Genomic DNA, 57,671 nt, shown 5'->3' with positions numbered 1-57,671 from the left:
AAATTGATCCGCCAACCTACGCTTGTTATACATTAACCCCGATCCCAGATTTTCTCTGGATCTTGGCTTAGCTGCCATTCCACATAATCCTCTGGAGGCCTAGTTATATCGATTATGTGCTCTGATGTAAAAGGTACTTCGACACCAAATTCTAGATAAAATAGTTCATTTGGTTCAATAGTAGCTGGCTGACTATCAAGTATGCCGATATAGAAATCTCCAACAACCTCTGAAACTATGACATACATTCTTTCACCAGATACAATAACCTTCCCATCCTCATCCTGGCTTTCGATATCAAAAATCAATTTAGCCGCATCGCCCACTTTTAGGCTCTTCCTCGCCTCTAAAGCTGGAATGAAAAAACTATCTGGATTTTCAGTATTACACTTTTCCGCCGACCTCAACTCCCAGAAGTCCGTTTGCATATTAGCTAAGTTCATAATTATGTATAACAGTAGGATAAGCGACAGTTTGTCCAATAACATTCTGTACAGAACAAAAGAGAGAGCAAGAAAACTCTTTTAGTTTCAACGGATTGGCCTCCTCTGCTTATATATTGTTTGTTATAGGTACTGTCCAGCTTGCTATTTCATTATCCAAACTTTAACCCTATTGTCCAATAACATTATTGATGTCTATTAAATGGATAAATTTATTAAAAACTGGACGCCGAGTTTTTTTCTTTTATTTTAATCGGTTAAAACACTGTGACGTACGAGAATACATTTTATTTTTGGCATTTTGTCTCTATATAATTATTAAACGGTATTGGATTATTGCAATAGCCATTTATGGCGCGTCAGTTTGTTAAAGCCGCTTTCTTCTTTCCAGGGCGTCGTTCCAACGTCTTTTTTGATCTTCCGTTGCGGGTACTAGAGGTTCTATTTGCGTCGGTTTGCCATCGGAGTCGACGGCTACCATATTGAAGTAACAGGAGTTGGTGTGGCGCACGACTTGTTTTTCAATATCTTCTGCGATGACTTGTATGCCCACTTCCATGGAGGTTTTCCCGGTGTAGTTTACGGAGGCATTGAAGTTGAGGAGTTCGCCAATGTGGATGGGTTGTTTAAATAATACTTTTTGTACAGAAAGTGTGACTACATAGTGGCCGCAGTATCGCATGGCGCAGGTGTAGGCGACTTGGTCGAGTAGTTTTAATAGTTCCCCACCGTGCATTTTACCACCGAAGTTGCTCATTTCGGGGGTAACGAGTACGGTCATTTCTGTTTCGTGGCTGCGCATGGGGCACCTCTAGGCAAAGGGTTTTGCGTACAGGTTATAGGATAAATCGCACACCTGCTGCGTCTTTGATCACGCGGGTGTGGTCTTCTACCAGCGCGAGCAATTCTTCTTCGGCGAGGGGTTTGCAATAATAGAACCCTTGCACTTGGTCACAGCCGCGATCAATTAACCAGCGTGATTGTGCCGGCCGTTCGACACCTTCGGCAATAACCTGTAATTGCATGTTGTGGGCCAAATCGATAATCGATTTTGCAATAGAGGCGTCGCTGTTATTGGTATCTATATCGCTAACAAAACTGCGGTCGATTTTTAATTTATGAATAGGAAATTGTTGTAAGTAGGCCAGTGAGGAATAACCGGTACCGAAATCGTCAATGGCGAGAGACAAGCCCATTTTACTTAAGCAACCTAACATTTCTGCGGTAACGGATGCGTTTTCCATTGCCGAGCTTTCGGTGATTTCCAATTCCAGATATTGCGGGGCCAATTTGCTTTCGGTTAATACACGAACCACGGTTTGTTCGAAATGGTCCTGACGAAATTGGCGCATGGAAATATTTACGGCGACTTTGCCAAAATGAATACCCTGCATTAACCAGGCTTGAAACCGCTCACAGGCATGGCTGAGCACCCACTCGCCCAGTTGATTTATTAAGCCGGTTTCTTCCGCCAGTGGAATAAAGTGTACCGGGGAAACCAGGCCTCTATCTTTATGTTGCCAACGCACCAGGGCTTCCAGGCCGACAATTCTTCCCGTGTTCAAATCAACCTGAGGTTGATAAAACAATTTCATTTCGTTGCATTCAATCGCCCGGCGCAAATCATTTTCCAGTAGTAAATAATTCACTGCATTATCGGTCATGGCATGGACAAAAAACTGGTAGCAGTTTTTGCCGGCGTTTTTGGCGTTGTACATGGCTGCGTCAGCATTTTTTAATAGCTGATCAATTCCTTTCCCATGATTGGGGTACATGCTAATACCGATACTGCCCGAGCAGGAAATATCGTGTCCTTGAATGGTCATGGGTTCGGCCAGGGACTTCAGAATTTTGCCGGCAATTTTTTCCACGTCTTCCACATCGCGGATGTTTTCCAGAATCACCACAAATTCATCGCCACCCAAGCGCGCCACGGTGTCGGTGTCTCTGAGTTCGTCCAATAAATGTTGGGCGGCTTTTTTCAGGAAGGCATCACCAAAATCATGGCCAAAGCTGTCATTAATTAATTTGAATCGATCCAGGTCGATGAGCAGTAAAGCAATGGTGGAATGGCTGCGATTGGCTCGTGAAAGGCTTTTATTTGCGCGGTCGTAAAAGAGTGAGCGATTGGCTAACCCGGTTAAGGGGTCGTGAAAGGCCATGTAGTCGATACGCGATTTATGGTCACGCAGTGCACGCTCGGCCAGTTTAAATTCGGTAACGTCGGTACCAATGCTGTAGATAATGGTGTCGGTGTCTCTTTTTACGTAGAGACGATGCATGTGGTAGTGATGCATGGAGCCGTCTTTATGTTTGGCGCTCAGCTCCCAGGCTTCAGCGGGCTGGTTTAAAGCTGCCTCCATGGCCATGTTTTCCACCCGGCTTTGTACCAGCGCCGGGTAGAGGTCGGCTTCTTTTTGGATATCGTTCAGGTCGTCGCTCACCCCGGCAAGTAGGGTGTGGTGTTGGCTGGCAAACTTGACGTTGCCTTCCAGATCGACCGCAGAAACCAGCACGGGCACATACTCCAGCACCGTGCGCAGGTATTCTTCTGAGTTGTTCGTGTCCAGTAGTATGGACACAAGTCGTTCGTTTACGTTGTCAGCGGATGAGGAACTCCGAGTGTCTGACATATTTGATTACTGGCTCCAGCCCTATGTTTAGCGGTTTTCTTATGAGGTTAGCTCAAAACCCATTAAGATTCCGCCTCGTAGTCCACTAACTCGCCCCAAAGATCGTATTCGTCTGCGGCAGTAATTTCCACCTGAACCCGTTGCCCCGGTTGCAGGTGGCCACCATCAACAACCGTGACCACGCCATCGATTTCCGGCGCATCGGCATATGACCGCCCGGCAGCCTGTTCGCCGTCGGTCTCATCGATCAGGATTTCCATTTGGTAACCCACTTTCTCTGCCAGCTTGCTAGCGGAGATTTCAGCTTGCAGCTCCATAAAGCGCTGTTTGCGCTCCTGCTTCAGCTCTTCCGGTACTTGGTTGGGCAGGTCATTGGCGGTGGCACCATCGACTGGTGAATATTCAAAGCAGCCAACACGGTCAAGCTGAGCTTCTTTCAGCCAGTCCAACAGTATTTCAAAGTCTTCATCGGTTTCGCCAGGGAAGCCGACAATAAAGGTGGAACGCAATACCAGTTCCGGGCACTGTTTACGCCAGTTATGTATGCGCTCCAGTGTTTTTTCCTGATGCGCCGGACGTTTCATGGCTTTTAATACCGACGGGCTGGCATGCTGGAATGGGATATCAAGGTAGGGCAGAATTTTCCCTTCCGCCATTAATGGCATGATGTCATCCACATGAGGGTAAGGGTAAACATAATGCAAACGTACCCAGGCACCTAATTCGGAAAGCGCATTACACAGATCGTACATTTTGGTTTTTAACGGACGCCCCTGCCAGAAGCCGGTGCGGTATTTCATATCCACTCCGTAGGCGCTGGTGTCCTGGGAAACGACTAACAGTTCTTGTGTGCCCGCCTGTACCAAACGTTCGGCTTCGTCCATCACCTCACCGATTGGTCGACTGACCAAGTCGCCGCGCATGGATGGAATAATGCAGAAGGAACAACGGTGGTTACAGCCTTCAGATATTTTCAGGTAGGCATAGTGTCTGGGAGTCAGCTTCACCCCTTGAGGCGGCACCAGGTCGACAAAGGGGTTATGTTCTTTATTTGGTGGCACGTATTCGTGCACAGCGGAAACCACGCTTTCGTATTGATGCGGGCCGGAAACAGCAAGCACATCCGGGTGTACATTCAGAATGGCGTCTTTATCGGCCCCCATACAGCCGGTCACAATCACACGGCCATTTTCTTTCATGGCTTCACCAATGGCATCCAGAGATTCCTGTTTGGCGCTGTCGATAAAACCGCAGGTATTTACCACTACAACATCAGCCTGGTCGTAGGTAGGTACGACATCGTAACCGTCAAGTTTCAGCTGGGTAAGAATGCGTTCTGAGTCTACCAATGCTTTGGGGCAGCCAAGGCTAACGAAGCCAACTCGGCCGGAATGTTTCTCTGTCATAGTGTTACCGAAAGGAGGGTGCTGTAAAAAATAAGGGGGGATTCTAGCGGATTGAGCGCCATCAAGAAACGACCGGTCAGCGGATTATCCCGCAAGGTATGGAAATCGGCGTTTTTAAAACCCAGTTTCGAGGTTTATACGCTGAAATAAATGCGTTTTTGTTCGCATAGCGCCCGAGCTTTCCGGTTATACTGCGCGCCCCTCAATTACTGACCCCGCTGTCCTGCCTAACCCCTATGTCTTCTAACGCCCTATATACCGATTTATCGGGTTACTATGATTTGATGTGCGCCGATATTGATTACTTGGAACAGAGTGATTATGTGCGCAGGCTTTTTCAGCTGTTCGGCAATCAAGGCAAACATCACCTCGATTTAGCTTGTGGAACGGGGCCGCATATTGAGCACTTTATCGATTACGGTTTTACCTGTAGCGGGCTGGATATTCATCAGCCGATGCTGGATATCGCCAAACAGCGCTGCCCGCACGCCCATTTTATCCAAGGGGATATGTGTCAGTTCGAGATGGATGAACCACAAAGCCTGATTACCTGTTTTTTGTATTCCATCCATTACAACAATAACCTGGACAAACTCGCGGCCTGTATTGCCAATGTGCACAGAGTATTGAGTGCTGGCGGTTTATTTTGTTTTAACGCTGTAGATAAAAGCAAGATAGACAACCGCTCATTTACTCAACATACAACCACGTACAACGAGAGTATTTTTAACTTTAAATCCGGTTGGTTTTACCCTGGAAGTGGCGATGAGCAATCGTTGAAACTCGGCATTAAAAAAACAACAGATGGTGTTACCCAATCGTGGCAGGATCAGCACGCTATGGTGGCCATCACTTTTGAGGCGTTACGCCGCTTACTTGAACCTTATTTTGAGGTACAGATTTTTGAACATACCTACGACAAAATAAACCTTTGGGACGGTGAAAGCGGCAACGCGATATTTGCGTGTATTAAAAAATAAGATCAGGCCAGCTGCTTATCAAACCCCATTTGCACTAGCCTTAAGTAAGCGTCCATGACTTCTTGTGGGATGTCCTGCACTATCTGATAGCCTTTTTCCGCATACAGCCACATGCGCTGTAAATCGCCCACCAGCGTATTAATAAACAAGGTTTTATCGATGTGTTGATAGGGGTAATTCAAGTAGGTTAGTTCCGGGCAGGCCAAAACCACTTTTTCAGTTGGATAGTGCACACGGAAGGTGGCGTAAGCACGCCGGCACATGTAATTTTTTTGCACCAGTAAAAAACTATTCGGGCTTAACGATTTTTCCTCCAACATTTCTATTGAGAAACGAAAGTTGTCCCCCGTGTTGGTGGCTTGAGGTTCGATAAATATACGAGAGGAATCAACTCCTGCATCCAGTGCATAACGAGCAAAGTATTCCGCTTCAGAGGTGCCGTATAAACCATGAGTTCCCCGCCCAACGGCCCCAGTGTATATGGCGTATTTTGCCCAATCGTCTTGCAATAAGCGGGCAGCGGTTTCTGCCACTCGTGGGTCATTGGAACCCAAAACAATCATGCACTCCACTTTTTCTAATGGTGTGCTCAGTTGCATGTAGTCCCAAATTATTTGCGCGTGACGGTCGACGGACTGTTCAAATAGATTATTCAACTTCTCCCCTTAAATATTCGTAATATCTTTGTCTTTGCATCTCGAGGTAGTGGCCCAGAGAACGGTTCGGATCCGTTACGAAGTGTTCCTCTAAACTTTGAAATTTGGTGATGCGGTCCAAACGAAAAACCCGATAATCATTGCGCAGCTCACACCAGGCAACTAGCGTCCAGGCCGAGCCCCAGAAAAATAAGCCCAGAGGCCAGAGTGTACGTAAGGAGTTAGATTCCTTGGCATCGCAGTAATGAACCTTGATCATGGTTTTATTTTTGATGGCTTTGCGTATAGCTTCGCTGTACTGACTGGCCAGTGTTTGCTCCTGAAACTTGGGCACCATAATCGGCGAGGTTTCTTCGACTTCTCGCAATTGGCTGGGTAACACGGCAAGTATTTTGTTTAACGCGCTGTTCGCCGAAGCAGCCAGTTGCCTATCACTCCAGGAACGCACCATACGCACGCCAAGCAACAGCGCTTCGACTTCATCGTGATCAAACATAAGGGGTGGCAGGTCGAACTGTCGCTGTACACGGTAGCCAACACCCGCTTCGCCTTCGATGGGAACACCGGATAAACTCAAGGCCTGAATATCCCGGTAGATGGTTCGTTCAGACACTTCCAGTTTTTCTGCGATCTGTTTGGCGGTCAGAACCGTTCTGCGGTTTCGCAATAGATTCAATATTTGAAAAAGTCTTTCTGCCTTACGCATGAACAATTACCACTGCAACGGTGTGAATCACTCTACCTTCGGAAAGACATCCTTGTCTATCTACAACCTTTATTACGCCATATCCATTTCGGGATAGATGCTGGAGTGTACAACAGACCGTGTCACCTTGACCGATGCCTCATCAATCAACGCCATATACTCTACTGCAACCGGTTTTTCCATGACTTTACCGCCTTTCTCCTCAGCCTCGGCGCCACTCCAATATACCGTGTCGAGCCATTCGCCATTTTCTGTTTGTGATAATGAGCGGTATAAAAAACCGTCAAGTTTAACCAGCTCTAGATTAAACTTGTCACCGACGTCAACCAATGCTTTTTCTGTCGCGCCGTCTTTAAGATTGAATTGATACTGCTTAATAATGTGCATAATCCGTAACCTCCACTGAATGAATGTAATGTGTATATCTGGTCTACCAGTTTCAAACTGGTTGCAGAGAATAACGGGGGGCTACTGACAGCCTAGTGTCAGCAGATAATTGAAAGTAAATGCGAACCAGGCAGCCATCGCGGGAACTGCCCTGAAGCAAAATGTCCTACACTTAGGAAAATAACAAGAAGGATCCAGACACCTGATGCAAATACTCTACCCTGAGATCAAGCCTTATAAACAACATACTCTGGCAGTGAGCGACATTCATACTCTGCACATTGAGGAATGTGGCGACCCTGATGGTATACCGATTCTGTTTATTCACGGCGGTCCGGGAGCAGGTTTCAGCAAGCATGACAGGCGTTTTTTTAACCCGGAACGCTACCGTATTATTTTACTCGACCAACGTGGTGCCGGACGCTCTACCCCACATGCAGATTTAACAGACAACACCACTGCCCATTTGATCGACGACCTGGACACAGTCCGCCAGCATCTTGGGGTTGCCAAATGGGTGTTATTCGGCGGCTCTTGGGGGTCCACCCTGGCGCTGCTGTACGCCCAGGCCTTCCCGGAAAAAGTATTGGGCATGATTCTGCGGAGCATATTTCTTGCCCGACAAAAAGACCTTCATTGGTTTTATCAGGATGGTGCCAGTAATGTTTTCCCGGATTATTGGGAGGAGTACCTCCACCCCATACCCGAGGAGGAACGCGGTAACCTGATGACGGCCTATTATCAAAAGCTTACCGGTGATAACGAGTTGGCCAAAATGGCCGCCGCCAAAGCTTGGTCGACCTGGGAAGGTCGATGCGCAACCCTACGCCCCAACCCGGAAATTGTTCATGCTTTAGCCTCCCCCCATATGGCTGTTTCACTGGCCAGAATAGAGGCGCACTATTTTGTGAATAATGCGTTTATACAAGAAAACCAGATATTAAATAATGCAGATAAGCTCAAAGGCATTCCCGGCACAATTATTCACGGCCGCTACGATATGGTGTGTCCTCTGGACAATGCTTACGAACTCCATAAAGTATGGCCAGAATCTGAACTGCAGATTATTCGCGATGCTGGTCACTCTTCCCATGAACCGGGAATTATTGATGCGTTAGTGAAAGCAACGGAAACCATGGCAAGAGAAATTTCTGGAGAAAAAGGGCCTATTTGTTAAGGCCCTTTTGATGTTAGCAGGGCACGTTTTCCAAATGATAGGGATAACATCAAACAACCTGTTTTAAAAACCTAAAGCCCATAGTTTTGCATTATTTTTTCAATCTCTCCCCGCGCTTTTAGTTCGCGCATTTTCAAATCAAAAAACACCATCATCTTTTCAATCTTTTCCCGCTGTTTGTTATCCGGAGAAAACGCCATATAGATGTTTGCCTCGGAAACACAACCGGCTTCACGAATCTGGTCTTGAGCTTTTAATTTAGAGAGTTCGTACAGTGTAGTATTACGGGTAAAAAGAAAGGCATCCATACGCCCCTGGATAAGCTTCCTTACACTTTTTTGCACATAGGTTCCGGTATAAGGCATAAACTGGAATTGCCTTTTGTTGTTTGCAATAAAGGCGTTTAGTTCTTCCACAGAAGTGTCTGTCGCGATTCCAATTTGCTGATTATTTAACGAAGATACACCGGTATATTGCCAGGATGATCGACCATGTGTAAAAAAACACATTCGCTGCGTACCGACTTCATGTTGCGGATATAACAAACTCGGTGCTTCCGCTTTCGCAGGTGAAAGCAAGGCATGAGCATCGCCATTACGCACCAGAAGAATGGATCGAGACCAGGGATAGTCGGTAATTTGAACTTGGTAAGGAGAGTCTTTAAAAATAAGCTTAACAATGTCCTTTACATAGCCTTCTTGCTCGCCACTTGAACAAAGCTGAGGGCACCAATCAATAGATGCGATTTTAAGTTGCTCAACAGCAAAAATTACTGAACTTTGGCAGAAAAATGTCAAAAACAAACCGATCTTTTTTAACTTGGCACTATTCCACATTTTTTGAGCTCTTTTCCATATCGGGGATATTCACTGTGAATTAAGTGTAGACAATATAGTTATTATGTTTAAAAACGATGGATGATCAGGATAAAACAGAAGAAATAGACTACAGAGAATGGATATTTTTTGTGAACACTGAAAAAGGCAAACATCCGATTTCCACTACACCCTTTTCTGCCCAACCCAAATGACGATACAAGCCCCCAAGGTTTTGGGCATACAGCGTTAACACACCAATTTGATTTTCCCCTGCATAGCGACAGGCAAAGCTTTCCAGTTGACGCCCGATACCTTTGCCTCGATACGCACCCAAGACAAAAAAGTTGGTAAGAACAATGTCATTTTTTTTAGCGGTTTGATAACGGACAAGACTAATACTGCCGACCGGTTGCTCGTCAATAATAGCAACAAAGGTCGACGGTATGCTTTCAAAGCCTAGGTGCTGACGAAATTTTTCAGTGCAGCTTTTTACACTAATCTGGCTGACCTCATCACCCGAGACATTGGCTTGAGCGACTCCCGAATGGGTCCATTCGCCATATTGCCATTGGGCAATGAGCTCCACCCATTCAGGGTGTAAGCTCAGGTTCTCGATGACGATACTGGACAATATGGGGCTGCCTATTTAACCACTTCACCATGAGCTTGCTTATCTGCATGATAAGACGAGCGCACTAAAGGGCCGCAGGCTGCATGAGTAAAACCAAGCTCTTTGGCAACGGCGGTATACTCATCAAATTCTTCCGGTGTAACATAACGGTCAACAGGCAGGTGGTCCCTTGAAGGTTGCAAGTACTGACCAATGGTAAGCATGTCAATATCGTGCTCACGCATTTCTTTTAATACTTCAATAATTTCTTCTTTCGTTTCACCCAGACCAACCATTAAACCGGATTTCGTCAACACTTCCGGCTTTCTCGCTTTATATTGCTTTAATAAATCCAGTGACCATTTGTAGTTTGCTCCGGGTCGAGCCTGGCGATACAAACGTGGCACGGTTTCTAGGTTGTGGTTAAATACATCCGGCGGAGTTTGTTGCAGAATATCCAATGCCACATCCATTCTGCCCCGAAAATCGGGAACAAGAATTTCAACCTGCAAGCTCGGCAACAGAGCTTTTGATTCGCGAATACAATCAGCAAAATGTTGCGCACCACCATCACGTAAATCATCCCGGTCTACCGAGGTAATCACCACATATTTCAATTGCATTTCTGCAATGGCTTCAGCGAGATTTTTCGGTTCTTCTGGATCGAGAGGGTTGGGCTTGCCGTGGCCAACATCACAGAACGGACAACGGCGGGTACAAATATCACCCATGATCATAAACGTTGCAGTACCACCGCCAAAGCACTCACCCAGGTTAGGACAGTTGGCTTCTTCGCATACCGTCGATAACGAATTTTTGCGTAGTAATTTTTTTATTCGCTCTACTTCTGGAGATGAACTCACGCGAATGCGAATCCAATCCGGCTTACGCAACATTTCGTCGGAGTTAATTACTTTAACGGGAATACGCTCCACTTTATCCGCATCCCGCAGTTTTTCGCCTTGTTTGATGCGTCGTGTACGTTTAACCGGAATATCTTTATTCATAAATTCTTTTCTCTATCAAAACCTATTCCCAAGGCAATTGGTGCAATAGGTTCAAATTACACCATCAAAAATGCAACATAGCTTCCAACCGGACCCCGGAAAAATCCAGGTTTACTTCAGTGTCGACTATTTCATAACTAGATGAGGGCGTGGATGTCATACCCCACCCACTGTAGGTAAATCTATGCTCATATAGCTCAGTATCAAATTGAAGATCCTGATCAAAATACCCCAAGCGAAATTCAAGCTCTTTTATTGGTCGATATCCAATTGTTGTTCCCCATTCGAAGCCTCTAAACTGACGCAAACCTGCAATATAGGCATCAAGACTTATACTTTCAGAGAAAGGTGTTATCAAACGAAATCTCGGGTAAAACTCTAATTCGTCATTTTTATTTTTTATTTTATTACCTTGCACTTTTGCATTTACATCTGCATAGGTAACACCTAGCTCAGCCTCAGCTTTAATATGTTTTTTATCCAGAGCTTTATAAAAGAGGCTCGCGCCAATAATGGAGATATCAATCTCCATATCCAGTGGTTTAGCTACCCACTCACCATTTTCCATCTTGTAGTAGTTTTCCGACGAATCGCTGCCTTCTGCTTTTGTCTTTTGCACAAAACTTCGAACATACAAACGGTTTACAATTTCTTTATCAACGGAAACCGAATAGTTGCTTGCATTATCATCTTTAATAGAAACGGTATTACATCCGCTTATCAAGAAAGCCACGGTTAAAAGCGAAATAAAGCCATACGGCTTAAACTGGGCAAATCTTTTTTCCATTTATAATCCCTCATTATCCAATGTCAATTTCAGTAAATTTGCTAACACCTGCGAATACTTTGCCTTAATTTCATCGTAAGCAGGAACGGAAACCCCTTCTGGTATCTCCCGCCTAATATCCGTCATTTCCAGTCCGGCGTAACCACATGGGTTAATCCCCCGAAAAGGACTGAGATCCATATCCACATTGATGGCCACTCCGTGAAAACTGCATCCACGTCGAACTCGCAAACCGAGCGAAGCTATTTTTTTGCCGTCAACGTAAACCCCTGGAGCGTCCGGCTTTGCCACCGACGTTATGCCATATTCTTTTAGTAAGTCGATAACGCTATTTTCGATAAGCGTGACTAAGTCGCGCACACCTATGCCTAACCGCTTGAGATCCAGCAGGGGGTATGCCACCAATTGACCCGGACCGTGATAGGTTATCTGCCCACCACGATCGGTTTTCACCACAGGTATTTCATTAGCGTGTATCAGGTGTTCCGGTTTTCCCGCCTGGCCCTGAGTGTACACAGCAGGGTGCTCAACAAGCCATAACACATCGGGAGTATCGGCATTCCTTTGGTTGGTATAGTCCTGCATCTTTTGCCAGACTACTTGGTACTCCTGCTCACCGAGATAGCTCACGATTAATGCCTTCGCCGGCTCTAAACGGTTCTCAGTCATTCAGGTTTAAAGCACCATTTTGGTTTTCGGGTTTTCACGCAAGCTGGTGTGCAAGCCCTTAAGCTGTTCCACACCAGTTGCAGTAATAAACACTGTGATGGACTGGAAGGTACCGTTACGACTTTCACGCACGCTGATTTTCGAACGATCGAATTGTGGTGCGTACTGCTCGACCACTTCTATGGCAAATTCATAGTAGTGGCTGCCGGCATCCCCCATGATTTTGATCGGGTAATCCTCACAGGGGAATTCAATTTTTGGTGGTTCTTGTTGCGTATTCACCCTCACCTCTTACTCACTCTCGGGCTCAGCTTCGGCTTCACTGCTGCCGGAGCCTTGGAACATCAACACAATATTATCAATCAGCCGGGAAAAGATTCCTGCCTCAGTGACGCCGTTCATAGCAACTAAATCGCTTTGTGCAATCACTTCGTCATCCAGAGAAACGACCAATTTACCCAGTACTTGCCCTTCGGTAATTGGAGCCTTGATAACGGAATCTACATGGGTTTTGGCGTCCAGGCTTTTGTAGCTGCCCTTGGGAATAGTCATGACCAACGGTTTCTTTACGCCCAACGCCAGTTGGTCTTGCGTGCCAGCCCAGACTTTAACTGTATCCACGGTATCGTCTGAACCATATAGCTGATGAGTTTCGTAATAACGGAAACCGTATGCCAGAAGGCGCTGAGATTCAGCCGCCCGAACTTTTTCTGAGTTGGTTCCCATAACAACAGAAACCAAACGCATATCATCCTGCTTGGCGGAAGCCACCAGACAGAAACCGGCTTCGTTGGTATGACCGGTTTTTAAACCATCGACATATTTGTTGGTAAATAGCAGCTTGTTTCGGTTGGGCTGATTGATGCCGTTATATTTGAAGTATTTTTCCGAGTAGATGGAATAGTGCTCTGGATGATCGTTAATGACCGCAGTAGCAAGGATGGAAAGATCCTTCGCTGTTGTGATATGCCCTTCCGCCGGCCAACCTGTGGCATTGACGAAATGGGAGTTTTTCATACCCAGGAATGCAGCCTGCTGGTTCATGATATCGGCGAAGGCTTCTTCACTGCCAGCGATGTGCTGAGCCAAAGCAATAGAGGCGTCGTTTCCAGACTGGATAATCACTCCACGCAACAAATCGATGACAGGTACTTCTGTACGAGGATTAAGGAACATGGTCGAGCTACCGCTTGCGGCACCACCTCGTCGCCAGGCATCGTCGCTAATTCTAACCAAATCGAGGTCAGATAATCGCCCTGCAGCAATCTCCTCAGACACAATGTAGCTGGTCATCATTTTGGTCAAACTGGCCGGCGGCAACTGCTCGTCAGCATTATGCTCCACTATGACTTTGCCGGTTTTTGCATCAACAAGAAGGTAAGCTCTGGCGGATAATTCAGGAGGCGCAGGAATGATAACCGTGCGAGCCTGAGCATAAGACGCAGTAATGACGGTCAATACGAGGCTGAATACAACAAATAACCTTTGGATAGTAAAAAGCATATCTAACTTAGATCCCCAATGATGCATTTCATGAATAATTGGTTTTTTGAGTGGCTACTACGAAACGAACCGTTATGCGTAGAACCTAAACACCGGCACAATTCACAAGCCGTAAAGGTAATAGATTGAATGATGATGCAGAAGTTGCAAAAACAAGGCTCGAATTGTACCAGTTTTACAACACATTAGCCTATCGCTCCGCTATTCCGATAAATAGACCACATGTGGTTCCGGTAAAGCCGCGTCAATAATTGCTTGCCGGAGCTGCATTAAATCAAAATTGTCCCGCAACGGGCCAACTCGAACCCGAAACCAGCCACTTTTCCCCTCACTTTGATACACATTAACCGGGTACTGTGTCATCCCGGACAAACGTTGCTGCAAACCAGTCGCTGTTTGCGCATCTTTAAATGCCCCAACCTGTAAGTAGGTGTTTTTCGGAATTGCATAGCCCGCAGCACTATGTGCGGTTTTAATCGTCGATGCTGGTGCTGTAGTTTGCGGCACCGGTTGTGCTGTGACGGTTGAAGGATCGATGTATTCCACCTTGACGGTGGCGGTGCCCATATTGGCGTAGCCGAGCTTTCTCGCGGCTGCATAGCTTAAATCGATAATACGGCCACCGTGAAATGGCCCCCGATCGTTGACCCGGACAATCACGCTCTTTTGGTTCGCGGTATTGGTCACGCGAACATAGCTGGGAATTGGCAGAGTTTTGTGGGCTGCAGTCATGGCGAACATGTCATAGAGTTCGCCATTGGAGGTCTTCCGGCCATGAAACTTCTTACCATACCAAGACGCCACCCCCGTTTCGGAGTAGCCTTCCGGCGAGGTCATTATGTGGTAAGTCTTGCCCAAAATTTTGTAGGGCGATTTGTTTCCCGCGATGGTTCTGGGCTCATGACGTGGAGTTGGCTCAGGAATCGAGGACACATCCACATGCTTTCCTGGCCCACTATCTTTGATATGGGGCGCATATAAATCGGACTTTCGCTGAGAGCAAGCGCTCACAAACAAAAGTAAACTTCCCACAACAAACCATACCCTAAGGCGCTGTACCTCAAGCGTCATAGCAACAAGTTACCTCAAATTACTGTATATATTTTTCTTTAATTTCTTCTGCCAGTTGCCAGACGGCCATGGCATATAAACGGCTGCGGTTGTATCGGGTAATAACGTAGAAGTTATCAAAACCTAACCAAAATTCAGTACCGTGAACGCCTTGGTAGCGCAGAGGCATTACGGCTAACGAAGTATCCAAACCTTTAACCACCGGAGTAAACCCCAAGGACTTGGCTTCCACTATGGTTAAACTTGGGCGACCACCCTGGTTTACCAACTTTTGATCATAGTTGTCTGTCACTCTCACACGCGTAGCAACGGGACCTTCCGGCTGCCACCCGTGCCGCTTGAAGTAGTTGGCAACACTGCCAATGGCATCGGTTGGGTTCTGCCAGATATCTTTCTTATTATCGCCATCAAAGTCGACCGCGTAGGCAAGAAAACTACTCGGCATAAACTGGCCATATCCCATTGCACCAGCGTATGAACCATACAAGCTGGTAGGGTCAAGCTCTTGCTCTTTAATAAGGATGAAAAAGTTCTTTAGCTCTTTAGTGAAAAATGCCGATCTTTTGGGGTAATCAAATGCCAGGGTTGATAATGCATCAACCACTCGATATCGCCCCGCCAGGCGACCATAGCGTGTTTCCACACCAATAATAGAAACGATAATTTCCGGGCTGACACCATACTCTTGCGCGGCTTTATCAATTGCTTGCGCGTTTTCTTTCCAGAATTTTACGCCTTGGTTAATACGCTGATTATCCAAAAATATTTTTCGGTAATCTTTCCACTCTTTGGTTTTTTCCGCCGGGCGAGAAATCGCATCCAGAATAGATTGTTTTTTTTCTGCTTTGGCCAAAACAGAACGAACAAAATCCGCCTGAAAGCCATGCTCTTTTACCATGCTTTCAACAAATGGTTCGGCCAGTTCGTGTTTGGAGTAATCTGCTTGAGCAATAACACTCGACAACAACAAAGCAGAAAATGTCATTACATTTTGTATGCGCTTAAATAAGGCTGGGTAATACAACATTAATAGATACTTACCTAATTCATTAAACGGGAAAAAACAGTACTAAGTGGTGACTTTTTTCTTTTCTGTTGCAATGGCCATGAGTATGCCAAACCCTGTTAACAACGTCACAATTGAAGTCCCACCAAGACTAACCAAAGGTAAAGGTACACCAACTACCGGTAATAATCCGGTAACCATACCAATATTAACAAAGACATAGACAAAAAAAGTGAGCGTTATACTCCCCGCTAAAATTCGGTTAAATAGGTTTTGCGCATTCCATGCAATGGTCAACCCCCGCCCAACAATGAGCAGATACATGGTTAACAAAAACATCACACCAATTAAACCGAATTCTTCGGCCAGTACCGCAATAATAAAATCCGTATGACTTTCGGGGAGAAAGTCCAGTTGCGACTGCGTACCATTGAGCCAGCCTTTACCGTAAATCCCGCCGGAACCGATTGCGGTTTTGGACTGAATAATATTCCAGCCCGCCCCCAGTTTATCCGCTTCAGGGTCCAGCATGGTTAACACCCGCCGCTTTTGGTAATCCTTCATCACGAAATGCCACATAGGCCAGAGGCTGGCGAGTATCGCGATTAAACTTCCGAAGATATAGCGCCAGCGAATCCCTGCGAGGAATAAACCTATCAAGCCCGAAGCCGCAATAAGGATTGAAGTTCCCAGGTCCGGCTGCTTTAAAATTAATACCGAAGGCAAACCAATAATCACCAGGCACCAAAAAATATTTTTCGGCCTCGGCGGAATAACACGCGTTGCAAAGTAAGCCGCAACGGTGATGGGCACCGCCAACTTCAGAATTTCAGACGGTTGAAAGCGGAAGAACCCGAGGCTGATCCAACGTTTGGCTCCTTTGGCACCGACACCGACAACGAAGATCAACACCAGTAGAACCACGCCAACGGCATAAAACCAGGGGGCCCAACGCCTTAGCGTGGACATATCCAGTTGCGCCGCGGAAAACATGACGGAGTAACCCACAACATAGAACACTATCTGGCGACGAACCATGGCTTCGTCTTGCCCACTGCCCGAATACAACACCATCAGGCCGAACAGAGTTAAAACAATGAGCACCAACATCAGGAACGGGTCGATATGAATACGTCGTAAAAAACCGACCGAACGGCCGAAATGATGCGCTGAATCCGGCAGCTGCCGAACAAAATCCTGACCTCGCCCCGACATTATTTACGCACCTTTTTAAAGTACTCATCAGCGACAGCTCTTGCCACCGGTGATGCTTGACTGGAACCATGCTCACCGTTTTCGACAATCACAGCGATCGCAATTTCGGGGTTCTCTACCGGCGCGAAGCCAATGAACAGAGCGTGGTCCCACTGACGCTCTTCCAGCTTATCCCGGTCATATTCAGCATCTTGCGCGATCCCCACCACCTGAGCCGTTCCGGTTTTCCCCGCCATGCGATAGCCTATTTTACGGCTGATTATTTTGGCTGTTCCCCGCCGGCTGTGCACAACATCTTCCATGGATTTAATAATGTAATCCCAGTATTCACTGGCAACCTGTTGCTGGCCTAACACCACCATTTCGGTTGGTTGACCGCCAATGCTTTTTGCCAGACGAGGCTGGATAAGCTTGCCTCTTGAAGCCAGTGTCGCGGTCATAACCGCCAACTGGAGTGGCGTTGCCAGAACATCTCCCTGACCAATACTCACATTCAGACTGTCGCCGGGAAACCAGTGCAGGTTGCGCCTTGCACGCTTCCAGGCTCGGGATGGCCACAGCCCACTGCGCTCACTGGGAATATCCAACCCTGTACGCTCACCCAAACCATAATGGATTCCAAATTCATGCATTCGGTCAATGCCCATACGGAATGCCATGTCGTAAAAATAGGTATCGCAGGATTCAACAATCGCCTGGTGAAGGTCGACGCGGTTACCGTGCCCGCCTTTTTTCCAGTCTCGATATAAGCGTTCGTCGTTTTCCAACTGATAATAACCAGGGTCACTGATTCGTGTTTGATAGGTAACAACCTGATGATGCAGGCCACCCAAGCCGAGCATGGGTTTTAATGTCGACCCTGGAGGATACTGCCCCTGAATACTGCGATTAAACAATGGCAAATCACGGGAACGATTTAGTTCGTTGTAATCGGCGTAGCTAATACCGGTTACGAAAAGATTCGGGTTATAGCTTGGCGCACTGACCATCGCCAATACACCACCGGTCGCCACATCAATTGCCACAACCGAGCCACGCTTACCCTCCAACTGTTTGGCAGCAGCGGCTTGCAGCTCAGAACGCAGAAATAATTCGATATTTTTACCTGGCTCGGGTGGTGTTTCGTCCACAACCCGGAGCACGCGACCATGAGCATTGGTTTCGATATTTTCGTAGCCAACTTTTCCCAACAACGCATCTTCGTAAAATTTTTCCAGCCCGATTTTCCCGATGCTGTGAGTACCACTATAACGAGCGTAATCGTCCTCACTGAATGAGGCCTGCTCGCGCGCATTTATACGTCCGACATAGCCTATGGTGTGCGCAAAGAGATCCCCTTGCGGGTAATAGCGAACAAGCTGCGCTTCGATTTTCACCCCTTGGTATTCGTGCGCATCCACCGCCAACCGAGCCATTTCCTCTTCGGTTAAGCGATAACGCAGGGCAACAGCTTCATATGGGCGCCGTCTCTGCTTTAAGAATTTATAAAAATTTTCCTTATCTTTATCGGTAATTTCAATAACAGCGGCCAGACGCTCTATCAATGTATCAATATTGCCCGCTCGCTCTTTGACGATGGAAAGCGTGAAACTTGGCCGATTATCCGCAAGGAGTTCGCCCGCACCGTCAAAGATCAACCCCCTGTTAGGCGGCATTGGACGAACCTGGATTCGATTTTTATCCGATTGGGTAACAAAGTCCTGATATTTAACAATCTGCAGTGAATAAAAGCGGGCTAATAAAACAAGGATGCAGATAAAGACGAAGATCGCAGAAAACAGGATTCGGTTATTAATGACGCGTTCTTCGTGGTGATGATCGCGAAAATGATATATTTCTGTACCGGCCCACTTCACGGCATATGTCCCCCTGCCGCGAGATAAAGCAACTGCTCCGATTCAAAAAACGCATCAAACGCAAACAATGCAGCCAAACCTTTTATTTATGATAAGGATGATTCTGTAAAATCGACCAGGCCCGATACAACTGTTCGATCAAAACAATACGAACAAGAGGGTGTGGCAGAGTCATATCAGATAGTGACCATTTTTCGTCCGCATGATTCAAACATTCACGGGACAAGCCATCTGGCCCACCGATGACGATGCTGACATCGTCTCCAACCATCTGCCAATCAGCCATTTTTTTTGCTAACTGCTCGGTACTGATTTTCTTGCCCAAGACATCCAAGGCAACAACGCGCCCCTGTCGCGGCAAGCTCGATAAAATCTGTTCGCTTTCCTGCTGTTTGAGCTTTTCAATGTTGGCGTTTTTCCCCCGATTCGCCACCGCAAGTTCAACAAGGTGTGGCGTCAGCTCTCGCGGTAACCGCTTTGCATATTCCTCATAACCTTGTTGTACCCATTTGGGCATTTTTGTGCCCACGGCAACGATACTCAGCTTCACACCAACCTCTATTTTTCCTGATCGTGCTTTCTCGTTGCGGGTTCGGTCGACCAGAGTTTTTCCAACTCATAAAAATCGCGCGTGCTTTGCTGCATAACGTGCAAAACCGTATCGCCAAAGTCCACTAGCACCCATTCACCAGCGTCCATACCTTCAACCCCGATGGGACGAATGCCTTTTTCTTTTGCCTCTTCAATCGCATTATTGGCCAGAGACTTAACATGGCGATTGGAGGTACCAGTAGCAATGATGAGGAAATCCATCACATCACTTAATTCGGTTACATCCAGCGTTTGGATATCTCCACCTTTTAAATCATCCAATGCGTTAGTGATTAAATCTTGTAAATTCTCAGTCATGTAAAACAATCATTCCGCTAAAAAAATTAACCAACTTATAAATAAAGTTGATGTTCCTGAATATAACCATAGACACTCTTTGGCATAAGGTCTCTGGCTCTACTATCTCTTTTTTTCAGTAAAGTACGAATCGTCGTGGATGAAACATCCACTGGACGAGTTTCCAACGCTGCAATATAACCACAGGGGGAATAGTGCAATTGATCTGGCTTTACCATTTTTTCCTGCAATCGCTCAATCTCTGCAGGTAACTGATCCTGTTTAATTCCAGGTCGACCGGCAACGGCAATATTCGTTAGGGACAGCAATTCCTGCCAGCGATACCAATTTGGTAGAGCACGGAAAGAGTCCCAACCAAGAATGAAGACTAAAGGCTGGCCTTGTCCTAACTCGTGGCGGAGTTGCTCAAGCGTTTCCACGGTATAGGAAACATCGGTTTTTTCCAGCTCTCGCGTATCTACCTCAGCATGCCCTATGCCGTTATATTCGCCAAGTGCCAAGTGCAACATCGCTACACGCTGCTCGTTAGTCGCCCACAGAGATTCTTTATGGGGCGGCACATGACAGGGAACAAACCTGAGTTGTTGAGCATCTACCTGCTGTACAGCATCTGCCGCCAAAGATAAATGCCCATTGTGAACAGGGTCGAAACTGCCCCCCAAAATCGCAATCAAGTTGAACCTCACATGGGGTTTAAGACAGGATGTGACCGTCCCCCAGCACAATCCATTTTTGGGAGGTCAATCCTTCCAACCCCACTGGACCGCGCGCATGGATTTTATCGGTGGAAATACCAATTTCCGCACCAAGCCCATACTGAAAACCATCGGCAAAACGTGTCGATGCGTTCACCATCACCGAACTGGAATCCACCTCGGTCATAAAACGTCTGGCCAGGGTATAGTCTTCCGTAATAATACTTTCAGTATGTTGCGAACTATGACGGTTGATATGATCAATGGCCTCATCGATGCCGGAAACCAGTTTTATCGACAATATAGGCGCAAGATACTCGGTGTCCCAATCTTCGTCGGTTGCCGAAATTAAGCCAGAGAATTTTGCTGTTGTTTTGGCGCAACCGCGCAACTCAACACCTTTTTCGACGTAAGCATCCAGCAGACGAGGCAAAATTGCATCGGCAATACTTTCATCCACCAATAAGGTTTCCATTGCATTGCACACACCGTATCGGTGCGTTTTGCTATTCAAAGCAACATCAAAGGCTTTATCCAAATTTGCTGTTTTGTCGATGTAAACGTGGCAAATGCCATCCAAATGCTTGATCACGGCAACTTTTGCATCATTGGATATACGCTCAATAAGACCTTTCCCTCCCCGAGGAACAATCACATCGACATATTCCGGCATAGTAATCAATTCGCCGACGGCGGCACGGTCTGTGGTTTCGATAACCTGTACTGCGGCTCCTGGTAAACCTGCGCGCTCAAGGCCGGTTCTAACACACTCAGCAATTGCCCGATTGGAATGAATCGCTTCGCTTCCACCTCTTAAGATAGTGGCGTTGCCCGACTTTAAACATAAACTGGCCGCATCAATCGTCACATTGGGTCGAGACTCATAGATAATACCGACAACCCCCAGAGGAACACGCATTTTGCCCACCTGGATGCCTGATGGACGATATTTCATATCGGTAATTTCACCGCAGGGATCAGGTAGCGCAGCCACTTGCTGCAGACCTTCCACCATAGCATCAAAGCGTGAGGGAGTGAGTTCCAAACGGTCTAATAAGGCTGCATCCAAGCCCTTTTCTTTACCATTTTTTAAATCAATAGCGTTTTCCGCGATCACTTTATCTCGTGATTCCACCAATGCATCGGCGATAGCCAACAGGGCCGCATTCTTCTGCCCAGTTGTTGCGGACATCATCTCTCGAGAAGCAGCTCTGGCCTGCTGACCAATATTTTTCATGTACTCAATGACGGACATTACCAGCGATTACCTTTTACTATGCGACTGTAAACCCGGCATTATACCCAGAGAACCCTTGAATTTACGCCTTATTTATAAATTTTGTCAGGAAAAGGGATAAAAAAACGAGGAAAAACAGGGGAGTTTAGCGTTCAAGAGCAAAGTGAGTTTGAGCAAAGGCGATTCGTTCAGCCGTTGACATGCGCTCCGGCCGAGTTAACTGCTCAACCTTTTTAAGCCTCGGTACCAAACCAATACCATTAGCAATTTGTATTGATAACCCTGGACGTGCATTTAACTCAAGTAAGGTTGGTCCTTTTTTCGAATCCAGTACCAAGTCCACACCGAGGTACCCCAAGCCACACATATCAAAGCAAGAACATGCAAGTTCCAGCAAACTATTCCAGTTGGGTATTTCCAACTGCAGCAGGTCTTGCCCAGTATCAGGGTGCAGGGAAATAAGCTCATCATTCTGGACGGCATTAATGGCTTTACCGGTGGCGATATCAATGCCAACACCAACCGCCCCCTGATGAAGATTGGCTTTGCCATGGGATGCAGCACAGGCAAGCCGCATCATCGCCATCACGGGAATGCCCTGAAACACAATCACCCGAATATCGGGAACACCTTCGAAGGAATAACTAGCCAAAAGCGGATCAACGACAATAAGCGATTCAATAATCGTCGAGTCAATGCCGCCACCTAACGAAAACAAACCCGCCAGGATATTCGACACATGCCGTTCAAGCTCCTCCAGGGAAATCAAATCACCATTTGGCCGAACGTACATATCCTCTTTGACATCGATAATAACCAGAATACCTTTACCACCGGACCCTTTCGCCGGTTTAATACAAAATCCTTTGTCGGTGGGTAAATATTTTTTTAAAGAGGAAACTTCGGACTGATCTTCAATCACTCCAATTAAATCAGGAACCGAGACCTGATGTTCGAGAGCAAGTTTTTTGGTGGTGAGCTTATTATCAACAACCGGAAATAAGCTCCTCGGATTGTAACGACTCACATAGGATATGTTACGTCGGTTCATGCCGAGAAGGCCGCTGTTATGAAGCTTTTTATAGGCAGAGAATATCGACATAAGGGGTTACTTTAACATCGTCTTGAAACGTCGATACTCCAACAGGCGATAACCAGTGTAGTTCCCCATTAATAACACCAGCGCCATAAACACCAACTGCAATCCCAAGAAGTTGAACGTCAGATGACGAACCACTTCATTGGTCATTAGCACATAGGCAACCAGTGCAACAAATAGTGAGCCTCCAACTTGAACAAGTACTTCCTGAGGCCCTTCCTCTTCCCAAAGAATGGACATACGTTCAATTGTCCAAGCCAAAATAATCATTGGGAAAAAGGTAATTTTTAACCCTTCACTCAAACCCAGCTGAAAAGATAAAACAGAAAACGCAGCGATAATGGCAATCACCGAAATAATTACGGCGGATATTCGAGCCACAAGCAAGAGGTTAAGCTGTGACAGATAACTGCGAATAACCAAACCAGCTGTCACCACCAAAACAAAACCCAACAACCCGGTTAGTAAACTGGTCTGGATAAAAGCGATAGCAATCAGTACCGGCATAAAGGTTCCTGATGTGCGTAAACCAATCAAAATACGCAAAAACACAACCACCAAGACACCAACCGGAACCAACAAAATCCCCTTAAACAAAGTCTGCTCTTCAAGAGGTAAGCTATGAATGGATATATCCAAGAAAGGCTTATCCGACAATAAGTCCCGATCCAGCATTCGACTTACCGGCACTTCCTGTTCAATCACAGAAAAGTGAACATTGGACTGAGTACCGCCCACAAGATCCAGTAGTGAGTCCGAATGGTACTTCCATAAAAGCTGATTGGCCGCCTGCCCCTGCTTACCGGTTCTAGGGTCAAACAGCTGATACTCTTCTCCGTCATAAACTTGCAAATAGCTCAGCAGACTTTGCCTGCGACGCCCATCTTCCAGCGTCAACACCAAGACCTCACGGGATTTAATTTCAGCCAGATTCAACAGTTCCACTAGCCATTGAGTTCGGCTTTGTTCCTGCAATAAAAACCTGGCTGTCTGATTTTGGGTATTAAATTCGCTAATCAATTCCCGAGTTAACGTGAAAGCATTTGCAGAACGTTCCTTGGCACGAGCTAATAGTTGCGCTGCAGCAGTTTGATACGGACCTTCTTTTTTAAGCTTGAATCGAATATCCGGTGACGGGGGGTGATAAGGGGAATCTTCAAAATCGAGAGATAACATATCGATGCGATAATAGAGGGTTTGCAGACCAGTGGCGTTTCGGATTGACCACTCGGCCCTGCGTCCACCATCTTTCTCAACAAACGACAAACCGTAACCCGGCGATGCAGTGTGCTCCCCCATAAGTTCAAAACCAGGCTGACTACTGGGGATAGCCAGGGATGCAACAATAGGCTCACCTTGAGCAAGAAATTCGATCTTGGCTTCAATTGACCAGACCTGGCGTTTTTCCCCTGGCAACCAGGGAACATCAAATGCGTAATGACGATACCAAGTCAGAGCTAACCCGGAGACAATGAGCAGTGCTATAAGGAGATAAAACGGGGTACGAGAGTGCCTTTTCACGGAGAATCTGATCGAGACGTTAGTTTATCGACAGCCTTTTGGTTTTGGGTTTCAAATTTATCCTGAACAAACTTTCGCGCTACGTCTACGACGGCAATATCACGCAAAAATCGGCGTCCAAGTAGAACCGGATAGTTCATGTTCGACCTGTCCGCGAGTGTAAATTCAGTTTCCTCGGACAAATCACCAATACGAACCACGAGCATCACTTTTGGACGTTGATCCATTTCCTCCACTGATGCCTGCCTGACATTCTGATATTTGATCAGCGGTGCTTCGTAAACTTTTTTATCTGGGTCTTCCGGCATATTAAAACGTACCCAGCGTTGCCCGTCCCGCTCAAATTCCTGAATATTCTCTGCACTGAGAGAAGAAGACTTAGCCCCCGTATCGACCTTGGCCTTGAGAGTTTGTCCCATCAAGTCCAACCATACCCACTCAATTCTCCCAAGGACCAGCTTGCCATCCAGAGGTTCCTTAGTTTGCTTCTTCGTGGGAGGGCTTTCTTTTACGACAACATTTTGTTTTTTACTGGCGAGTTCAATGCTTTTTGCCGCAGCCAGTTTTTTGTACAGCAGATCCACTTGTTTTTTGGTTTCTGCCAACTCTTCACTTAACTGCCGATGCATTTCGGACAGGATAACAAGCTGTTCGTGCCCTTCTTCAATTGCTCTGGTCTGCTGCGTAATCACATCGATAAAGGCTTCGTCATCAACAACAGATTTCGTGCCCCAGCCTGCGCCGCACCCAGACAACACAAAAGACAAACAACTCCACAGGCCAACCAGCTTCAATACGCCGAAATTAAAACGTAAGCTGTACCTGTTTTTATATGACTGGACCCGCGTTTCGTACACTTATTCGTAGCCTCATTATTTTGCCAAGTATAATACCAGCGCTACTGCCGCGACCCTAGGGTTTTCGCGAAGAGCAGCAGTATAAATCAACGCTATTCATAACGGCGTCACATTACAACAAACCGACACAAAGCGATTTTATATGATTCAGGCAGTAATCTTTGATCACGATGGCACTCTGGTGGATTCTGAAGCAATGCACTTCGAATTGTGGCGCTCCATGCTCGCCAAAGAAGGTGTTGATTTCGAACAAGACGAGTACATCCGCGAACTTTCCGGCTTACCAAAACCACAGACAGCCGAATATATTGCCCAAAGGTTTAACACCAAGCTCAGTAGCGAAGAGCTCTACAAAGAAAACATACGACTTACTCACGAACACTTAAAAAATGATCGATACCCTTTGATGCCGTATGTACAAGAATGCCTGCAAGCCTGCAAAGAGAACAATATGCTTACCGCTGTGGCTACCGGAGCGGCCCGAACAGAAGTACTTGCCTCCCTGAAATCTCACCAGCTGGACACCCGGTTCGATGCGGTATGCTCACGCTCAGATGTTAAACATCCTAAACCGGCTCCGGACGTGTACATACACGCTCTTGAAGTACTGGGAATACCCGCCGCACACGCCATCGCTCTGGAAGATACACAAAGTGGTGTGCAATCAGCAAAAGATGCAGGCCTAACCACCATCGCCATTCCAAATGCGTTTTCCCAAAGCCAGGACTTCTCTCGAGCCGATTACACCGTAAAAAACCTGCAACAGGCCTGGCAATTGATTCAGCGGAAACGTTAAGCATCCATTCAGCTTCCAGGGAGTATTCTGAGCCTGAAACTTAAACAACTGGCTCAACACATTAAGGAGCAGGCCATGAACAAACAACTAATGCTAATTGCTGCCGGCTTAACAACCCTCTCAATGTTCAGCCATTCAACATCAGCAAACGACTCGTTTGTAGATTACGCTCGGGTCACTCAAGTCACCCCCATATACCAAGTGGTCGAGCGTAATGTTCCTCAAGAAAGCTGCTGGGTAGAACGTGTTCAGGAAGATACGCCAAGACGTCAATATAATTCCAAAACCGGCACGATTGTTGGTGCGGTAATCGGCGGTGCGATTGGTCACCGGGTAGGGCATGGACACGACAACAAAAAATTGGGAACCGTTGTTGGCTCAATTCTAGGCGCCTCCATTGGTCGAGATATCAGCCATAGAAACGCCACTCAGTACAACCATGGTGATTACCAGGAAACTACCTACCGCAACGTTGAACGCTGTGAGACCACGTACACCAGCCATAGAGAGCGCGAAGTTGTGGCTTATGACGTTACCTACCGCTATGGTGGACGGTCTTATACAACTGAAATGGATCACGATCCAGGCAAGAAAATGAAAGTGTCTGTCCAGGTCGCACCACTTCAGTTCTAAGTAAAAGCCAAAGCAGGTCGAGGCATAGAGGTGCTGAAACGCCAGTCATGGCGTAAAATAGAAGCACCTCACTTAATCCTGAGAGAGCATACAATGACTTTTCGCACTATCACACGCTCTTGTATTGGCATGGTTACCGCGCTGATTATGTTATGCGCTGTTCCCTCCCACGCAGGCAAAGCCTATCCGTCTCACCACGACTTATGGTTAGCCCAGAATAACGTCATCAGCGAAGGCCAAGCTGCTGCGATCGCCAAACAGCGTCATGGCGGCAAGGTCCTCAGCGTCCAGAAGCAAAACCAGAACGGAAAAACAATCTATAAAGTAAAGCTGCTGCAGGACTCAGGTAGAGTCAAGATTGTCACCATCAATGGCAATCGTGGCGGTTAAATGAGGCCCCTATGAAATTACTTATCGTTGAAGACGAACAAGAGATTTGCGACCAGCTTGCGGATTATTTCAAGAATAAAGACTTTGTTATAGACACCGCAGCTGATGGCCAGGAAGGCTTGTATTTTGCGACCGAATTCGACTACGACCTGGCCATCATTGATATCGGCTTACCAATTATGGATGGTATCGAGCTTATAAAAAAACTGCGAGAGGAAGGCAAAAAGTACCCAGTGTTAGTTCTCACCGCTCGCGGACACTGGCAGGATAAAGTTAAAGGGCTGGAAGCCGGAGCCGACGACTATTTGGTTAAGCCTTTTCACGCTGAAGAACTTAACGCCAGGGTAAACGCTCTCATTCGACGCTCAACTGGTAATACCTCACCCAACTTAACCTTCGGCCCAATCAGTATTGATACCACCGCCAAGCAAGTCAGCCTGAGCGGGCAAGTGATAGAGCTCACCAGCTACGAGTACAACACTCTCGAATATCTCGCTCTCCACGCCGGAGAATCTATTTCCAAAACTGTATTGACCGAGCACCTATACCACCAGGATTTCGAACGGGACAGCAATGTGATTGAAGTATTTATTGGTCGCCTGCGTAAAAAGCTGGACCCCGACGGCACACTCAAACCGATTAAAACCATTCGGGGGCAAGGGTACCGATTTACGTTGGATCAAGGCTAACGGAAAGCTCTCGTGCGTATTCCTAACTCACTGTCTTCGCGCTATTTTTTTGCCGCGGCCGCACTTTTACCTCTTTTGCTTGGTTTTAGCGGCTACTCGCTGGATAAAGTTTTCCATGAAAGCTTGTTAAGCGCAGAAAAAGACGCACTTAAGGCTCACATGTATATGCTGATCGGTTCCACCGAGCCGGGAGAGAACACATTGGAGCTCCCGCCGGCATTCGCAGAACCTCGATTTTCTTCTGCGGATTCTGGACTTTATGCCAAAGTCAGCGACGGTAACCACCGCAATGTCTGGCGATCACTATCCCTGACATTGACTGATAAAAACACCAATACCCGCTTCACTTACCCCGGAGCCGATACTTCGATCGAACCCGGCGTTTTTCATTTTCGTCAGATTACATGGCAGGGAAAACACTACTATCTGCTCAGTTACAAAACCATCTGGGATCTGGATAAGGAAAGAGAATTTCGTTTCGACATCCTCCACACTCAAGACACCTTAAAAAAAGAACTCAGACGCTACCGTAACTCCTTATGGATATGGCTGGGAGGCATGTCCGTTATTTTGTTGTTCTCACAATGGTTAATTGTTCGCTGGAGCTTACTGCCATTAGGGTCACTGGCTAAAGATATTATTGGACTCAATTCCGGTGAACAAAAACGATTAAGGGGGGACTACCCAAGAGAAATTCAGCCTGTTACTGACAATTTAAATACCGTACTTAATGTCGAACAAACACAGAGGGAAAGATACAAAAACACTCTGGCAGATTTGGCACACAGCCTCAAAACCCCCCTTGCCATTATTCAAGGTGCTACCAGTCAAAACGGTACAAACAAAAGCGCTCACGATATTGAACGAACTGTGACTGAACAGGTTCAACGCATGTCGGATATTGTGACGCACCAACTACAACGAGCCACACTACACTCACACACGCTAGTCAAAAATAAGGTGTCCATTTTCAAATTGGTAGGACGACTCAGCCAGGCATTACAAAAAGTCTACCAAGAGAAAAAAATTCATTTCACCAACGATGTAGAGGAAGCATTATTCATTTCCGGTGACGAAAATGACTTTATGGAAGTCTTCGGTAACCTCATGGAAAATGCGTTTAAGTATGGTTTAACTCAAGTATGTGTCAGCTCAATAAAAGAAGACCATCTTCACCAAATCATCATCGAAGATGACGGACCAGGAATCGATAAAAAATTACACAAAGACATTCTAAAACGTGGTGCCAGAGCCGACACTGCAACCGCCGGACAGGGAATCGGATTAGCTGTAGCGGTAGATATCATTAGCAGCTACAATGGAGCGCTCTCTACTGGGGAATCCTCGCTCGGGGGAGCGAAAATTGTTGTAGCATTGCCTGAAAATCCTAACTAGGCAGTTATTAACCACTTACAACTTTCTTTTTTGCGACAGAATGTGGCGCAGGATTTCTTTCATTTTCGGAAAAATAAAAGACAGTGTTTAAGGTCATTGAAGATGCGGGATTTAAACTCAATTATTAGTAATGCCAGTGTAACAAAAATTCGTCAGACACAATTCTTAGTGGCAATCGCTATCTTTAGCACTTTATCATTAATCCCCAACCCAGACTCGCTTGGAATAAACGCATCTAACACGGCTCTACATTTTATCGGTAACATTTTATTAATATTGTCAGCCTGGGTGGCATGCCTGGGTCGCTACAACATCTGGATGCCATTGTTATTCGCCATCCCCTATTCGATCCTTATTGAGCTTTCTCAAGGACTGACTGCTACCCGCCAACCTGAGGTAGTCGACATACTCGCCAATATTGCTGGGCTAGCAGTTGGTTTTCTTCTGTGCATTCTGCTTGAGAAAGGTATTAAAGCCATTAAATAAAAAAACGTTCAAACCGTCGCTGTATTGAATTATGGCGACGGTTTACCCTTCCTTCGCATGTTCTCTGTTCACACTACCAATCATTAACTCAAACTGATTCGCGCTACTTGCGAATAACATCAACACCATCGCACACGCATTAGAGCACGACAAACGAACTATCAATACAAGTAAAAAGGGAATTATTATTCAGGAAAGGGTAACCACGCATTTACCTGCATACACATTTAAAATAAATGCGTGGCACATAAGGGACTTATCTAATTCAGTTTAAACGGTTTCACCATCAAAATAAGTTTTGGCAATAATAACAACGCTCCCATCAAAGCAGAAAACATAGCCAAACCAGTTAACAGCCCAAAATAGATGGTCGGAATAAATTCCGAGAGCACCATAATGCCAAAACCAAAAATAATAATAATTGAGGTGTAATACATTGCTCGCCCAATAGAATGATGAGAACGATGCATGGCGGCAACATAATCACCATCAACACGCACCTCTTCTTTAAAGCGATGAATATAATGAATAGTATCGTCCACCCCGATACCCACCGTAATTGCGGCAACGGTAATAGTCATCATATCCAATGGCAGGCCAATCAATCCCATGGCACCCAGCACAGAAAACGCTGCAAGAATATTTGGAAAGATGGCGACCAATGCAATTTTCAACGAACGGAACAGCACCACAAACATTAGCATAATGGCAAAAAACACCGCACCTAAGGTAACAATCTGCGAGCTAAACAAGCTTTGTAGCATGTTGTTATATAAAACGAGCAGGCCGGTAAAAGAAACATTGTCGGCATTAAAATCTGGACTCTCGTCCACATGCTTTTTAATTCGCTCAACCAACTCAGATCGATTCAAGCCAGGAAAGGTATCGTGAATACGCAAACTGATCCGGGTCTGATCGCCGGCAGGGTACAAGTATGGGTTAATCAAAACCCCAGCGACTTCTGGAGGCAATTTACGTTGCATCACAGCCAATTCAAAATCATTTAACCCGCCGTTAATATCCTTGCCTACCTGATACAAAATTGCCAAAGAGTTTACTTTGCCAATCTCTGGCTGCATTTCCAAGTAATCATGCAGTAATGTGATTTTTTTCAATCCAGCAACAGTTAACCAAAAAGTATCTTTGCTTCCTTTTGCCGAGTTATCAGAAAAATCATCAAATCCTTCATCTTCAAAACCAGAATCGGATTCAAAACCGTCATCAAAGCCTTCGCCGTCAAACCCATCATCAACAGCCAATTCAACACGATCTTCTTCCGGGTTATATGTCACAACAATATCGAGGGACGTTGTACCGCCCAGCTGCTGATCAATCAGGGACAAACCTTTATAGATTTCGGTGCTGTCATGAAAGTAGTCCACAAATCGATTTTCCACCTGTAAGCGCGAGATACCCCAGGCACTCATCACGGCAACAACCACACTACCAAACAACACAACACCACCATGATTTTCCACTATTCGTGAAAAAATCATGGTCAGCGGTTCGTGATCTTCACCACTATTCGCGGCGGCGGACGGTTTATCTTTCGGCATTAGCATTAGCGCTGAAGGCAAGATAAGAAAACCTAAAATTAACGCGACAACCAGACCAATAGTCATCATCCAACCAAAATCAATAACCGGACGAATACCACTCACCACTAATGACGCAAACGCCACAATAGTCGTAAGCGCAGTGTAAAAACATGGACGGGCCATAAACTTAACTGTGGCCGCAACCAACTGGTGTCGATTCCAATCCGGGTTCGCATCGACATACTCTCTGTAGCGCACAACAAGGTGAATAATGATTGCCAGAGAAATAATTAACAGTAACGCCACAAAATTGGAAGAAATGACGGTGAGTCGCCAATCCAACCAACTCACATAGCCAAGCATCATCACCACCGCCGTGACACAGCTGATCATTGGAATCACAACAAAACGCTTGGCTCGGAAAATTACCGCGAGAGTAATGGCCATAAACAGTAGGACCGCTGTACCAAAGACAACCAGATCATTTTTGATAAACTGAATCATGTCGGCGGCGATCATCGATACCCCACCCACATAGATTTGCGCTTCATCTTTATATTTGGCAACCACATTTCGCACTTGCTCAACCCGATCACGAGCGCGCGCATCGGCCTTGGTTCGGTAATCCAAAAACTCCGCACTCACCGCTTCCAAACGCAGTGCTTCCTGCTCGCTTAAACCACCGCGATTTCGTTTTGCGCGTAAACCATCACGTTCCTGAACCAACTCAATATATTTTGCGTCATAAGCCAGATTTAATTGAATTGCCGTTGTCTGCCCATCAGGCCCTAATATTAAGTCCTTGTATATAGGGCTGGTTAAGAATTCTTGTTTCGCCAGTTCACGATCAACGTCGGGAGAAAGTAGCGTACGTGGTTTTTTAACAATGTCTGCCAAGCCTCGCTTGGGTGAATACAACAGAGGCACATCCAGGATACTGTTCGCACCTGCAACACCGGGAATCTCCAGCAGGTCTTGTTTTAGCTGTCCCAGCGTATTTAACGCTTGGTCACTAAACAGATCAACTTTAGGGTTGTAGGTAACAACCAAAAAGTCCCCGCTTTGATAGTGTTTGGAAACCTCACGGAAAAAATCCAGATCGCGGTCATTTTCCAAGGTCAAAGAGTCAGCGGATGCATCCAGCTTAAAATTAGGTAACCCGACAGCCAAAGCAACAGTAATAGCGGCAATAACCGTTAAAACTGTTTTGGGATAACAGGTTACTAATGAAACATACATGTTGAATAATTTGGAAATGGCTTTCACTCAATGACCCCTAGTCAGATGAACGTTTATCCAAGTGTCCCAAAGATTTGGTGGGATTCACCGCATCCCGGATACGTTGTTTTAATTGTTTGGCAGAAGGGAAACCCGTATCGATTTTTCGATCCCACAATATTTCCCGACCGTGATCTGGCAACTCACGCCATATTTGAAATACACCGCCCTGACCCGGCCTCAAAGCCACTTGCATGACTTCCGAAGGATCAAAAGTCTGCAGAATTTCCTGAGCCATCCAAGCGGCTCTAAGCTGCCACTGACAAAGCGAGCAGTAATGTATAACAATACAGGCCGGACTACCGTCATTATTTTGTGTGTTTTCTGTCATCACCTTTATCTCATTACTTTCAATGCCAGGATTTCATTCTACACTAGAGGTATTAGGAATTCGGGAAGAGATGCCCAGCTTATTTGTTTAATAAATAAAGTATTTTCGTGAAACGAGCCTCTCAGGACTCCCTTCGTGCCTTCCCAAATAGATTTTGCGAGTTATACTTGCCCACTTCCGATTCAAGTTGATAGACAAGATGCTAAAACTTCAGTTCAAGGACAAACGTCAAGACCCTTTCTGGATAATGGAGAAGACCTTTACGATTGGCCGAGCGTCTGATAATCATCTGGTACTCGATGACGAAAACATTGCGGACTATCATGCCAAAATTCTACATCAGGATGATACGTTTTTAATCAAAGACCTGAGCACTGACGCAGGCACTTATGTTAATGGACAAAGAATTAATCAAAAACCCATTGTCTGTGGTGATGTTTTAAGCTTTGGCAACACCGAACTGGAGATTATTGATCCTTTAATCGAAGACCTGGATCAGGAATCGGATTATTGGTCGTTAATTGCAGACTCCAGCTGGCTTTCCGGTCAAGAGTTTCCATTGATCAAAAAAGAAACGAATGAGCCGATTATTCTCGGCAGGGGAAAGCAATGCGATATTGTTTTTCCTGGTACACACCTGTCTCGACAACATGCCTCCGTCGTCATTAATAGCGACAGCATTACGCTAAGAGACTTAAACTCCTCTAACGGCACCTTTGTAAACGATAAGAAAATCAGTGAACTGAACGTTTTCCCAGGTGACCGCATTCGGCTTGATGTATACAGTTTTCGCGTTTTTGGACCGGGTATAGAACTGCCGAAGTCGTCAACCAGTATTCAACGCGCTATCGCGCCACCCGAAGCGGAACCAAACACACCCGCGTCAGAGAAAAAGTGGAAAATAAAACCCACTTCCCCTGGCAACAGAGAAGAGCCAACCTACAAAAAACAGAATGGAATTATCGGCTGGACAGTTGCCTTCACCATTATCGCTGCACTTATCTTTGCGGCTTATACTGTGCTTAAAGGCTAGTTGCCTGCACACTCTCCCCAACGGGGCAGAATATCCTGCTTCACCTCTAGCTGATCCAGAATCCTCGCTACCACAAAATCAACCAGATCCTCGATGGTTTTCGGTGTCTGATAAAAGCCCGGGCTGGCGGGCATGATCATCGCCCCTAATTGAGCCAGTTTAAGCATGTTTTCCAGATGCAATTGTGAATAGGGTGTTTCTCTCGGCACAACGATTAGCTGTCGACGCTCCTTTAATGCCACATCGGCAGCACGCTCAATCAGGTTATTACTTGCTCCGGTTGCAATCGCCGAAATGGTTCCACCACTGGCTGGACATATCACCATAGAAGAAGGTGAACTCGAACCAGAAGCAACTGGCGCAAACCAATCTTTTTCTGCGAAGAGCGTCAACTGAGCATCTTTCGCCCCTGTAAATTGCTGAAAGAACTGCGACTGCTCTTCGAAAGATTCCGGCAATGTATAATCGGTTTCCGTATTAATAACAATTCTTGCCGCATCAGAAATCAACAAATACACTTTGCAATCAGCCTGGATCAGGCACTGTAACAAACGCAAACCATATTGCGCCCCAGAAGCGCCGGTTATTGCTAAAGTAACCGTTTTAACTTGGTTGTTTACCTGCATATTATTAACCGTTGGCTGTACTTAATTGCTGAATCAGTTTTTGATGTATACCGTCAAAACCACCGTTGCTCATCACCACAATATGCACATCCTCATCAGAGGCTAATCGACAATAAGCTTGTGTTTTTTGCAGAATATCATCAACCGAAGAACACACGAACGACACGTCACTTTCCACAAAATCCGCTAACTGCCAATTTAGCCCTGAAGGTTGAAACCAAAAAGTTTGCGATGCATCTTCAATGGCCGTCAGCAATTGCTCTTTATGAATTCCCTTTTTCATGGTGTTGGAACGCGGCTCAATAATAGCCAATATTTTTTTGTCGCCGACATTTGAACGCAGGCCTTGAAGCGTTGTGCTAATGGCCGTCGGGTGATGTGCGAAGTCATCGTAGACAGAAATATTTCCAACTTTACCTACCAACTCCAAGCGTCGTTTAACACCTTTAAATGTAGAAAGGGCGGTGCAGGCAACTGCTGGAGATATTCCAACATGTCTCGCTGCTGCTATCGCACTTAAACCATTGGCCACATTGTGTTTACCTAATAACTCCCAATGCACTTCGCCTTGCGTCTCGCCCTGAAATACCACCTGGAAGCGACTACCATCGTCGGCCACGTCAGTTAACATCCAATCCGCTTGCTCACCTTCCGTTGTCATAGTCTGTCGCTCACTCCAACACCCCAGATCAATCACTTCTTGTATTGCAGAATGAGCTCTTGGTGTAATCACCACACCGTCTCCCGGAATACTCCGCATAAGATGATGGAACTGTGTTTGAATGGCTTTGAGATTTGAAAAAATATCTGCGTGATCAAATTCCAGGTTATTAATCACGAGCGTTCTTGGCCGGTAGTGAACAAACTTGGAGCGCTTATCAAAAAAAGCCGTATCGTATTCGTCGGCTTCGATGACAAAAAAATCAGTCTCACCCAAACGGGCAGAGGTTGTGAAATTACCCGGCACACCACCAATTAAAAAGCCCGGTTTCATACCCGCATATTCTAATATCCAGGCCAACATGGAAGTGGTGGTGGTTTTACCATGAGTTCCCGCTATTGCCATCACCCACTTGTCTTTCAATAAAAAGTCGCACAACCACTGTGGGCCAGATGTATATGTGATGCCTTTATTCAGCACAGCTTCCATCACTGGATTACCCCGGCTGATTACATTCCCTACAACAACCAAGTCCGGCTTTGGTTCTAACTGGGCAGGATCAAAACCCTCGATCAGATCTATACCGGCATTGCGTAACTGTGTACTCATGGGGGGATAAACATTGAGATCTGAGCCCGTCACCTTGTGCCCCATGGTCTTCGCCAACTGAGCGAGCGACCCCATAAACGTGCCACATACACCGAGAATATGAATATGCATGAACTAGATAAAACCCTGATTATGTACCGAAAGGTGCATATTAATAGATAATAGGCAGCATGTCCGAAAGAAAACTGAACCAATTAATTCAGGAAATAAAATCCTGCACACACTGCGCAGAGCATTTACCTTTTGCTCCGCGGCCTGTGCTTATAGCTAACCCCGAGGCTCGTATTCTGTTAATTGGCCAGGCTCCTGGAACAAAAGTTCACGCTTCAGGCATCCCTTGGGATGACCCCAGCGGAAAACGCTTGCGACAATGGCTGCAACTGAACGACCAGGATTTTTATGACCCGACTCAATTAGCCATAATGCCTATGGGGTTTTGTTACCCAGGAAAAGGAAAATCCGGCGATCTACCTCCCAGACCAGAATGTGCCCCGTTATGGCATAAGCAGGTCTTGCAATATTTACCCAATATTCAGCTGACACTACTCGTAGGGCAATACGCCCAAAACTACTATTTGGGCAAGGATAAATCCACTCTCAGCCAACGCGTGCAAAACTGGTTTAACAACTACAAAAATAAAAACTCGGCACAGCCAATTATTCCTCTGCCCCATCCCTCCCCAAGAAACACACTTTGGCTTAAAAAAAATAGCTGGTTCGAAGAAGATTGTTTAAAAATACTTCAAATGCTTGTAAAAAAGGCACTTATCTAGGCATATTCCACGTAATTTTAGACATTTCTAATTTCCTAACTCGAATGACTAAAAACCCCTTTTTAATGTTTTTGTGTTTTTTCGCGCCACCGTTTTAATAAATACATAATCTATTTTACACGCCAAAACCTGCCTACTATTTAATCAGAGGCAGCTAATTTACACAGGCGGATGAATATGCAACGCGCTCCAAGAATTACTCATCGAAATGGCGAACAACAGCAAACCTGGTTTCGAACTGATCGCTTTTTTGTTGTCGACGGGGATTGGTACTTTTCCACTCGAGAGGGCCACGATATAGGCCCTTATGGAACCAGAAAACTGGCAGAATCGGGCTTGAAGGTGTACATCAAGTGCATGCAATCACCGGAGCCCAATGTGTTTTGGGCCAGCGAAATGGCCAAAAAAGGTCTGTGGGCAACAACCTTATATCACTGAATTTTGTGCGACCTCTCCACTCTTCGCGCCCATCCCCAGGGCGCTTTTTTTTGCCCCAAAACAGATCAAAACACGGAACATCACAGAATAGAAAAATTGATTAACGCAACCCAAAATACTGTTTGAATATACAGTATTTTACTGCTAATCTATTTTTATTCCTCACAGGATCAGAACAGGATTTCACAATGCTAAGCCAAATAAGAAACACACCAATATATAGACCCCTTGGGCTAGTCAATGAAGAAGATTTGTACCGTATTGAAGGCCCAACACCAAACCATTTAAAGATCGAAGCAGCTCTATCACACCTTGGTGGCAACGAGTGGGCCGGCTTCACTTTCAAAGCCAGGGTATTAAAAGCACTCGGCTACGATATTGACCAGACTGTTGCCGTAAAAGACAAAATATCAGCCTACAACCAGGTCGCCATCGCGTTAAATGAATTAGGCCCAAACGCCAGTCGCAGAGCTTTGTTAAAAAAACTAGGCCTGTCGATTCATGAACATCGAACAGTGGGTCAAAAATCAGACCACACGACCTTCATGAGTTAAAAAACAAACACACTCAATCGCTAATAAGCTAGAGAATGAAAAGCTAAAAAGGAAAACTTCGGGCAGGATGCCCACCCTTAATGATTCAAACCATTTTATAGAGAATGAGGAGATTCAATTTAGAAGAAAACGCAGAAGCTATCACAATAAGAAGCGAGTATGCGATTTTATTCCATTCAGCCTTTTTTCAATTAAACAAACGTTTCAACAATGGGTGCAGGTTCACATTTCAGCAGATAGCATTTTGTGATAATGAACGCTCTTCTCACAATTTGTGATGAGTTGTTGAAATAAGGCCGAAGCGTTTTAGCAAAGTTTACAGTAGATAAACCCGACGCATTAAACACGATAGCGGTATATAGACGGCTTAGAGCAGTTTTGAGGTAAGTTCACACTAGATTCGAGTCACAGTCTTATGTCCAGCGTCCCATCCAACATCTCTAGTTATGCAAACAAATCTATTGGCGATATTTGTCCTTTTACTCTAGGCAAAAATAATTCGCAAAATCACTGTGCACATTTTGTTTCGCACATGATGGGATACGAATTCGCAGGGCCTACCTGTAAAAACTTCACCTGGGCGGATAAACAAAAGAAAGATAAAGGCGCAACCATACGTGTTGACGACCTGTTTAAAAAATGTTTGACCAAAGGTCTATTGAAAGATAAATCTGCCGCCCTAACAGAGTGCCTCATATTTGTTACTCTGGCTTCCAACGTGAGCAAAAGCGGTGACACATTGGTCATGGGCAACCATCCACGAAAACATATTGGAATCTTAACAGGTGGTAAGGTGTACAATTACAGCAACTCACAAAATAAAGTGGTTGCCGATACACTTGAAGTTTTCAAAAGTAAATTTACGGGCGCATACAAAACCTCCGGCACCACGGTGGAGTTTTACTACGGGAAATTTATATGAAACAGCTTGCATTAGTCGCACTGTTGTTAACTGGATGTAGTTGCATATCCCATAGCGGTAGCTCACCCACACCACCGAGTGGTGAAGCCGTGTTCGCAAGTTTACTTGCTAACATGAGTTACTCGCTGAAAGATGAACCTCTATGTCAGGTAACGTCCGCTTCACAACCAGACATGGCTTTAACATTGGGACAACATTTAGCCACGGCCTTCTCTCTTTCCTATCAGTCGACGAATTCACTGTCTGTAAGCAGTCAGTGTAATTTATCAAAATATGAAACGAAGAACGGCCAAGTAAAGGACATGTGGGACTGCTCCCTCAATTTGGTTGAGCACACCCCCGCGAAAGAGTTTGTTTCCAATAGCAATATTGCCTTTGGCCTGGATTTAAAAACGCTTTCGCTTATCCCGAATACAATCCGCTGCCTATAACAGCGGATTGTATGTAACATTTACTGCCAACCTGCGCGCACGCGAGCTGAAAAACTTCCGTCTAGCGGAATTGTTTTAATATCTCGTATTTGCGCTGTCAAACGCAGCTCGGGCAAGCTCCCATCCCCATCAATATACTGATATTTATAGGCCAGTTCGTCTGAGTAACCTGGAAGTAAAACTCGATAATCGAAGCGATTAAAAAACCTTTCCCACTGACTCGTATACTGAAGTATACCGGTAATACAATTATCCAAAGCAGTGTTGTAAAAATCCGGAGTATCAAAAATAGATTGGGTGTCCATCAAAATGTTGGACCATAAATCATGCGCTTGCTCTGGCGAAAGCTTTAACGGATAAAGTAACACTCGCTCTTTTCGGAAATGGGTACGCAAACCAATGATATCATGCTCTGTTCCCAGCACCATCATTCGATTGTATACACGAAACAATCCTTTAATCGGGTGATATTGTTGTCCTGGTTTCAATCTCGCTTCAATAGAAGCAACCAGGTATTCTCCCTCAGAAAATTCAAAACTCAAAAATGCATGCGCCAGGCCGTGATCACCAAAATGCGACAGCCCATACCATACACGCTGTAAACTGTCTGGCGAATATTGCTTAGTGAGGTATTGAACCCGTTCAACATCACCATTTTTTTGATAACGAAAATCCCGAATATTTTCAATCGTCACCGTGTTCTGGTTAACCGTAACTTTAGGCAATCGCTCCTGCATTACCAACCATGGACCTTCTCGCTGAGGACTACGAAGTAGAAAAAAAATTAGGGATAAAAAAACAACACTCAGAACCACCCCAACAAGCAACTTACCTAACATTTTATTTTCACCCCCATCCGTAAAAATCGCTCCATTATTATAGCCATCAAATCACACCACGTAATAATAGCGATTATCATGTAGCTTATATTTCTCAACTGCAAAGCAAATGTAAAAAATTAAAAAAAATTCAACAAAAGATTTACACACCCAATAGCTTAACTTTAAAATCCTTATATTAGATTTTTCAAATAAATAAATTTGCTTAGCGTCACAGTTAATATTTTTCCAAATAGAGGCATGTTAAAATCCAACAGACGTCAATTATGACGACAATATAATAAAACAAAAACACCCAATAAAAACTATACAGAAAGTTGATAGATTGGCGACATATTTGTTATAGATTTGTTAGATATTATTCGTTCAACTCTGATTAACTTCGCTCTCCAAGCCTCGTACTAACTGACAATTTTTCAATCATCCCAGACGATATCGGGTAAAACAACATTAGACTTTGGAGAAAAGTATGCGTTACTTTATTTGGCTAATAGTCATATCCCTTTCGTTTGCGCAACAGGTTTACGCTGTCGCAAAAACGAATGAACCAATACAACCTATTCCCAACCCCAAAATCAGTGATCAGGAAAAAGTCGAACTGGGGAAAATGCTTTTTTTTGAACCGCGGTTATCAAAATCACAAATTATTTCCTGCAACACATGTCACAACCTCTCTATGGGAGGAGGAGACAATCGCCCCGCATCTATCGGCCATAAATGGACAATTGGGCCAATTAAAGCACCAACAGTCTTTAACTCTTCGCTGAATATTGCGCAATTTTGGGATGGCCGAGCCAAAGACTTGAAAGAGCAAGCCGCGGGCCCCATCGCCAACGATATAGAAATGGGCGCAACCCACAAGCTCGCCACAGAAACAATCGCCAGTATTCCAGAATACCAAAAACGTTTTGCGAAAGTGTATGGTAAACAACCCATTTCCATCGACACGATTACGGATGCAATTGCCACCTTCGAGGAAACACTACTGACACCCAACAGCCGTTTTGACCAATACCTAAATGGCGAGGAAACCGCTATAACACAACAGGAAAAAAGTGGTTATGAACTGTTTAAAAATGTAGGTTGCGTTGCTTGCCACAATGGCCAAGCGGTTGGGGGAAACAGCTTTCAAAAAATGGGGTTGATCAAACCATACCAGACTGAAAATGAAAAACGTGGTCGTATAGAACTGACAGGAAAACCTGCAGACGATTTAATGTTCAAAGTGCCCACGCTACGCAACGTATCGCTAAACGCCCCTTATTTTCACGACGGACAATATTGGAAACTGGAAGATGCGGTTAAAGTGATGGCGGAAATACAACTTGGAAAAGACCTAACGGACACAGAAACGCGTGATATCGTTGCGTTTTTAAATACGTTAAATGGTGAACGTCCGCAAATATCATTGCCACTACTACCACCATCAACAAATAAAACCCCTCGCTCCCAAGCGAATTAATGCAAGCGACAGCGGGCAGCGTTCTGCCCGCTTTATACGTAACAACATTAAATATCTGTTACTCGATAGCTCGCTGAGCCCTTTGCGCTGAGATAAGTGTGAATTGAATGCCGACTCAACCCGACATATTCGACACCGACAGAATCGGTTTTCCCTTGTAATACGCCAGGGCCGACAGGCTCATCAAATGAACCAATAGTAGCCAGTACCTTACGGGTATTTTCGTCCAGATCAAACACAGTTTTCTCGCGGATCATTGCTAGGAATTTTTCGTGTAAAAACATATCCGCAGACTTAGCCAACCAATTTTTAGTATCCAATGTGTAGTCCAAATCAGGGAATGCGATGATTTTCTTCTCCAAGTCCAGAGTGGGCGTACCAGTAAGATATAAGGTTGCTTTGATTGGCTTTTTCACTTTTACTCCCAAAACCAATTCTCGATTTTTACCTCCATACATACGAGGCTTATCAAAAACCACTTTTTTACCCGACACCTCAATATTTTCTGATTTCAGATCTTCATAGAGTGTATTGACCAAAGTCTGCAAATGGATAACCCCGTTAACCAATAAATTGAAATTACCCTGCTCACCAACTTGGCTGAATTTCTCCGGTAATGGCAACTTACTGCTAGCAGGTTTTTTGCCGTAAAACACGACCGGTCTAAACTTCACGGCAGCGCCAGTATGCAACACACCACCGACTCCATTAATCGGCGTGATACCGACTTGCTCAGGATTAATTGAGATATAAATATTCTCTGCCAGCGTGAGCGGCTCCTGCATTTGCTGCCAGGTTTTGGCGATAACAGGTCGTAGTTGATATTCTGAAGGTAAACGATCAATTGCTTTATTAATGGCTTTATCAAACGCTTTATCTATACCGGGCAAATCCAAGATATCACTGACTTCGATATCCGCCGCCGTCAGCCGACACTCTCGCACCCAGGTTATTTTTTTGTTGTCTCGGGTAAAGGTAAGGTTGCCATACTCATCCGCATCAATATTGCCATAGACTTCAACTCTGACTCTGCGAAGCTCCTCTCCCACACCGCAGGTAGCAATTCCATCCACGGTTGCCCGAATACTATTGAGGTACTCTTCTTTCACCCCCAACTCAAGCCAGTAATCAATATCCGCCGCCAGACTAATCGCTCGCCCCTGCAAAGCGATTGAAAAACTGCTGATACTCGCCTCATGTTTGACTCTAACCTTGGTATTTCTTACCTCATCAACCCAGACCTCCTCAAATACCTTAACAATTTTGATAATTTCCTGAGGAACCTGAACCGTAATTTCTACCAGGGAAAAAATAGGCTCACAAATAAGTTTACTCAGGAATGAACCAATAATCTTTTTACATTTTTGCCCTGTTTTTTTTCGAACCTTGCGGACTTCGTTCCTGACCGAGCGTTCAACTTTTTCTACCTCTTTTTCCACAACGGTCAAAAGTTTCAACTTAACGTTGGCATCCACTTCATCTGTTCCAGATGATATAGGATTTTCAACTTCGTTTAAGGCCAGTTCAGTTAATTTATCCAAGTGAATTTGAATCGGGATATTCACTTCGCTAGGACGTATATCAATAGTTGGTGTTGGTGCCGATATCGGTCCCTTAGGCGGAGCTTCAGTTTTTTTACATGCTCCCAGACTAAAAATAAGCGCTAAAAATAAAATAAAGTTCCACAAGCGAAGCATACATATCTCCTGATTTGATTGTTATTTTTCGTATAAAACGTTCGCTTAGTAAACTATAGCCACTTTATTTTTAAACTCCGCCCAAATTCACAATGAGTTTGAATCGGTGATTTTCTATTTTATTTTTTCATATAACAAAGAATTACCTCGACAAAAACAAAACAATATGAACGCACTGCAAAACACATTAAAGAATATTTTACAGCAACGCTTTGGAAGAATTTGAAAAAGGGCAACTACGACCTATCAAACCAGGGGATTGAAAAAATAAGAAAGTGATTCGGGAGAAAACAAAATCCCCCGGAAAACCGGGGGATAAGATCAGAGGAAATAATAATTAAAGCAATGGCGCGATAACTAAACTCACAATCGCCATAACATTAATTAAAATGTTCATTGCAGGACCAGAAGTATCTTTGAACGGATCGCCGACAGTATCACCAACAACTGCCGCGGCGTGAACGGACGAGCCTTTCCCGCCGAAATTACCTTTTTCCACAAACTTCTTGGCGTTATCCCAGGCTCCACCGGCGTTGGCCATCATTAATGCAAGCAGCACACAGCAGATAAGCGCACCGCCCAAGAACCCGCCAAGCGCTTCTGGCCCAATTAAGAAGCCAACCAAGACCGGTGAGGCAACAGCAAGCACGCCAGGTAATACCATTCGACGTAATGCTGCACGCGTAGCAATATCAACACAGCGATCCGTATCTGGCTTCGCATTGCCTTCCAGTAGCCCTGGGATTTCCTTAAATTGTCGACGAATCTCTTTGATCATATCAAAGGCCGCATCACCAACTGCGCGCATGGTAATAGCACTGACCAGGAACGGGAAGATAGCGCCAAGGAACATTCCCATTAATACCACAGGATTATTGATTTCCAAGGTGAAGTCCGGGTTTTTATGGGAGATGGTTTCAATAAAGGCGGCAATAATCGCCAACGCCGCAAGACCAGCAGCACCAATGGCAAACCCCTTACCAATTGCCGCAGTCGTGTTACCAACCTCGTCCAAGCCATCGGTAATCGCACGGGTTTCTTCACCCAAGCCCGCCATTTCAGCAATACCACCAGCGTTATCAGCAACCGGGCCATAAGCATCGATGGCCATTGTGATACCTACCGTGGCCAACATACCTACCGCGCCAATACCCACACCGTATACGCCGGCACCTTCTGGTAATAGTGAACTGGAGATAAATATAATCGCAGCAATACAAATCACCGGAATCACCACCGATTCCATACCTGTCGCCAGACCGGAGATCATGACCGTAGCAGGCCCTGTTTCACCGTCTTTAGCAATTTTTTGTACTGGCTTGCCGCCTGTGTAGTATTCGGTAACAAGACCAATACTGATCCCACCGACTGCACCGGCAACAACACACCACCAGACATTGGTGTGTATTCCCATTTTGTTAATCAAAACATAGGCTGCGACCATGAATATTATGGTTGCACCAATGGTGCCGAATCGCAGCGCTACATCGGGTGCTTTGGCCGACATAATTTTAACAACGGCAATACCAAGCAAAGAGCAGATCAAGCCAGTAGAGGCCAAAGCCAGGGGCACAAACATAAGCTGAGCACGATCGCCCGCCAGTAAAGCCACAGAACCAGCCGCCATAGTGGACGCAATCGCGATAGTCGCAATCATTGAGCCACAATAGGACTCAAAAATATCCGACCCCATACCGGCAACATCGCCCACGTTGTCACCAACGTTGTCAGCAATTACGCCAGGGTTGCGTGGATCGTCCTCTGGAATACCCGCTTCCACTTTCCCGACCAAGTCAGCGCCGACGTCTGCTGATTTGGTATAGATACCGCCACCAACACGGGAGAATAAGGCCACTGATGAAGCCCCCATACCGAAACCGTGAATGGCTTCCGCGTGAGTAGGGTCTGCGCCGAATAAGAGATATAGACCGCCTAAACCAAGCAGCCCCATGGAAGCCACTGTGAGCCCCATGATCGAACCACCATAGAAAGCTACCTGAAGGGCCGCTGCGGGACCTTCCGTACTCGCGGCAATAGTTGTTCTGACATTGGCTTTCGTGGCAGAAAACATCCCAACGTAACCTGCAGTCGCAGAACAAACAGCACCAACGATAAACGCCACCGGCGTATGCCAGGAGCGGAAACCAATAAACAGAAGAACAGTAATAATGAGCGCAAAGATCGCCAAAATTGAATACTCACGGCGCATAAACACCATAGCACCACGGTGTATCTCGTCCGCAATTTCGGAAACCAAACCTTCTCCAGAAGGATATCGAGTGACAACAAAGTAGAAAAACAAGGCCGCAACCAGCCCGATACCACCAAAGATTGGCGGTAGGATAAGAACATCCATACAAACCCCCGATTTATATTTATAGTTACCACGGGTGAAAACTGGACTGCAATAAATAGCTACTTATGTGATTTTTAGAGCGCAAAACGACACGCCTAATGCTTCAACCCCCATATGAGCCATAGAACAAATCTGTCCAAGCATCCCCGGAAAGTCGCAAGCGGCGGGTACTGCATAGCCGCTGCTCCAGATTCTAAGGTAGCACAGGCTCGCGGTAAACCAAGTTTATCCGGGACTAAATTTGATCCAACGCATTGTGTTACAATCGCGCCCGCTTAAATACAGGCTGTTTCTAACGGTAACTACATTGGCGTCTTCGCCTCACCAAAGAAACCCAAAAAACACTACTGATATCAGGATTTAGTTGTATGAGTCTTCATCTTGTACCTACGGGTAAGAACGCTCCCGAAGAAGTCAATGTGATCATTGAGATTCCAATGGGCGGCGAACCAATCAAATATGAAATTGATAAAGAATCTGGCGCCATTTTTGTTGACCGTATTTTGGGAACATCTATGCGCTACCCATGTAACTATGGTTACATTCCGCACACACTATGTGGTGACGGCGACCCGGCTGACGTTCTAGTTTTCATGAATCGTCCGCTAATGCCAGGCTCAGTTGTTAAATGTCGTCCAATTGGCGTGCTAAAAATGACTGACGAGTCCGGTGAAGACGCGAAGCTAATTGCAGTGCCTGTAAGTAAAATCAGCACTTACTTCGATGATGTGAAATCCATTGACGATATCCCTAAAATCAAACTAGACCAAATTGCTCACTTCTTTGAACACTACAAAGATCTGGAAGAAGGTAAGTGGGTAAAAGTAGAAGGCTGGGCTGGCGTTGATGCAGCGAAACAAGAAATCGTTGATTCAATCGAGAACTATAAAGCAGAACCAGATCAACCACGCTTCTAAAGAAAGTCAGCTTTCTTCAAGAGAGATATGCGATACATCCGGTGCCGGAGGCGGCGCCGGAGTTTCCTTACCCAACCTTGCACCTACTTCCGCAACAGATATTCCACTCAAATCCAGATCTAGAGACTCCTCTTTTTTTCTTTCCTCAGGCTTTAAAACATCGGCACCAACCGGGGCAATATCTATTCCACTGACATCCACGGGTAGCGGAACGTCATGCACGTATTCATCCTGATCCAGCAGGTTTCCACTATTTTCCCTCAATGACAACAATGACGTATCCACTTCTACCGGTACGACATTCTCACGCTCACTCTCTTGCAGCAAATCTTCACCAGCAGGGGCTAAAGTCCACTCATTTACAGAATCAGGCGGAACAGATTCTTTTTTTGCCACACCACCTAATTCTTCAACAGAAACCGAATCCAATGTCTGTACTGGCGCGGAGGCGTGAGCCTGATCAGGATCCCGCGCGGTAAAAACAGCTTTCGCTTTAGGCACATTCTCAGCAGGCTTTGCAGTAACAACCTCTTTTAAATTAACCAGCGCACCCGCTTTTTTTATCGCCACACGATATTTACTTGCCGCATCAAAAGTTAAATTGCGCTTTAAAATGACAGGTTTACCGCTAAACAAGGCATCAATTTTTTCCGGACTGGCTTTAAACAACTTAGCCAGGTTATTTTTGGCAACGCTTACATCCACACCTTTACACACATCGCCACTGAATTCGATATCAAACAATTCATCAGACATAAATGCACCTTATTCCTGCGTCTTATACTGGCTAAGTTTAGCAATTGTTAGAATTGTATTACCAGACGACAACTTGGTGACCCAATTCCCTGAATTCATATTAACCTCTGGCGCAACGCTAGGCTATACACCATAATTTTCTTAGGAAATATACTCCAAAACTGGGCATGGAGGATGTAGACCATGAAGTCTCCAGAAAAACCAAGAGTGAACAAGCCCGCTCCTTCGACCGCAGTATCCGATGATGAACATTTAATTGTTATCGGCAAAGAAAAGGTGCAGGTTAATGCCGTTGTGACCAAGGTAGCAGAAGACATTGCATTTCTGCAGGCAAGAATAAAACAGATGGAAAGCAGCATTCCTGTGAATAAGGTTATGCTCAAAACATATAAGGACATGCTCGCCAGTCGTCGTGCTGTCCTGGCATGGTTTGAGGAGCACGAAATGGTGTGCTCACTACCAGAGTATTCCAGACAGGAAACACCACAAGATGATAATGAAAAATTAGAAACCGGTTAGGTTTTTAATAATATTTTTTCGACATCACCCATATTAGAAACAAGAACCACCTGATCATCAATTTCAAGCTCCGAATCAGCTTCTGGCGAAAAGGCAATGACATTCATACCTGCTGCTCTGGCAGCTTGAACTCCGGAAAGAGAATCTTCAATTACGTAGCAAAATCGTGCCGGTACCCCAATAGCTTCCGCTGCATACAAAAAGAGATCCGGAGCTGGCTTACCCTGTTTCACATCTTCAGCACTAAACACCAGATCAGAAAAATACGACCACAGTCCGGCACAACTTAATGAGCATCGAATTTTTTTATGCCCGCCATTAGACGCAACACAATAAGCAATATTTTTATTTTTCAACTCGCCAACAAGCTCGGTTACACCTTCTATCGCTTGGGTCGATTTTGCTAACGCTGTATAGGTCGCTTGATCAAGTAGCTCGGGGAAATCGCTGGGAAGTTTTCCGTCAGGTAAACGATGAGATTGATCCTGTTCGAGCCATCTATAACATTCACTTAACGTTTTACCTTTAAAATGCTTCAAGCACTCGTCAGTAGACAATAAAATACCAAGAGATTGAAGTGTTTGAGAAAACACTTGGGCACAGAGTTCTTCGGTATCCACCAGGACACCGTCACAATCAAATATGACTAGCATTTCGCGGCTGATTCAAAAAAAAGTGGTTAAAAATCGTTTGCATATTTTCCAGTATTTCTGTTTTTAACTCGATATCCGTGCGAGAGATTAAATCGGACAAGACATCAACAGTAATTGTCGATTCATAAACCGAAGCAACCGGCAAATAGCTAATATGCCAAGGCTCTTCCGCAACACCACCGGGGCTCGGGCAGTAAGGCCGAACAAAACCACAACGGCTATGACTGAAATACCCCGCTAACCAATGATTCAGTTTTTTAAACGGCCCACCTTCAGCATACTCCTCAGGCGATAATTGCAGCTGGTAGCCCTCTTCAATGGCAGCAGCATCGAATACATCGAAATCCGTACCCCAATGATGCCGGGAAGCTCCAGGTAACGCAGACCAATGCAAGATTGCGTACATCAACACATCCCTGGGCACTGAAGAGTGCTGAATCTGCTCACCAAACTGATTATATACTGGCCGCTCGCCTCTGGCTTTTTGATTCCATATGTACAGCTGGCGCTCAAAACTTCGAAATCCACTCGCTAAGCGTAAATCTATGCCAGCTTCCTCCCATGCCCGAGTTTTTAAGTCTTTTAGTGGAGAGATAACATCATAGTGAACAGGGACTTCTAGTACTTTATCAGTAATATTGCTGCTTATTTGTCCAGTCGCCAAAAGTGATTCATTCATTAATACGCCAAATAAGTCTATTTGTTTGCAAATTTTCGCGCAAACTAATTGCGCTGGATGTGTAAGTCTGTATTATTAGTCTTTGCCGATAAAGTCCGTTTTATAGACTATCGGCTCCGGGTAGAACAAGTACCCAGCTCAAGGTTGGTGCTGACGTTACAATTATAAGCGTACGGTCACAATTCTAATAATAACTAAATACAACACTTGGGAGATCCGATGTAATGACCTCCAGTAAAAACGATTTAATCGACCTTAAAAACCTAGGTATGGCGTCTGTTAATATTCTCCACGCTGTTGGCGTCAACAGTTATCGGGATTTATCAGAAGTCGGTGCCGTCGAAACCTACTGCAGAATTAAAGCTCGCGGCATCCATGTTTCCAAAGTGATGCTGTATGCACTACAAGGTGCTTTGATGGATGTTCACTGGAACGACCTATCTCCGAGCCTAAAGGAGCAATTGGTGGAAGAAGCCAAGCAGGCGGAAATGCAAACTTGAGTTGTATCTGCTTATGCTGAAGCTGTGCAGTATCAGTGAATTGGAAGATAACGGTTGCAAAGGATTTGCACTTGGCGAAAAACAGATCTTCGCCGTGCGCAAAAACGACTCTATATACACCTACCTCAATACTTGCCCTCACCTCGGGGCTCCCCTCAACTGGCAGGAAGACGAATTTCTCGATTTCGGCAATGAGCTGATTCAATGTTCAGTACATGGCGCCTTATTTCTTATTGAAAGCGGGGAGTGCGTGTCCGGCCCTTGTATTGGCGACAAACTCACCCCAGTCGCAAGCAAAATTGTTGATGGAGTTCTTTACCTGACTGAAGAGCTATAGTAATACCGGAATTTTTTTTGCCAGATATATTTCCTGTTCAGTAATACATGCTTTATACGCAATCACCTCAACTCCGGCGCTCACTGCTTGGCGAAGTAAATCACCATATTTCGGATCAATCTCATCCGCCGGCGAGACAGAATCAATTCCCGTATGTTGTGCGCAAAAAAACAGCACTCCCCGATTCCCGGACTCAACAACGTGAATCAATTCCTGAAGATGTTTTTGTCCGCGAGTACTGACCGCGTCGGGGAAAAACCCCTGCCGACTACTCTCCGCCAACGTCACACTTTTCACCTCAACAAAACACGTTCTTTTATCCTTGAGGTGATTGTTCAATAAAACATCAATTCGACTATTTTGTTCACCGTATTTTTTTTCTGTCTCCAGCGTTTGATAGCCAGACAGCTCTGGAACAACGCCGTTTTTAATCGCCTCCTGTACTAATTTATTTGCCCTCCCTGTATTCACGGAAGCCAGGCTGCCACAAGGGGTTGTAGCCAGCTCCCATGTGTAGCGGTACTTACGCTTATCATTCTGAGAGTCGGAAACCCAACAGGGGGAATTTTCAACCAGACAATTTTTCATACTGCCGGTATTCGGGCAATGCACCGTGACCTCTTTTCCGTCCGGCAAACGCACATCTGTCAAAAAACGCTTGTATCGTCGTAGAAAAGTTGCAGGCTGTAATATCGGTAAATACTTCATAAATTAACTCGTGACTAAGACATCCGTATAAAACAACTATACTTAAAAGGTTGCCCACAAAATACTCGGAGGATATAAGGGTAATTACGATACTGGTTCACGTTATTTGACTCAATTGCACTTTGGCTAAACCGTGTACAACGAAAAAACTGGCATAGCGATTCGAAGTCTGGTAGCTTGCTCAGCCTGGTTTTTTCAGCAAAAACTGGAAACCTTGAAAACAGGGAACTAACCCCAACTTGTGTGCAATTGATACATTTTTTATCAGTTGTTGAGAAGAGAGGCGCGAACAACACATGCCCGGAACACAATCCAATCCTAGCTTTGCTCTTCGTGATTTTTCTCCCTATCAGGAGAAAGATGGTGAAGAGTACATGAACGACAAACAAAAAGAGCACTTTCGAAGCTTACTTCTCTCTTGGAAAAAGGAGCTCATGGAGGAAGTTGATCGTACTGTAAGTCACATGAAAGACGAAGCAGCTAACTTTCCTGATCCAGCAGACAGAGCCAGCCAAGAAGAAGAGTTCAGCCTTGAGTTGCGTACCCGAGACAGGGAGCGAAAGCTAATCAAAAAAATTGATAGCACCCTGGAGCTTCTCGGTACAGACGACTATGGCTACTGTGATGCTTGCGGTGTAGAAATTGGTATCCGACGTCTGGAAGCCAGACCAACAGCCACACTGTGTGTTGACTGTAAAACGCTGGCCGAGATCAAAGAAAAACAGACATCCGGCTAATCGCTATATAAGGAAGGTGCCTTCGAGCACCTTCTTTGAATTCTCGACTTAGTATCCTTCATCATCATGGGGACACTCTCACCCTATATTGGTCGTTTTGCACCTTCACCATCCGGCCCTCTGCACACAGGCTCCATTCTCTGCGCGCTAGCCAGTTACCTCGACGCCAAAGCCAATGCCGGCACATGGTTGGTTCGAATGGAAGATATCGACCCGCCCCGAGAAGAACCCGGAGCAAAAGAACGAATACTCAAAACACTACAACAACATAGCCTGTGTTGGGACGGTGAAATCCTTTATCAAAGCACCAGATCAAGCGCTTATACCGAAGCTCTGACCAACCTCAAGGCCAAACAGCTCGGTTACCACTGCGATTGCAACCGTAAACGTTTATTATCTATAAACCATATATACGACGGACATTGTCGAAATAGAGATATTCTTCAGCAGCTTCCATACTCTATTCGGCTTAACTGTGACAACGCCGTCCACCAATATGGACTCCCTCCCGAAATTACATTTAAAGATGCCATCCAGGGCGTACAGAAAGAAAATGTCCTTGAACAGGGCGACTTTGTCATCCACCGAAAAGATGGCTTATTCGCCTACCAACTTGCGGTTGTTGTTGACGATATTTACCAGGGGATAACGCATATTGTTCGGGGAGCAGATCTACTCGACACAACAGCCAAGCAAATATTTTTGACCAAACTGCTTCAAGGACAAGCCATAAATTATGGCCATATACCCGTCATAGTAGACTCCACTGGCGCGAAACTCAGCAAGCAAAACCATGCTCCTGCAGTCAACGACGAAACCCCTCAAGCCAACCTGCTTCAAGTGGCAAAACTATTGGGCCTGGACTGCAGTCGTCTTTCCACACAGCACTCAACAAGGGAAATACTGACCTCATTAATAGCGCAGTGGAGCATTAAAAACATCCCTAGACAAAGATCAATCGCATACGAATCAATACAGTGATCGACAATCGACTGTAATACAATGGACAGATTCCAGGAGACGAACGGATAACAATGAATAAACAGCGCCCCCTAATACTCCTTCTATTGGTGTTTTACATTTTTTCTCCAACCTTGTTCAGCTGGGTAATCAATCCCGCAGGTGCCTGGTATCGTCCCTACATTATCTGGATGCTGCTTGTTGTAGTGGCTTACGTTGTTCAGGGAAGAGGGAAAGACAATGACTTTTAGTTTTTTACAGGTCGCTTTAATTTGCCTCACCTATCTGTGCGTCTTATTCAGCATTGCTCACTTCACCGAAAAGGGTTGGGTCTCCAATAAAATCGTTACACACCCGGTCACCTATATTTTTTCTTTGGGGATCTTTGCCAGCGCTTGGGCATATTATGGTGTAATCGATCTGGCCAGTAATTTCGGCTACGGCGCTCTGGCCTATTATCTGGGAACCGGCGCTCTGTTTTTATTCGCCCCGGTAGCCCTGAAACCACTTATTGAATTGGCAAGACGCTTTCAAATTAATTCGATGGCGGACTTACTGACTTTCCGTTATCACAGCCATTCTGTGGGAGGCATAGTCACCCTGTGCATGCTGATGGCAATGGCGCCGTTAATGACCCTGCAGATTCAAGCCGTTGCCGATACCATCCACATTCTGACCCGGAATAACATCAGCGAAGTTAACGCGGAAATGGCCGGTTTCGGCACACGCGAAATACTGGCCCTGGCGTATTGTTCTGTTCTTGCCTTCTTCGCCATGATATTCGGCTCGAATCGTGAACATCACCGCGGCCTGATTACCGCAATGGCCATTGAATCCCTGGTCAAACTGTTTGGTCTGATGGCGGTTGGGGTCTTCTCCATTTTCGCAGTATTTAAGGGATTGCCAGGGCTGGACGAATGGCTGAAAAACCATCCACAGCAATTGGAAAACCTGTACTCCCCGGTCAAGGACACATCTTCACACACCCTGTTGCTGGTATTTATTGCAACTGCAGTATCCATGCCCCATATCTTTCACATGACAGTGGTTGAGAATCCAGCGAAACACGCAACCCGCACAGTGACCTGGGCTTTCCCGCTTTTCCTGCTTTTGATGTCACTGCCGATATTTCCCATTCTCTGGGCGGGCATCGAATTAAAATCTCAATTACCCGCGCAATATTTTCCGCTGGCTGTACCTATTGCCGCAGGCAGCACCGTATTTACCATCATTTCATTCGTTGCTGGACTCTCTGCCGCAACAGGGGCAATAGTCGCGATCTCTCTCGCTATCGCGACCATGATATTGAATCACTGGATATTGCCCGCCACCCCACTGCGCACCCAAAAGGCCATCTACGGGCAACTGATTTGGATGCGCCGCATTCTTATCAGCATCGTCATTGTCGGCGGTTACCTGTTTTACATGCTCCTGAGCAACACCTTCAACTTAACGGAACTCGCCCTTGCCGCATTTATATGTACCTTGCAGTTTTTACCCGGCGTTATTGCGGTGGCCCACTGGCCGCGAGGAAATCGGAAAGGGCTAATATCCGGTTTATTTATCGGTGTAGTGATATGGTTGATTGGCCTATTCATCCCGATGCTACTTGGTCAAAAAATCGGAAGCCTGCAAATACTGAGTTACTCCCTTCCAGTGGGAGTCGACCATTGGAGCCAGATCACACTCTGGTCACTTGGTATGAACACAGTTACTTTTGTTCTGGTTTCAATTTTCACCAGCCAATCGGACGATGAACGATACAGTGCAGATTTATGCTCCGAGGATGAACTCAGCCACCCGATTCGAATGACTCTAGATATTCGTTCTCCAGACGAAATCGTAGAACGTTTGTCAAAACGCATTGGTAAATCCACCGCCAGAACGGAAGTGAACAAGGCATTGGCAAAGCTCGGCCTCAACCCCAGCGAAAGCCGCCCTTATGCACTTCGACGTTTACGGGATGAAGTGGAAGCGAACCTTTCCGGGTTAATGGGCATATCCATGGCCAGTGAAATCATGGATAAACAAATTCCCTATCGACTCCCCGAAGGTGAAGGCGTTACCGACATTAACCTGATAGAAAGCCGCTTAAGCCAGTACCGCGATCACCTGACCGGACTGGCCGGAGAACTCAACAATCTCCGTCTTTATCACCGCAGAACACTGGAAGAACTGCCTCTGGCCGTCTGCTCTGTAGGACGAGATGGCGAGATACTGATGTGGAACGGCGCAATGGAAAACCTGACCGGCATCCAAAGTGAAACCGTCACAGGTTCATCTCTTGATGCCGTTCTCGACCCTTGGGGAGAGCTTTTATATCGGTTTGCAAATTCCGATAAAGCACATTTCTACAAACAGGAAGTCGAGTTAGCAGGCCAAACCCATTGGATATCACTACATAAAGCCGCCATCCCCTCCTCTTTTGCCCGCAAAGTCGAAGGTCAGGTGATACTGTTGGAAGATGTTACCGAGATGCAGTTACTGGAACAGGAGTTGATTCACAGCGAGCGCCTGGCCTCGATCGGTCGACTCGCAGCGGGTGTCGCTCACGAAATAGGTAACCCGGTTACCGGTATTGCCTGCCTGGCTCAAAACATGAAATACGAAACCGATAACGACGAACTACTCGAAACCGCTGAGCAGATACTGTCTCAAACAGACAGGGTGAGCAAAATCGTCCACTCGTTAGTAAGTTTTTCACACTCAGGACAGAACAAACAGGAAGACTTTCACGAGGCCAAGCTGCACGAGTGCGCCCAGGAAGCGATTAACCTGTTAAAACTGCAAAAGGAAAAAAGTCAGGTTAATTTTATCAATCAACTTCCGGAATCTTTGGTGGTTTCGGGAGACAGCCAGCGTTTAATCCAGGTTTTCGTCAACCTGCTATCTAACTCTCAGGATGCCTGCTCTGAAGGTGCCAATATCGTAATCGAAGGCTCGACTGAAAAAGGCTTTGTTAACTTCTCAGTAACAGATGATGGCCCAGGTATTCCGCCCGATATCATCGAACAAGTGCTTGAGCCATTCTTTACAACTAAGGAGCCCGGAGAGGGAACCGGACTCGGACTAGCCATGGTTTACAGCATTATCGAGGAACACGGCGGTAACATAGAAATCATAAGCCCAGTGGATACTGTGTTACAGAAAGGGACAAAATTTGCCATAAAACTGCCAGAATACCTTGCAAGTCATGCAACAACAGGTAACACTGTGCGTTAATGAGCTACTTTCGGTGACACCTCAAATCAACAATAATATCTTGTTCACCTGTTGCAAGTAGCGTAATTTGTGCGCCTCAGCGGTGCAATTTTAGGCATAACGGGCAGTAGATCCATGAGCAATATACTGATTGTTGAAGATGAAGCGATTATTCGCACTGCACTAAGAAAACTTCTTACTCGCAACAAGTTTGATGTAAAGGAAGCTGCTTCTGTTAGCGAAGCAATCAAACACAAACTTGATACCTTTGACCTGATTATCAGCGACTTGCGACTTCCAGGAGCCCCCGGTACAGACCTTATCGGGCTCGCAGGTGATGTCCCTGTACTCATCATGACCAGCTACGCCAGCTTACGCTCGGCCGTAGACTCTATGCGTATGGGCGCTGTCGACTATATCGCCAAGCCTTTTGATCACGATGAAATGCTGGCCGCAGTAAAACGCGTAATAGGTAAAGCAGAAGCTCAATCAGCCAAACTCAAAACCCAACCGGACGAAGTAAACCAATCGGCCATTGAAGGCATGATTGGCTCCAGCCCGGTAATGAAAGAGTTATACGCAAAAATTCATAAGGTCGCCCCGACCAGCGCTACGGTTTTAGTGAACGGTGAAACCGGTACAGGCAAAGAGCTTGTCGCTCATGCGATCCACAATGAAAGCCCTCGTAAAGACAAACCCCTGATCTCGGTTAACTGTGCAGCTATTCCCGAAACCCTGATCGAAGCCGAACTCTTTGGTCATGAAAAAGGTGCTTTTACCGGTGCAGCCTCAACCCGAGAAGGCTTGGTAGCCGCAGCCGATGGCGGCACTCTTTTCCTTGATGAGATTGGAGAACTGCCTCTTGAAGCCCAAGCCCGCTTACTCCGGGTTCTACAAGAAGGCGAAGTACGCCCCATTGGCTCAGTGGAATCCCATAAAGTAGATGTTCGACTTGTCGCGGCAACACATAGAGATCTTTCCAGATTGTCCCGCGAAGGAAAATTCCGTGAAGACCTGTATTTTCGAATCAACGTTGTTCAGCTAAAACTCCCTGCGTTAAGAGACAGAGGCAAAGATATTCTTCTGCTGGCTGAGACCTTTGTTAAGCGGTTTTGCGCCGAAATGCGTAAACCTGCACTTAACCTGACTCCCGAAGCGATACAGGCGATTACCACCTATAGCTGGCCCGGCAACATCCGGGAATTGGAAAATGCCATGCAGCGTTCGGTCATTCTATGCGAAAACGAGACCGAAATTGATCACACACAGCTGGCTATCGACCTCGATTTGGTCAGAGTTCACGAAGACACCACCTCTTTCCAAACCAATCAAGATTCTTCACACACCCTAGCTGATACCCATGAAGATTTATCTCTGGAAGACTACTTCCAGAGGTTCGTTTTAGAACATCAAGATACTATGAGCGAGACAGAATTGGCCAAAAAACTGGGTGTAAGCCGAAAATGCCTGTGGGAAAGAAGGCAACGTTTGGGAATTCCCCGAAAAAAGCCAACACAAACTGCCGGAAATAGAAATTAGCCTTCTTTTTTGTCCTCAGCGCGCAACTTTATGTTAGTGCGCGCTTACCCCGACTACCACATCAGAACTAGACATAAAGTATTAACCCCACCCTTAAGTATGAGTTTTTTCAAACTCAAAACCATGCCTTAAGTTGAAACTTTTTCAAACGTTACCTTGCACAAAGTTTTCTTAATTTGTTACCAATACAATCAAAAAGTAACACTTACCGCCACAGTTGGTAACAAACTTTTAATTGCTATTAAGAATATTAAAATCGCAATTTATGCTAAGCCAATGATATATAAGCTTTTTTTTATATTGGCACGGGGTGTGCAATATTTCGAGCAACATAACAACAATAAAGAATAATAAGAAAAGAAAACATAACGAATAACAACAATAAATAATAAGAACGAACTGAAGTACTAATAATAAGAACAACAAATAATAAGAACAGAAAGCGTATAAAACAGACTTACTTACCTTTGGAGAGGTTGTACCTTCGGTACCTAGCTAGCGGACAAGGAAGTGTCCGGTTAATAACCGGATGATCTGTATTAAAAAGAATAAAAAGAACACCTATTCTTAGCGGGAAAGCCTAACGGCTTTCCCGTTGTAGTATTTGCCCTACCGATATCCCCAAAACAACGAAAGCTACTTGAGCGGCACGTCCTGTGCTAGACTGCGCCCAATCACAAATCAACATCCTCCGCTGACACGGAACGGGAATAGCAACAGATATACTATGCTCAAGCGGCTATTAAAGCTCTTCGACTCACCCGATGGCAAAAAGCGAGTCATCAAAGAGAATCAACACCAGATCCCCCGACAAGATATAAGCCAGGCTGCACTGAAAGTCATACATCAGCTGCAAAATGCCAACCACGCTGCATATCTGGTTGGTGGAGGCGTGCGCGATCTACTGCTGGACGGACATCCCAAGGACTTTGATGTTGCCACTGATGCCACTCCGGAGCAGGTTAGAGAGATCTTCCGCA

61 protein-coding genes (1 of these 61 running past the window's edge) are annotated in these 57,671 nt (G+C 45.6%); 25 read left to right on the top strand and 36 right to left on the bottom strand.

Annotation, left to right across the window (positions count from 1 at the left end):
- Nucleotides 1-32: 32 nt before the first annotated feature.
- The 4 genes from P5V12_RS21525 to rimO all read right to left on the bottom strand — a co-directional run bounded on the left by P5V12_RS21525 (nt 33) and on the right by rimO (nt 4,482).
- Nucleotides 33-443 (bottom strand): hypothetical protein, encoded by a 411-nt coding sequence (locus P5V12_RS21525; RefSeq protein WP_316955142.1) that lies wholly within the window; start codon nt 441-443, stop codon nt 33-35.
- Between the two features lie 367 nt (nt 444-810).
- Entirely contained in the window at nt 811-1,245 is a 435-nt protein-coding gene (locus P5V12_RS21520; RefSeq protein WP_316955141.1) for an acyl-CoA thioesterase, read from the bottom strand.
- A 34-nt stretch (nt 1,246-1,279) separates the two neighbouring features.
- Nucleotides 1,280-3,076 carry an EAL domain-containing protein gene (locus P5V12_RS21515; RefSeq protein WP_316955140.1) on the bottom strand — a complete coding sequence of 599 codons (1,797 nt, stop codon included), beginning with the start codon at nt 3,074-3,076 and terminating at the stop codon, nt 1,280-1,282.
- A gap of 62 nt (nt 3,077-3,138) precedes the next feature.
- Nucleotides 3,139-4,482 carry a 30S ribosomal protein S12 methylthiotransferase RimO gene (rimO, locus tag P5V12_RS21510; protein WP_316955139.1) on the bottom strand — a complete coding sequence of 448 codons (1,344 nt, stop codon included), beginning with the start codon at nt 4,480-4,482 and terminating at the stop codon, nt 3,139-3,141.
- A gap of 236 nt (nt 4,483-4,718) precedes the next feature.
- Between rimO and P5V12_RS21505 the strand changes: the two genes are divergently transcribed.
- On the top strand, nt 4,719-5,462 hold the full coding sequence (locus P5V12_RS21505) for a class I SAM-dependent methyltransferase (RefSeq protein WP_316955138.1): 744 nt from the start codon (nt 4,719-4,721) through the stop codon (nt 5,460-5,462).
- Between the two features lie 2 nt (nt 5,463-5,464).
- Here P5V12_RS21505 and P5V12_RS21500 read toward each other — a convergent pair whose 3' ends face one another.
- The 3 genes from P5V12_RS21500 to P5V12_RS21490 form a co-directional block, all read right to left on the bottom strand.
- Nucleotides 5,465-6,118 (bottom strand): YdcF family protein, encoded by a 654-nt coding sequence (locus P5V12_RS21500; protein WP_316955137.1) that lies wholly within the window; start codon nt 6,116-6,118, stop codon nt 5,465-5,467.
- Entirely contained in the window at nt 6,111-6,824 is a 714-nt protein-coding gene (locus tag P5V12_RS21495) for a YafY family protein (RefSeq protein WP_316955136.1), read from the bottom strand. The genes P5V12_RS21500 and P5V12_RS21495 overlap by 8 nt, the downstream gene beginning before the upstream one ends.
- A 72-nt stretch (nt 6,825-6,896) precedes the next feature.
- Nucleotides 6,897-7,211: a hypothetical protein gene (locus tag P5V12_RS21490; RefSeq protein ID WP_316955135.1), complete on the bottom strand. Its 315-nt coding sequence runs from the start codon at nt 7,209-7,211 to the stop codon at nt 6,897-6,899.
- 205 nt (nt 7,212-7,416) lie between these two features.
- Here P5V12_RS21490 and pip point away from each other — a divergent pair, with 205 nt between their 5' ends.
- A complete protein-coding gene (gene pip / locus P5V12_RS21485) occupies nt 7,417-8,388 on the top strand; it encodes a prolyl aminopeptidase (RefSeq protein WP_316955134.1) in 972 nt (323 codons plus the stop codon).
- A gap of 71 nt (nt 8,389-8,459) precedes the next feature.
- Here the strand turns inward: pip and P5V12_RS21480 are convergent, their stop codons facing one another.
- The 18 genes from P5V12_RS21480 to P5V12_RS21395 all read right to left on the bottom strand — a co-directional run bounded on the left by P5V12_RS21480 (nt 8,460) and on the right by P5V12_RS21395 (nt 25,248).
- Entirely contained in the window at nt 8,460-9,224 is a 765-nt protein-coding gene (locus P5V12_RS21480) for a transporter substrate-binding domain-containing protein (protein ID WP_316955133.1), read from the bottom strand.
- A 109-nt stretch (nt 9,225-9,333) separates the two neighbouring features.
- Complete coding sequence (locus P5V12_RS21475; protein WP_316955132.1) at nt 9,334-9,837, bottom strand: GNAT family N-acetyltransferase; 504 nt, start codon at nt 9,835-9,837, stop codon at nt 9,334-9,336.
- Nucleotides 9,838-9,848: 11 nt separating this feature from the next.
- Nucleotides 9,849-10,823 carry a lipoyl synthase gene (gene lipA, locus P5V12_RS21470; protein WP_316955131.1) on the bottom strand — a complete coding sequence of 325 codons (975 nt, stop codon included), beginning with the start codon at nt 10,821-10,823 and terminating at the stop codon, nt 9,849-9,851.
- A gap of 64 nt (nt 10,824-10,887) precedes the next feature.
- Complete coding sequence (locus P5V12_RS21465) at nt 10,888-11,610, bottom strand: hypothetical protein (protein WP_316955130.1); 723 nt, start codon at nt 11,608-11,610, stop codon at nt 10,888-10,890.
- On the bottom strand, nt 11,611-12,279 hold the full coding sequence (gene lipB / locus P5V12_RS21460) for a lipoyl(octanoyl) transferase LipB (RefSeq protein WP_316955129.1): 669 nt from the start codon (nt 12,277-12,279) through the stop codon (nt 11,611-11,613).
- 6 nt (nt 12,280-12,285) lie between these two features.
- Nucleotides 12,286-12,561, bottom strand: a complete 276-nt coding sequence (locus P5V12_RS21455) for a YbeD family protein (protein WP_410483310.1) — start codon at nt 12,559-12,561, stop codon at nt 12,286-12,288.
- Between the two features lie 9 nt (nt 12,562-12,570).
- Entirely contained in the window at nt 12,571-13,782 is a 1,212-nt protein-coding gene (locus tag P5V12_RS21450) for a D-alanyl-D-alanine carboxypeptidase family protein (RefSeq protein ID WP_316955128.1), read from the bottom strand.
- A 201-nt stretch (nt 13,783-13,983) separates the two neighbouring features.
- Nucleotides 13,984-14,814, bottom strand: a complete 831-nt coding sequence (locus P5V12_RS21445) for a septal ring lytic transglycosylase RlpA family protein (protein ID WP_316955127.1) — start codon at nt 14,812-14,814, stop codon at nt 13,984-13,986.
- Between the two features lie 58 nt (nt 14,815-14,872).
- Complete coding sequence (gene mltB, locus P5V12_RS21440; RefSeq protein ID WP_316955126.1) at nt 14,873-15,880, bottom strand: lytic murein transglycosylase B; 1,008 nt, start codon at nt 15,878-15,880, stop codon at nt 14,873-14,875.
- A gap of 42 nt (nt 15,881-15,922) precedes the next feature.
- Nucleotides 15,923-17,074, bottom strand: a complete 1,152-nt coding sequence (rodA, locus tag P5V12_RS21435; RefSeq protein WP_316955125.1) for a rod shape-determining protein RodA — start codon at nt 17,072-17,074, stop codon at nt 15,923-15,925.
- Nucleotides 17,074-18,930: a penicillin-binding protein 2 gene (gene mrdA / locus P5V12_RS21430; RefSeq protein WP_316955124.1), complete on the bottom strand. Its 1,857-nt coding sequence runs from the start codon at nt 18,928-18,930 to the stop codon at nt 17,074-17,076. The genes rodA and mrdA overlap by 1 nt, the downstream gene beginning before the upstream one ends.
- Nucleotides 18,931-19,012: 82 nt before the next feature.
- Nucleotides 19,013-19,480: a 23S rRNA (pseudouridine(1915)-N(3))-methyltransferase RlmH gene (gene rlmH / locus P5V12_RS21425; RefSeq protein ID WP_316955123.1), complete on the bottom strand. Its 468-nt coding sequence runs from the start codon at nt 19,478-19,480 to the stop codon at nt 19,013-19,015.
- Nucleotides 19,481-19,488: 8 nt separating this feature from the next.
- Nucleotides 19,489-19,839, bottom strand: coding sequence for a ribosome silencing factor (gene rsfS, locus P5V12_RS21420; protein WP_316955122.1), 351 nt, complete (start codon nt 19,837-19,839; stop codon nt 19,489-19,491).
- A 35-nt stretch (nt 19,840-19,874) separates the two neighbouring features.
- Nucleotides 19,875-20,513: a nicotinate-nucleotide adenylyltransferase gene (gene nadD, locus P5V12_RS21415; RefSeq protein ID WP_316955121.1), complete on the bottom strand. Its 639-nt coding sequence runs from the start codon at nt 20,511-20,513 to the stop codon at nt 19,875-19,877.
- A 19-nt stretch (nt 20,514-20,532) separates the two neighbouring features.
- Nucleotides 20,533-21,789: a glutamate-5-semialdehyde dehydrogenase gene (locus tag P5V12_RS21410; RefSeq protein ID WP_316955120.1), complete on the bottom strand. Its 1,257-nt coding sequence runs from the start codon at nt 21,787-21,789 to the stop codon at nt 20,533-20,535.
- Between the two features lie 127 nt (nt 21,790-21,916).
- Nucleotides 21,917-22,873 (bottom strand): alpha-L-glutamate ligase-like protein, encoded by a 957-nt coding sequence (locus P5V12_RS21405; RefSeq protein WP_316955119.1) that lies wholly within the window; start codon nt 22,871-22,873, stop codon nt 21,917-21,919.
- 6 nt (nt 22,874-22,879) lie between these two features.
- Nucleotides 22,880-24,391: an inactive transglutaminase family protein gene (locus tag P5V12_RS21400; protein WP_316955118.1), complete on the bottom strand. Its 1,512-nt coding sequence runs from the start codon at nt 24,389-24,391 to the stop codon at nt 22,880-22,882.
- The gene (locus tag P5V12_RS21395) at nt 24,388-25,248 is read right to left on the bottom strand and encodes an ATP-dependent zinc protease (RefSeq protein WP_316955117.1); all 861 of its coding nucleotides are present in this window, start codon (nt 25,246-25,248) and stop codon (nt 24,388-24,390) included. Before P5V12_RS21395 ends, P5V12_RS21400 begins: the two co-directional genes overlap by 4 nt.
- A 142-nt stretch (nt 25,249-25,390) precedes the next feature.
- Here P5V12_RS21395 and P5V12_RS21390 point away from each other — a divergent pair, with 142 nt between their 5' ends.
- The 6 genes from P5V12_RS21390 to P5V12_RS21365 all read left to right on the top strand — a co-directional run bounded on the left by P5V12_RS21390 (nt 25,391) and on the right by P5V12_RS21365 (nt 29,637).
- A complete protein-coding gene (locus P5V12_RS21390; RefSeq protein WP_316955116.1) occupies nt 25,391-26,044 on the top strand; it encodes an HAD family phosphatase in 654 nt (217 codons plus the stop codon).
- 75 nt (nt 26,045-26,119) lie between these two features.
- Nucleotides 26,120-26,677: a glycine zipper 2TM domain-containing protein gene (locus P5V12_RS21385; protein WP_316955115.1), complete on the top strand. Its 558-nt coding sequence runs from the start codon at nt 26,120-26,122 to the stop codon at nt 26,675-26,677.
- A gap of 93 nt (nt 26,678-26,770) precedes the next feature.
- On the top strand, nt 26,771-27,067 hold the full coding sequence (locus P5V12_RS21380; protein ID WP_316955114.1) for a PepSY domain-containing protein: 297 nt from the start codon (nt 26,771-26,773) through the stop codon (nt 27,065-27,067).
- An 11-nt stretch (nt 27,068-27,078) separates the two neighbouring features.
- Nucleotides 27,079-27,756, top strand: a complete 678-nt coding sequence (locus tag P5V12_RS21375) for a response regulator transcription factor (protein WP_316955113.1) — start codon at nt 27,079-27,081, stop codon at nt 27,754-27,756.
- A 12-nt stretch (nt 27,757-27,768) separates the two neighbouring features.
- Nucleotides 27,769-29,151, top strand: a complete 1,383-nt coding sequence (locus P5V12_RS21370; protein ID WP_316955112.1) for an ATP-binding protein — start codon at nt 27,769-27,771, stop codon at nt 29,149-29,151.
- 102 nt (nt 29,152-29,253) lie between these two features.
- Complete coding sequence (locus P5V12_RS21365) at nt 29,254-29,637, top strand: VanZ family protein (protein ID WP_316955111.1); 384 nt, start codon at nt 29,254-29,256, stop codon at nt 29,635-29,637.
- Nucleotides 29,638-29,897: 260 nt separating this feature from the next.
- Here the strand turns inward: P5V12_RS21365 and P5V12_RS21360 are convergent, their stop codons facing one another.
- Complete coding sequence (locus P5V12_RS21360) at nt 29,898-32,414, bottom strand: efflux RND transporter permease subunit (RefSeq protein WP_410483350.1); 2,517 nt, start codon at nt 32,412-32,414, stop codon at nt 29,898-29,900.
- Between the two features lie 37 nt (nt 32,415-32,451).
- On the bottom strand, nt 32,452-32,784 hold the full coding sequence (locus P5V12_RS21355; protein ID WP_316957467.1) for a SelT/SelW/SelH family protein: 333 nt from the start codon (nt 32,782-32,784) through the stop codon (nt 32,452-32,454).
- A 199-nt stretch (nt 32,785-32,983) separates the two neighbouring features.
- Here P5V12_RS21355 and P5V12_RS21350 point away from each other — a divergent pair, with 199 nt between their 5' ends.
- Entirely contained in the window at nt 32,984-33,817 is an 834-nt protein-coding gene (locus P5V12_RS21350; protein ID WP_316955109.1) for an FHA domain-containing protein, read from the top strand.
- On the opposite strand, the gene P5V12_RS21345 is transcribed toward P5V12_RS21350, so the two are convergent.
- Together P5V12_RS21345 and mpl are read right to left on the bottom strand one after the other, a co-directional pair.
- Nucleotides 33,814-34,443, bottom strand: coding sequence for a flavin prenyltransferase UbiX (locus tag P5V12_RS21345; protein WP_316955108.1), 630 nt, complete (start codon nt 34,441-34,443; stop codon nt 33,814-33,816). The genes P5V12_RS21350 and P5V12_RS21345 overlap by 4 nt on opposite strands.
- Nucleotides 34,444-34,447: 4 nt before the next feature.
- Nucleotides 34,448-35,824: a UDP-N-acetylmuramate:L-alanyl-gamma-D-glutamyl-meso-diaminopimelate ligase gene (gene mpl, locus P5V12_RS21340; protein ID WP_316955107.1), complete on the bottom strand. Its 1,377-nt coding sequence runs from the start codon at nt 35,822-35,824 to the stop codon at nt 34,448-34,450.
- Between the two features lie 59 nt (nt 35,825-35,883).
- Between mpl and P5V12_RS21335 the strand changes: the two genes are divergently transcribed.
- From P5V12_RS21335 to P5V12_RS21315, 5 genes are all read left to right on the top strand, one after another.
- Entirely contained in the window at nt 35,884-36,486 is a 603-nt protein-coding gene (locus P5V12_RS21335; protein ID WP_316955106.1) for a uracil-DNA glycosylase family protein, read from the top strand.
- Nucleotides 36,487-36,663: 177 nt separating this feature from the next.
- On the top strand, nt 36,664-36,924 hold the full coding sequence (locus tag P5V12_RS21330) for a DUF6316 family protein (RefSeq protein ID WP_316955105.1): 261 nt from the start codon (nt 36,664-36,666) through the stop codon (nt 36,922-36,924).
- Between the two features lie 188 nt (nt 36,925-37,112).
- Entirely contained in the window at nt 37,113-37,478 is a 366-nt protein-coding gene (locus P5V12_RS21325) for a hypothetical protein (protein WP_316955104.1), read from the top strand.
- Between the two features lie 532 nt (nt 37,479-38,010).
- Nucleotides 38,011-38,400: a hypothetical protein gene (locus tag P5V12_RS21320; RefSeq protein ID WP_316955103.1), complete on the top strand. Its 390-nt coding sequence runs from the start codon at nt 38,011-38,013 to the stop codon at nt 38,398-38,400.
- Nucleotides 38,397-38,831, top strand: coding sequence for a hypothetical protein (locus tag P5V12_RS21315; RefSeq protein ID WP_316955102.1), 435 nt, complete (start codon nt 38,397-38,399; stop codon nt 38,829-38,831). The genes P5V12_RS21320 and P5V12_RS21315 overlap by 4 nt, the downstream gene beginning before the upstream one ends.
- A gap of 20 nt (nt 38,832-38,851) precedes the next feature.
- On the opposite strand, the gene P5V12_RS21310 is transcribed toward P5V12_RS21315, so the two are convergent.
- Nucleotides 38,852-39,670, bottom strand: a complete 819-nt coding sequence (locus P5V12_RS21310) for a DUF4105 domain-containing protein (protein ID WP_316955101.1) — start codon at nt 39,668-39,670, stop codon at nt 38,852-38,854.
- Nucleotides 39,671-40,139: 469 nt separating this feature from the next.
- On the opposite strand from P5V12_RS21310, the gene P5V12_RS21305 reads away from it, so the two are divergent.
- Nucleotides 40,140-41,132 (top strand): cytochrome-c peroxidase, encoded by a 993-nt coding sequence (locus P5V12_RS21305; protein WP_316955100.1) that lies wholly within the window; start codon nt 40,140-40,142, stop codon nt 41,130-41,132.
- Nucleotides 41,133-41,179: 47 nt separating this feature from the next.
- Here P5V12_RS21305 and P5V12_RS21300 read toward each other — a convergent pair whose 3' ends face one another.
- Nucleotides 41,180-42,829 carry a DUF4403 family protein gene (locus tag P5V12_RS21300; RefSeq protein ID WP_316955099.1) on the bottom strand — a complete coding sequence of 550 codons (1,650 nt, stop codon included), beginning with the start codon at nt 42,827-42,829 and terminating at the stop codon, nt 41,180-41,182.
- Nucleotides 42,830-43,166: 337 nt separating this feature from the next.
- Nucleotides 43,167-45,185 carry a sodium-translocating pyrophosphatase gene (locus P5V12_RS21295; protein WP_316955098.1) on the bottom strand — a complete coding sequence of 673 codons (2,019 nt, stop codon included), beginning with the start codon at nt 45,183-45,185 and terminating at the stop codon, nt 43,167-43,169.
- A gap of 368 nt (nt 45,186-45,553) precedes the next feature.
- Between P5V12_RS21295 and ppa the strand changes: the two genes are divergently transcribed.
- Entirely contained in the window at nt 45,554-46,102 is a 549-nt protein-coding gene (gene ppa, locus P5V12_RS21290) for an inorganic diphosphatase (RefSeq protein ID WP_316955097.1), read from the top strand.
- Between the two features lie 6 nt (nt 46,103-46,108).
- Here the strand turns inward: ppa and P5V12_RS21285 are convergent, their stop codons facing one another.
- Nucleotides 46,109-46,858: a hypothetical protein gene (locus tag P5V12_RS21285; RefSeq protein WP_316955096.1), complete on the bottom strand. Its 750-nt coding sequence runs from the start codon at nt 46,856-46,858 to the stop codon at nt 46,109-46,111.
- Nucleotides 46,859-47,041: 183 nt separating this feature from the next.
- On the opposite strand from P5V12_RS21285, the gene P5V12_RS21280 reads away from it, so the two are divergent.
- Complete coding sequence (locus P5V12_RS21280; protein ID WP_316955095.1) at nt 47,042-47,377, top strand: hypothetical protein; 336 nt, start codon at nt 47,042-47,044, stop codon at nt 47,375-47,377.
- Here the strand turns inward: P5V12_RS21280 and P5V12_RS21275 are convergent.
- Nucleotides 47,374-48,030: an HAD family phosphatase gene (locus P5V12_RS21275; protein ID WP_316955094.1), complete on the bottom strand. Its 657-nt coding sequence runs from the start codon at nt 48,028-48,030 to the stop codon at nt 47,374-47,376. The genes P5V12_RS21280 and P5V12_RS21275 overlap by 4 nt on opposite strands.
- Entirely contained in the window at nt 48,014-48,709 is a 696-nt protein-coding gene (locus tag P5V12_RS21270; protein WP_316955093.1) for a M15 family metallopeptidase, read from the bottom strand. Before P5V12_RS21270 ends, P5V12_RS21275 begins: the two co-directional genes overlap by 17 nt.
- A 224-nt stretch (nt 48,710-48,933) precedes the next feature.
- Between P5V12_RS21270 and P5V12_RS21265 the strand changes: the two genes are divergently transcribed.
- Together P5V12_RS21265 and P5V12_RS21260 are read left to right on the top strand one after the other, a co-directional pair.
- Nucleotides 48,934-49,209, top strand: a complete 276-nt coding sequence (locus P5V12_RS21265) for a TfoX/Sxy family protein (protein WP_316955092.1) — start codon at nt 48,934-48,936, stop codon at nt 49,207-49,209.
- A gap of 13 nt (nt 49,210-49,222) precedes the next feature.
- Nucleotides 49,223-49,546, top strand: coding sequence for a Rieske (2Fe-2S) protein (locus P5V12_RS21260; RefSeq protein ID WP_316955091.1), 324 nt, complete (start codon nt 49,223-49,225; stop codon nt 49,544-49,546).
- On the opposite strand, the gene sfsA is transcribed toward P5V12_RS21260, so the two are convergent.
- Nucleotides 49,541-50,254 (bottom strand): DNA/RNA nuclease SfsA, encoded by a 714-nt coding sequence (gene sfsA, locus P5V12_RS21255; protein WP_316955090.1) that lies wholly within the window; start codon nt 50,252-50,254, stop codon nt 49,541-49,543. The genes P5V12_RS21260 and sfsA overlap by 6 nt on opposite strands.
- 296 nt (nt 50,255-50,550) lie before the next feature.
- Between sfsA and dksA the strand changes: the two genes are divergently transcribed.
- The 6 genes from dksA to pcnB form a co-directional block, all read left to right on the top strand.
- Entirely contained in the window at nt 50,551-50,991 is a 441-nt protein-coding gene (dksA, locus tag P5V12_RS21250) for an RNA polymerase-binding protein DksA (protein ID WP_316955089.1), read from the top strand.
- Between the two features lie 66 nt (nt 50,992-51,057).
- The gene (gene gluQRS, locus P5V12_RS21245; protein WP_316955088.1) at nt 51,058-51,972 is read left to right on the top strand and encodes a tRNA glutamyl-Q(34) synthetase GluQRS; all 915 of its coding nucleotides are present in this window, start codon (nt 51,058-51,060) and stop codon (nt 51,970-51,972) included.
- Between the two features lie 53 nt (nt 51,973-52,025).
- Nucleotides 52,026-52,202 carry a hypothetical protein gene (locus tag P5V12_RS21240; protein WP_316955087.1) on the top strand — a complete coding sequence of 59 codons (177 nt, stop codon included), beginning with the start codon at nt 52,026-52,028 and terminating at the stop codon, nt 52,200-52,202.
- On the top strand, nt 52,192-55,173 hold the full coding sequence (locus P5V12_RS21235) for an ATP-binding protein (protein WP_316955086.1): 2,982 nt from the start codon (nt 52,192-52,194) through the stop codon (nt 55,171-55,173). The genes P5V12_RS21240 and P5V12_RS21235 overlap by 11 nt, the downstream gene beginning before the upstream one ends.
- 114 nt (nt 55,174-55,287) lie before the next feature.
- Complete coding sequence (locus P5V12_RS21230) at nt 55,288-56,691, top strand: sigma-54 dependent transcriptional regulator (protein ID WP_316955085.1); 1,404 nt, start codon at nt 55,288-55,290, stop codon at nt 56,689-56,691.
- 727 nt (nt 56,692-57,418) lie between these two features.
- Nucleotides 57,419-57,671 carry the start of a polynucleotide adenylyltransferase PcnB gene (pcnB, locus tag P5V12_RS21225; protein WP_316955084.1) on the top strand. Its footprint extends 1,091 nt past the window's final position, so 253 of the gene's 1,344 nt are visible here — the first part of the coding sequence; it begins with the start codon at nt 57,419-57,421; its stop codon lies beyond the right edge, outside the window.

It is taken from the genome of Teredinibacter sp. KSP-S5-2 (assembly GCF_032773895.1).
Classification (GTDB): Bacteria; Pseudomonadota; Gammaproteobacteria; order Pseudomonadales; family Cellvibrionaceae.
The sequence above is the reverse complement of the archived record's forward strand: the minus strand, read 5'-3'. Positions and strand labels throughout refer to the sequence as shown.

Excerpts from the sequence above, each read along its gene's own strand:
- P5V12_RS21525 (WP_316955142.1), bottom strand. The coding sequence starts at position 443 with ATGAACTTAGCTAATATGCAAACGGACTTCTGGGAGTTGAGGTCGGCG.
- P5V12_RS21520 (WP_316955141.1), bottom strand. The coding sequence starts at position 1,245 with ATGCGCAGCCACGAAACAGAAATGACCGTACTCGTTACCCCCGAAATG.
- P5V12_RS21515 (WP_316955140.1), bottom strand. The coding sequence starts at position 3,076 with ATGTCAGACACTCGGAGTTCCTCATCCGCTGACAACGTAAACGAACGA.
- rimO (WP_316955139.1), bottom strand. The coding sequence starts at position 4,482 with ATGACAGAGAAACATTCCGGCCGAGTTGGCTTCGTTAGCCTTGGCTGC.
- P5V12_RS21505 (WP_316955138.1), top strand. The coding sequence starts at position 4,719 with ATGTCTTCTAACGCCCTATATACCGATTTATCGGGTTACTATGATTTG.
- P5V12_RS21495 (WP_316955136.1), bottom strand. The coding sequence starts at position 6,824 with ATGCGTAAGGCAGAAAGACTTTTTCAAATATTGAATCTATTGCGAAAC.
- P5V12_RS21490 (WP_316955135.1), bottom strand. The coding sequence starts at position 7,211 with ATGCACATTATTAAGCAGTATCAATTCAATCTTAAAGACGGCGCGACA.
- pip (WP_316955134.1), top strand. The coding sequence starts at position 7,417 with ATGCAAATACTCTACCCTGAGATCAAGCCTTATAAACAACATACTCTG.
- P5V12_RS21480 (WP_316955133.1), bottom strand. The coding sequence starts at position 9,224 with ATGTGGAATAGTGCCAAGTTAAAAAAGATCGGTTTGTTTTTGACATTT.
- lipA (WP_316955131.1), bottom strand. The coding sequence starts at position 10,823 with ATGAATAAAGATATTCCGGTTAAACGTACACGACGCATCAAACAAGGC.
- P5V12_RS21465 (WP_316955130.1), bottom strand. The coding sequence starts at position 11,610 with ATGGAAAAAAGATTTGCCCAGTTTAAGCCGTATGGCTTTATTTCGCTT.
- lipB (WP_316955129.1), bottom strand. The coding sequence starts at position 12,279 with ATGACTGAGAACCGTTTAGAGCCGGCGAAGGCATTAATCGTGAGCTAT.
- P5V12_RS21450 (WP_316955128.1), bottom strand. The coding sequence starts at position 13,782 with ATGCTTTTTACTATCCAAAGGTTATTTGTTGTATTCAGCCTCGTATTG.
- mltB (WP_316955126.1), bottom strand. The coding sequence starts at position 15,880 with ATGTTGTATTACCCAGCCTTATTTAAGCGCATACAAAATGTAATGACA.
- rodA (WP_316955125.1), bottom strand. The coding sequence starts at position 17,074 with ATGTCGGGGCGAGGTCAGGATTTTGTTCGGCAGCTGCCGGATTCAGCG.
- rsfS (WP_316955122.1), bottom strand. The coding sequence starts at position 19,839 with ATGACTGAGAATTTACAAGATTTAATCACTAACGCATTGGATGATTTA.
- P5V12_RS21410 (WP_316955120.1), bottom strand. The coding sequence starts at position 21,789 with ATGTCCGTCATTGAGTACATGAAAAATATTGGTCAGCAGGCCAGAGCT.
- P5V12_RS21405 (WP_316955119.1), bottom strand. The coding sequence starts at position 22,873 with ATGTCGATATTCTCTGCCTATAAAAAGCTTCATAACAGCGGCCTTCTC.
- P5V12_RS21390 (WP_316955116.1), top strand. The coding sequence starts at position 25,391 with ATGATTCAGGCAGTAATCTTTGATCACGATGGCACTCTGGTGGATTCT.
- P5V12_RS21385 (WP_316955115.1), top strand. The coding sequence starts at position 26,120 with ATGAACAAACAACTAATGCTAATTGCTGCCGGCTTAACAACCCTCTCA.
- P5V12_RS21380 (WP_316955114.1), top strand. The coding sequence starts at position 26,771 with ATGACTTTTCGCACTATCACACGCTCTTGTATTGGCATGGTTACCGCG.
- P5V12_RS21375 (WP_316955113.1), top strand. The coding sequence starts at position 27,079 with ATGAAATTACTTATCGTTGAAGACGAACAAGAGATTTGCGACCAGCTT.
- P5V12_RS21365 (WP_316955111.1), top strand. The coding sequence starts at position 29,254 with ATGCGGGATTTAAACTCAATTATTAGTAATGCCAGTGTAACAAAAATT.
- P5V12_RS21360 (WP_410483350.1), bottom strand. The coding sequence starts at position 32,414 with ATGTATGTTTCATTAGTAACCTGTTATCCCAAAACAGTTTTAACGGTT.
- P5V12_RS21355 (WP_316957467.1), bottom strand. The coding sequence starts at position 32,784 with ATGACAGAAAACACACAAAATAATGACGGTAGTCCGGCCTGTATTGTT.
- P5V12_RS21350 (WP_316955109.1), top strand. The coding sequence starts at position 32,984 with ATGCTAAAACTTCAGTTCAAGGACAAACGTCAAGACCCTTTCTGGATA.
- P5V12_RS21345 (WP_316955108.1), bottom strand. The coding sequence starts at position 34,443 with ATGCAGGTAAACAACCAAGTTAAAACGGTTACTTTAGCAATAACCGGC.
- mpl (WP_316955107.1), bottom strand. The coding sequence starts at position 35,824 with ATGCATATTCATATTCTCGGTGTATGTGGCACGTTTATGGGGTCGCTC.
- P5V12_RS21335 (WP_316955106.1), top strand. The coding sequence starts at position 35,884 with ATGTCCGAAAGAAAACTGAACCAATTAATTCAGGAAATAAAATCCTGC.
- P5V12_RS21330 (WP_316955105.1), top strand. The coding sequence starts at position 36,664 with ATGCAACGCGCTCCAAGAATTACTCATCGAAATGGCGAACAACAGCAA.
- P5V12_RS21325 (WP_316955104.1), top strand. The coding sequence starts at position 37,113 with ATGCTAAGCCAAATAAGAAACACACCAATATATAGACCCCTTGGGCTA.
- P5V12_RS21320 (WP_316955103.1), top strand. The coding sequence starts at position 38,011 with ATGATGGGATACGAATTCGCAGGGCCTACCTGTAAAAACTTCACCTGG.
- P5V12_RS21315 (WP_316955102.1), top strand. The coding sequence starts at position 38,397 with ATGAAACAGCTTGCATTAGTCGCACTGTTGTTAACTGGATGTAGTTGC.
- P5V12_RS21310 (WP_316955101.1), bottom strand. The coding sequence starts at position 39,670 with ATGTTAGGTAAGTTGCTTGTTGGGGTGGTTCTGAGTGTTGTTTTTTTA.
- P5V12_RS21305 (WP_316955100.1), top strand. The coding sequence starts at position 40,140 with ATGCGTTACTTTATTTGGCTAATAGTCATATCCCTTTCGTTTGCGCAA.
- P5V12_RS21300 (WP_316955099.1), bottom strand. The coding sequence starts at position 42,829 with ATGCTTCGCTTGTGGAACTTTATTTTATTTTTAGCGCTTATTTTTAGT.
- P5V12_RS21295 (WP_316955098.1), bottom strand. The coding sequence starts at position 45,185 with ATGGATGTTCTTATCCTACCGCCAATCTTTGGTGGTATCGGGCTGGTT.
- ppa (WP_316955097.1), top strand. The coding sequence starts at position 45,554 with ATGAGTCTTCATCTTGTACCTACGGGTAAGAACGCTCCCGAAGAAGTC.
- P5V12_RS21285 (WP_316955096.1), bottom strand. The coding sequence starts at position 46,858 with ATGTCTGATGAATTGTTTGATATCGAATTCAGTGGCGATGTGTGTAAA.
- P5V12_RS21280 (WP_316955095.1), top strand. The coding sequence starts at position 47,042 with ATGAAGTCTCCAGAAAAACCAAGAGTGAACAAGCCCGCTCCTTCGACC.
- P5V12_RS21275 (WP_316955094.1), bottom strand. The coding sequence starts at position 48,030 with ATGCTAGTCATATTTGATTGTGACGGTGTCCTGGTGGATACCGAAGAA.
- P5V12_RS21270 (WP_316955093.1), bottom strand. The coding sequence starts at position 48,709 with ATGAATGAATCACTTTTGGCGACTGGACAAATAAGCAGCAATATTACT.
- P5V12_RS21265 (WP_316955092.1), top strand. The coding sequence starts at position 48,934 with ATGACCTCCAGTAAAAACGATTTAATCGACCTTAAAAACCTAGGTATG.
- P5V12_RS21260 (WP_316955091.1), top strand. The coding sequence starts at position 49,223 with ATGCTGAAGCTGTGCAGTATCAGTGAATTGGAAGATAACGGTTGCAAA.
- sfsA (WP_316955090.1), bottom strand. The coding sequence starts at position 50,254 with ATGAAGTATTTACCGATATTACAGCCTGCAACTTTTCTACGACGATAC.
- dksA (WP_316955089.1), top strand. The coding sequence starts at position 50,551 with ATGCCCGGAACACAATCCAATCCTAGCTTTGCTCTTCGTGATTTTTCT.
- gluQRS (WP_316955088.1), top strand. The coding sequence starts at position 51,058 with ATGGGGACACTCTCACCCTATATTGGTCGTTTTGCACCTTCACCATCC.
- P5V12_RS21240 (WP_316955087.1), top strand. The coding sequence starts at position 52,026 with ATGAATAAACAGCGCCCCCTAATACTCCTTCTATTGGTGTTTTACATT.
- P5V12_RS21235 (WP_316955086.1), top strand. The coding sequence starts at position 52,192 with ATGACTTTTAGTTTTTTACAGGTCGCTTTAATTTGCCTCACCTATCTG.
- P5V12_RS21230 (WP_316955085.1), top strand. The coding sequence starts at position 55,288 with ATGAGCAATATACTGATTGTTGAAGATGAAGCGATTATTCGCACTGCA.